At 72.2% G+C, this 54,862-nt stretch carries 57 protein-coding genes and 2 pseudogenes (1 of these 59 running past the window's edge); 36 read left to right on the top strand and 23 right to left on the bottom strand.

The genetic code is table 11. From position 1 onward, the window contains the following. Positions 1-209: 209 nt before the first annotated feature. The 3 genes from P3X83_RS33695 to P3X83_RS33685 all read left to right on the top strand — a co-directional run bounded on the left by P3X83_RS33695 (position 210) and on the right by P3X83_RS33685 (position 2,334). Complete coding sequence (locus P3X83_RS33695; RefSeq protein ID WP_277309372.1) at positions 210-1,427, top strand: pentapeptide repeat-containing protein; 1,218 nt, start codon at positions 210-212, stop codon at positions 1,425-1,427. Positions 1,428-1,546: 119 nt separating this feature from the next. Further along, a complete protein-coding gene (locus P3X83_RS33690) occupies positions 1,547-1,978 on the top strand; it encodes a CrcB family protein (RefSeq protein WP_277309371.1) in 432 nt (143 codons plus the stop codon). Beyond that, positions 1,975-2,334 carry a CrcB family protein gene (locus P3X83_RS33685; RefSeq protein WP_277309370.1) on the top strand — a complete coding sequence of 120 codons (360 nt, stop codon included), beginning with the start codon at positions 1,975-1,977 and terminating at the stop codon, positions 2,332-2,334. The genes P3X83_RS33690 and P3X83_RS33685 overlap by 4 nt, the downstream gene beginning before the upstream one ends. Positions 2,335-2,337: 3 nt before the next feature. On the opposite strand, the gene P3X83_RS33680 is transcribed toward P3X83_RS33685, so the two are convergent. Beyond that, positions 2,338-2,844, bottom strand: a complete 507-nt coding sequence (locus P3X83_RS33680; protein WP_277309369.1) for a GNAT family N-acetyltransferase — start codon at positions 2,842-2,844, stop codon at positions 2,338-2,340. 80 nt (positions 2,845-2,924) lie between these two features. On the opposite strand from P3X83_RS33680, the gene P3X83_RS33675 reads away from it, so the two are divergent. Further along, entirely contained in the window at positions 2,925-3,635 is a 711-nt protein-coding gene (locus P3X83_RS33675; RefSeq protein ID WP_277309368.1) for a maleylpyruvate isomerase family mycothiol-dependent enzyme, read from the top strand. A 238-nt stretch (positions 3,636-3,873) separates the two neighbouring features. On the opposite strand, the pseudogene P3X83_RS33670 reads toward P3X83_RS33675, so the two are convergent. After that, positions 3,874-4,461, bottom strand: a pseudogene (locus P3X83_RS33670) (RNA-guided endonuclease TnpB family protein); the annotation flags it as partial. Positions 4,462-4,586: 125 nt separating this feature from the next. Here P3X83_RS33670 and P3X83_RS33665 point away from each other — a divergent pair. Next, positions 4,587-5,426 (top strand): HD domain-containing protein, encoded by an 840-nt coding sequence (locus P3X83_RS33665; protein WP_277309367.1) that lies wholly within the window; start codon positions 4,587-4,589, stop codon positions 5,424-5,426. 950 nt (positions 5,427-6,376) lie between these two features. Here the strand turns inward: P3X83_RS33665 and P3X83_RS33660 are convergent. Continuing rightward, the gene (locus P3X83_RS33660; RefSeq protein WP_277309366.1) at positions 6,377-7,948 is read right to left on the bottom strand and encodes a hypothetical protein; all 1,572 of its coding nucleotides are present in this window, start codon (positions 7,946-7,948) and stop codon (positions 6,377-6,379) included. Positions 7,949-8,144: 196 nt separating this feature from the next. Continuing rightward, positions 8,145-8,471 (bottom strand): annotated as a pseudogene (locus P3X83_RS33655) (dienelactone hydrolase family protein); the annotation flags it as partial. Between the two features lie 55 nt (positions 8,472-8,526). On the opposite strand from P3X83_RS33655, the gene P3X83_RS33650 reads away from it, so the two are divergent. Next, positions 8,527-8,931, top strand: a complete 405-nt coding sequence (locus tag P3X83_RS33650; protein ID WP_277309365.1) for an SRPBCC domain-containing protein — start codon at positions 8,527-8,529, stop codon at positions 8,929-8,931. Positions 8,932-8,941: 10 nt separating this feature from the next. On the opposite strand, the gene P3X83_RS33645 is transcribed toward P3X83_RS33650, so the two are convergent. From P3X83_RS33645 to P3X83_RS33635, 3 genes are read right to left on the bottom strand one after another with little or no spacing between them, the layout of a single operon-like run. Then, positions 8,942-9,502 carry a hypothetical protein gene (locus P3X83_RS33645; protein ID WP_277309364.1) on the bottom strand — a complete coding sequence of 187 codons (561 nt, stop codon included), beginning with the start codon at positions 9,500-9,502 and terminating at the stop codon, positions 8,942-8,944. Positions 9,503-9,530: 28 nt separating this feature from the next. Further along, positions 9,531-10,409: an FAD binding domain-containing protein gene (locus P3X83_RS33640; protein WP_277309363.1), complete on the bottom strand. Its 879-nt coding sequence runs from the start codon at positions 10,407-10,409 to the stop codon at positions 9,531-9,533. Further along, entirely contained in the window at positions 10,406-12,931 is a 2,526-nt protein-coding gene (locus P3X83_RS33635; protein WP_277309362.1) for a molybdopterin-dependent oxidoreductase, read from the bottom strand. The genes P3X83_RS33640 and P3X83_RS33635 overlap by 4 nt, the downstream gene beginning before the upstream one ends. A gap of 85 nt (positions 12,932-13,016) precedes the next feature. Here P3X83_RS33635 and P3X83_RS33630 point away from each other — a divergent pair, with 85 nt between their 5' ends. The 3 genes from P3X83_RS33630 to P3X83_RS33620 are packed head-to-tail and all read left to right on the top strand — an operon-like array spanning position 13,017 to position 14,693. Further along, the gene (locus P3X83_RS33630) at positions 13,017-13,559 is read left to right on the top strand and encodes a TetR/AcrR family transcriptional regulator (protein WP_277309361.1); all 543 of its coding nucleotides are present in this window, start codon (positions 13,017-13,019) and stop codon (positions 13,557-13,559) included. A 52-nt stretch (positions 13,560-13,611) separates the two neighbouring features. Next, entirely contained in the window at positions 13,612-14,250 is a 639-nt protein-coding gene (locus P3X83_RS33625; protein WP_277309360.1) for a TetR/AcrR family transcriptional regulator, read from the top strand. Beyond that, positions 14,247-14,693, top strand: a complete 447-nt coding sequence (locus tag P3X83_RS33620; RefSeq protein WP_277309359.1) for a thioesterase family protein — start codon at positions 14,247-14,249, stop codon at positions 14,691-14,693. The genes P3X83_RS33625 and P3X83_RS33620 overlap by 4 nt, the downstream gene beginning before the upstream one ends. Here P3X83_RS33620 and P3X83_RS33615 read toward each other — a convergent pair. Together P3X83_RS33615 and P3X83_RS33610 are read right to left on the bottom strand one after the other, a co-directional pair. Continuing rightward, the gene (locus P3X83_RS33615; protein WP_277309358.1) at positions 14,688-14,855 is read right to left on the bottom strand and encodes a hypothetical protein; all 168 of its coding nucleotides are present in this window, start codon (positions 14,853-14,855) and stop codon (positions 14,688-14,690) included. The two genes, P3X83_RS33620 and P3X83_RS33615, sit on opposite strands and share 6 nt — an antisense overlap. Positions 14,856-14,938: 83 nt before the next feature. After that, positions 14,939-15,559, bottom strand: a complete 621-nt coding sequence (locus P3X83_RS33610; protein WP_277309357.1) for a DsbA family protein — start codon at positions 15,557-15,559, stop codon at positions 14,939-14,941. 124 nt (positions 15,560-15,683) lie between these two features. On the opposite strand from P3X83_RS33610, the gene glnII reads away from it, so the two are divergent. After that, the gene (gene glnII, locus P3X83_RS33605; protein ID WP_277309356.1) at positions 15,684-16,697 is read left to right on the top strand and encodes a glutamine synthetase; all 1,014 of its coding nucleotides are present in this window, start codon (positions 15,684-15,686) and stop codon (positions 16,695-16,697) included. Positions 16,698-16,704: 7 nt separating this feature from the next. On the opposite strand, the gene P3X83_RS33600 is transcribed toward glnII, so the two are convergent. After that, entirely contained in the window at positions 16,705-16,965 is a 261-nt protein-coding gene (locus tag P3X83_RS33600) for a hypothetical protein (protein WP_277309355.1), read from the bottom strand. A 394-nt stretch (positions 16,966-17,359) separates the two neighbouring features. Between P3X83_RS33600 and P3X83_RS33595 the strand changes: the two genes are divergently transcribed. The 10 genes from P3X83_RS33595 (at position 17,360) to P3X83_RS33550 (ending at position 27,579) form a co-directional block, all read left to right on the top strand. Continuing rightward, positions 17,360-17,893, top strand: coding sequence for a hypothetical protein (locus P3X83_RS33595; RefSeq protein ID WP_277309354.1), 534 nt, complete (start codon positions 17,360-17,362; stop codon positions 17,891-17,893). A gap of 877 nt (positions 17,894-18,770) precedes the next feature. After that, the gene (locus tag P3X83_RS33590; RefSeq protein ID WP_277309353.1) at positions 18,771-20,036 is read left to right on the top strand and encodes a helix-turn-helix domain-containing protein; all 1,266 of its coding nucleotides are present in this window, start codon (positions 18,771-18,773) and stop codon (positions 20,034-20,036) included. Positions 20,037-20,107: 71 nt separating this feature from the next. Further along, a complete protein-coding gene (locus P3X83_RS33585; protein WP_277309352.1) occupies positions 20,108-20,602 on the top strand; it encodes a VOC family protein in 495 nt (164 codons plus the stop codon). A gap of 287 nt (positions 20,603-20,889) precedes the next feature. After that, positions 20,890-21,048, top strand: coding sequence for a hypothetical protein (locus P3X83_RS33580; RefSeq protein ID WP_277309351.1), 159 nt, complete (start codon positions 20,890-20,892; stop codon positions 21,046-21,048). Positions 21,049-21,195: 147 nt separating this feature from the next. Beyond that, positions 21,196-22,254 carry a BMP family ABC transporter substrate-binding protein gene (locus tag P3X83_RS33575; RefSeq protein ID WP_277309350.1) on the top strand — a complete coding sequence of 353 codons (1,059 nt, stop codon included), beginning with the start codon at positions 21,196-21,198 and terminating at the stop codon, positions 22,252-22,254. A 40-nt stretch (positions 22,255-22,294) separates the two neighbouring features. Continuing rightward, complete coding sequence (locus tag P3X83_RS33570) at positions 22,295-23,854, top strand: ABC transporter ATP-binding protein (protein ID WP_277309349.1); 1,560 nt, start codon at positions 22,295-22,297, stop codon at positions 23,852-23,854. Continuing rightward, positions 23,851-24,954: a hypothetical protein gene (locus P3X83_RS33565; RefSeq protein WP_277309348.1), complete on the top strand. Its 1,104-nt coding sequence runs from the start codon at positions 23,851-23,853 to the stop codon at positions 24,952-24,954. The genes P3X83_RS33570 and P3X83_RS33565 overlap by 4 nt, the downstream gene beginning before the upstream one ends. Positions 24,955-24,961: 7 nt before the next feature. Beyond that, positions 24,962-25,861, top strand: coding sequence for an ABC transporter permease (locus P3X83_RS33560; RefSeq protein ID WP_277309346.1), 900 nt, complete (start codon positions 24,962-24,964; stop codon positions 25,859-25,861). Further along, positions 25,858-26,889 carry a zinc-binding dehydrogenase gene (locus P3X83_RS33555; RefSeq protein ID WP_277309345.1) on the top strand — a complete coding sequence of 344 codons (1,032 nt, stop codon included), beginning with the start codon at positions 25,858-25,860 and terminating at the stop codon, positions 26,887-26,889. Before P3X83_RS33560 ends, P3X83_RS33555 begins: the two co-directional genes overlap by 4 nt. A gap of 54 nt (positions 26,890-26,943) precedes the next feature. Further along, entirely contained in the window at positions 26,944-27,579 is a 636-nt protein-coding gene (locus P3X83_RS33550; RefSeq protein WP_277309344.1) for a class I SAM-dependent methyltransferase, read from the top strand. Between the two features lie 7 nt (positions 27,580-27,586). Here the strand turns inward: P3X83_RS33550 and P3X83_RS33545 are convergent, their stop codons facing one another. Both P3X83_RS33545 and P3X83_RS33540 read right to left on the bottom strand, forming a co-directional pair. After that, entirely contained in the window at positions 27,587-28,243 is a 657-nt protein-coding gene (locus P3X83_RS33545) for a thymidylate synthase (protein ID WP_277309343.1), read from the bottom strand. Further along, positions 28,243-28,947, bottom strand: coding sequence for a hypothetical protein (locus P3X83_RS33540; protein WP_277309342.1), 705 nt, complete (start codon positions 28,945-28,947; stop codon positions 28,243-28,245). The genes P3X83_RS33545 and P3X83_RS33540 overlap by 1 nt, the downstream gene beginning before the upstream one ends. Before the next feature lie 242 nt (positions 28,948-29,189). On the opposite strand from P3X83_RS33540, the gene P3X83_RS33535 reads away from it, so the two are divergent. Beyond that, positions 29,190-29,369 carry a hypothetical protein gene (locus tag P3X83_RS33535; protein WP_277309341.1) on the top strand — a complete coding sequence of 60 codons (180 nt, stop codon included), beginning with the start codon at positions 29,190-29,192 and terminating at the stop codon, positions 29,367-29,369. Between the two features lie 3 nt (positions 29,370-29,372). Here the strand turns inward: P3X83_RS33535 and P3X83_RS33530 are convergent, their stop codons facing one another. Both P3X83_RS33530 and P3X83_RS33525 read right to left on the bottom strand, forming a co-directional pair. Further along, positions 29,373-29,741, bottom strand: a complete 369-nt coding sequence (locus P3X83_RS33530; protein WP_277309340.1) for a hypothetical protein — start codon at positions 29,739-29,741, stop codon at positions 29,373-29,375. Between the two features lie 558 nt (positions 29,742-30,299). Further along, the gene (locus P3X83_RS33525; RefSeq protein ID WP_277309339.1) at positions 30,300-31,883 is read right to left on the bottom strand and encodes a GMC family oxidoreductase N-terminal domain-containing protein; all 1,584 of its coding nucleotides are present in this window, start codon (positions 31,881-31,883) and stop codon (positions 30,300-30,302) included. Positions 31,884-32,070: 187 nt separating this feature from the next. Between P3X83_RS33525 and P3X83_RS33520 the strand changes: the two genes are divergently transcribed. Further along, complete coding sequence (locus P3X83_RS33520) at positions 32,071-33,015, top strand: sigma-70 family RNA polymerase sigma factor (protein ID WP_277309338.1); 945 nt, start codon at positions 32,071-32,073, stop codon at positions 33,013-33,015. Positions 33,016-33,021: 6 nt separating this feature from the next. Here the strand turns inward: P3X83_RS33520 and P3X83_RS33515 are convergent, their stop codons facing one another. Further along, positions 33,022-34,500 (bottom strand): aldehyde dehydrogenase family protein, encoded by a 1,479-nt coding sequence (locus P3X83_RS33515; RefSeq protein ID WP_277309337.1) that lies wholly within the window; start codon positions 34,498-34,500, stop codon positions 33,022-33,024. A gap of 119 nt (positions 34,501-34,619) precedes the next feature. On the opposite strand from P3X83_RS33515, the gene P3X83_RS33510 reads away from it, so the two are divergent. The 9 genes from P3X83_RS33510 to P3X83_RS33470 all read left to right on the top strand — a co-directional run bounded on the left by P3X83_RS33510 (position 34,620) and on the right by P3X83_RS33470 (position 43,554). Beyond that, a complete protein-coding gene (locus tag P3X83_RS33510) occupies positions 34,620-36,005 on the top strand; it encodes an amidohydrolase family protein (protein ID WP_277309336.1) in 1,386 nt (461 codons plus the stop codon). Beyond that, on the top strand, positions 36,006-37,028 hold the full coding sequence (locus P3X83_RS33505) for an alcohol dehydrogenase catalytic domain-containing protein (RefSeq protein ID WP_277309335.1): 1,023 nt from the start codon (positions 36,006-36,008) through the stop codon (positions 37,026-37,028). It begins immediately after the preceding gene. Positions 37,029-37,212: 184 nt separating this feature from the next. Continuing rightward, complete coding sequence (locus tag P3X83_RS33500) at positions 37,213-38,412, top strand: FGGY-family carbohydrate kinase (RefSeq protein ID WP_277309334.1); 1,200 nt, start codon at positions 37,213-37,215, stop codon at positions 38,410-38,412. 18 nt (positions 38,413-38,430) lie between these two features. Further along, on the top strand, positions 38,431-38,829 hold the full coding sequence (locus P3X83_RS33495) for a VOC family protein (protein ID WP_277309333.1): 399 nt from the start codon (positions 38,431-38,433) through the stop codon (positions 38,827-38,829). 189 nt (positions 38,830-39,018) lie between these two features. Continuing rightward, the gene (locus tag P3X83_RS33490) at positions 39,019-39,474 is read left to right on the top strand and encodes a VOC family protein (protein WP_277309332.1); all 456 of its coding nucleotides are present in this window, start codon (positions 39,019-39,021) and stop codon (positions 39,472-39,474) included. A gap of 4 nt (positions 39,475-39,478) precedes the next feature. Then, positions 39,479-39,892: a nuclear transport factor 2 family protein gene (locus P3X83_RS33485; protein ID WP_277309331.1), complete on the top strand. Its 414-nt coding sequence runs from the start codon at positions 39,479-39,481 to the stop codon at positions 39,890-39,892. A gap of 18 nt (positions 39,893-39,910) precedes the next feature. Then, entirely contained in the window at positions 39,911-40,693 is a 783-nt protein-coding gene (locus P3X83_RS33480) for a hypothetical protein (RefSeq protein WP_277309330.1), read from the top strand. A 111-nt stretch (positions 40,694-40,804) separates the two neighbouring features. Then, complete coding sequence (locus tag P3X83_RS33475; protein ID WP_277309329.1) at positions 40,805-41,446, top strand: RraA family protein; 642 nt, start codon at positions 40,805-40,807, stop codon at positions 41,444-41,446. 218 nt (positions 41,447-41,664) lie between these two features. After that, positions 41,665-43,554, top strand: a complete 1,890-nt coding sequence (locus P3X83_RS33470; RefSeq protein ID WP_277309328.1) for a nitrate- and nitrite sensing domain-containing protein — start codon at positions 41,665-41,667, stop codon at positions 43,552-43,554. A gap of 7 nt (positions 43,555-43,561) precedes the next feature. On the opposite strand, the gene P3X83_RS33465 is transcribed toward P3X83_RS33470, so the two are convergent. From P3X83_RS33465 to P3X83_RS33455, 3 genes are read right to left on the bottom strand one after another with little or no spacing between them, the layout of a single operon-like run. Next, positions 43,562-44,323: an MBL fold metallo-hydrolase gene (locus tag P3X83_RS33465; protein WP_277309327.1), complete on the bottom strand. Its 762-nt coding sequence runs from the start codon at positions 44,321-44,323 to the stop codon at positions 43,562-43,564. 10 nt (positions 44,324-44,333) lie between these two features. Next, entirely contained in the window at positions 44,334-45,479 is a 1,146-nt protein-coding gene (locus P3X83_RS33460) for a HAMP domain-containing sensor histidine kinase (protein ID WP_277309326.1), read from the bottom strand. Continuing rightward, positions 45,476-46,126: a response regulator transcription factor gene (locus tag P3X83_RS33455; protein ID WP_277309325.1), complete on the bottom strand. Its 651-nt coding sequence runs from the start codon at positions 46,124-46,126 to the stop codon at positions 45,476-45,478. The genes P3X83_RS33460 and P3X83_RS33455 overlap by 4 nt, the downstream gene beginning before the upstream one ends. Before the next feature lie 88 nt (positions 46,127-46,214). On the opposite strand from P3X83_RS33455, the gene P3X83_RS33450 reads away from it, so the two are divergent. The 5 genes from P3X83_RS33450 to P3X83_RS33430 all read left to right on the top strand — a co-directional run bounded on the left by P3X83_RS33450 (position 46,215) and on the right by P3X83_RS33430 (position 51,133). Beyond that, the gene (locus P3X83_RS33450; protein ID WP_277309324.1) at positions 46,215-46,676 is read left to right on the top strand and encodes a hypothetical protein; all 462 of its coding nucleotides are present in this window, start codon (positions 46,215-46,217) and stop codon (positions 46,674-46,676) included. A 6-nt stretch (positions 46,677-46,682) separates the two neighbouring features. Beyond that, positions 46,683-47,744: a peptidoglycan-binding protein gene (locus tag P3X83_RS33445; protein ID WP_277309323.1), complete on the top strand. Its 1,062-nt coding sequence runs from the start codon at positions 46,683-46,685 to the stop codon at positions 47,742-47,744. After that, positions 47,741-48,412: an ABC transporter ATP-binding protein gene (locus P3X83_RS33440; RefSeq protein WP_277309322.1), complete on the top strand. Its 672-nt coding sequence runs from the start codon at positions 47,741-47,743 to the stop codon at positions 48,410-48,412. The genes P3X83_RS33445 and P3X83_RS33440 overlap by 4 nt, the downstream gene beginning before the upstream one ends. Beyond that, entirely contained in the window at positions 48,409-49,617 is a 1,209-nt protein-coding gene (locus P3X83_RS33435; protein ID WP_277309321.1) for an ABC transporter permease, read from the top strand. Before P3X83_RS33440 ends, P3X83_RS33435 begins: the two co-directional genes overlap by 4 nt. Before the next feature lie 199 nt (positions 49,618-49,816). Further along, positions 49,817-51,133 (top strand): alpha/beta hydrolase, encoded by a 1,317-nt coding sequence (locus P3X83_RS33430; protein ID WP_277309319.1) that lies wholly within the window; start codon positions 49,817-49,819, stop codon positions 51,131-51,133. A 92-nt stretch (positions 51,134-51,225) separates the two neighbouring features. Here P3X83_RS33430 and P3X83_RS33425 read toward each other — a convergent pair whose 3' ends face one another. The 5 genes from P3X83_RS33425 to P3X83_RS33405 all read right to left on the bottom strand — a co-directional run. After that, positions 51,226-51,669 carry a S26 family signal peptidase gene (locus tag P3X83_RS33425; RefSeq protein WP_277309318.1) on the bottom strand — a complete coding sequence of 148 codons (444 nt, stop codon included), beginning with the start codon at positions 51,667-51,669 and terminating at the stop codon, positions 51,226-51,228. Beyond that, positions 51,666-53,507 (bottom strand): ABC transporter ATP-binding protein, encoded by a 1,842-nt coding sequence (locus tag P3X83_RS33420; protein ID WP_277309317.1) that lies wholly within the window; start codon positions 53,505-53,507, stop codon positions 51,666-51,668. Before P3X83_RS33420 ends, P3X83_RS33425 begins: the two co-directional genes overlap by 4 nt. A 49-nt stretch (positions 53,508-53,556) precedes the next feature. Further along, positions 53,557-54,117, bottom strand: coding sequence for a TlpA disulfide reductase family protein (locus P3X83_RS33415; RefSeq protein WP_277309316.1), 561 nt, complete (start codon positions 54,115-54,117; stop codon positions 53,557-53,559). A 13-nt stretch (positions 54,118-54,130) separates the two neighbouring features. Further along, positions 54,131-54,694 (bottom strand): MauE/DoxX family redox-associated membrane protein, encoded by a 564-nt coding sequence (locus P3X83_RS33410; RefSeq protein WP_277309315.1) that lies wholly within the window; start codon positions 54,692-54,694, stop codon positions 54,131-54,133. Positions 54,695-54,794: 100 nt separating this feature from the next. Continuing rightward, positions 54,795-54,862, bottom strand: the end of a protein-coding gene (locus P3X83_RS33405; protein WP_277309314.1) for a hypothetical protein. Its footprint extends 121 nt past the window's final position; only the last 68 of its 189 coding nucleotides appear in the window; its start codon lies beyond the right edge, outside the window; it ends in the stop codon at positions 54,795-54,797.

The raw sequence follows: 54,862 nt of genomic DNA, 5'->3' as shown, positions 1-54,862 counted from the left end.
CTGCCTGACCCGGCTCCCACCTGCCCGGTCGAGGGCGGGCGTAACGATCGGCGGGCGAATGAGGATAGGGCGGTATGCGCATTACGGCCCGGCGTCGGCGTCCGTCCGCGCCCTCAACCGGTCCCGCCGAAGCGGCGGAGGCCCCCTCAGCGGAACCCCGTCCCGGGCCGGAGCCCGTTCCACGACGCCGCAGGCCCGTCCCCGCGATCGTGTGGGTCCTGCCGATCGTCATCGTGATCCTCGCGGTCGCCGCGGCCACCTCCTGGCTGCTGCTGCTCGGGGTGAATCGGCCTCCCCTCTCGTCGCTTGACCTCCCGTCGGCCTTGACGGACCCTCCCGGCCTGGACGTGGTGCTGTTCACCGCACTGCTCGCCGGGACGGCGACCGGCGCGCTGGCCGTGCTGGGTCTCGCCTTCCGGCGTCAGCGCCACCGCGAGCTGGACAGCGCCCGCGCCGCCTACGAGGCCGACCGGACGGCACGGCACGCCGAACGGGTCGCCGACGCCGCCGAGCGCGACGCGGCGGAACGCCGGATCACCGACCTCTACGTCAGGGCCGCCGAGCAACTGGGGCACGCGCAGCCCGCCGTCCGGCTGGCGGGCCTGTACGGCCTGGAACGCCTGGCGGAGGCCGACCCCGGCCACCGTCAGACCGTCGTGAACCTGCTCTGCGCGTACCTGCGCATGCCGTACCACCCGGGCGCGACGGGCAACGGCCGCGAGGGGGAGCTCCAGGTCCGCCTCACCGCGCAGGGCGTCCTGGCGAACCACCTGCGGGAGAACCGCTCGGCCTCGCCAGGCTCCTTCTGGGCGGAGGTGCGCCTGGACCTGACCGGCGCGACGCTCATCGACCCCGACTTCAGCTCCTGCACGTTCGGCACCGCGACCTTCACCCGGGCCGTGTTCGCGGGCAACGCCGAGTTCAGCGGCGCCACCTTCGAGCGTCCCGCCGACTTCAGCGGCGCGGCGTTCAACGGCAGCGGCTGGTTCGGCGGCGTGACCTTCGACGGCACGGTCCGGTTCCGCGGGGCGACCTTCAGCGGCGCGGCCGGGTTCGGCGGCACGTCCTTCAACGCCGATGCCTGGTTCCGCGACGTGACGTTCGGCAGGCACGCGGGCTTCGCCAGGGCGATCTTCAGCGGGCAGGCCGGCTTCGACGGCGGCTCCTTCGAGGGCGAGGCGGACCTGCGGGAGGCCGTGTTCGCGGGCGACGCGGACTTCGGCGGCGCCTCCTTCGCCAGGGACGCCGACTTCAGCCGCGCCTCGTTCATGCGCACGGTGCGGTTCGCCGACACCGCGTTCACGTCGGCGCTCCGGTTCGAGGGCGCGATCGCCAGCGACCCGGACCAGGCGCACGTCTGGCCGTCCGGCTGGCACCCGGACCGCGCGCCCGAGGGGCCCGCCCGGCTGGTCCCGGCGGCGTCCTGATCGGAGCGGCGGACCCGAGCACCAGGTCGGCAGGACTACTGTCGGAGTATGTCCGCCGCGCGGTCCCCCCACCTCGACCGGACGGCCCGCCGCGTGGCCGCCCGCGGGACGGAGTGACCATGGCCGGGTCGGCGGCGGCCAGGAAGCCGGGCGAGGCGGCGACGATCGCGGCGGTGTCCGCGGGCGGCGTGATCGGCGCGATGTCGCGCCACCTGCTCACCGAGGTGTTCCCGCACGCCCCGGGCACGTTCGCCTGGGTGACCTTCTGGATCAACGTGGCCGGGTGCTTCCTGATCGGCGTGCTCATGATCGTGGTGACCGAGACCGGCCGGGCGCATCCGCTGGCCCGCCCGTTCCTGGGCGTCGGCGTGCTCGGCGGGTTCACCACCTTCTCGGCCTACACCGTGGACGCGCTGGCGGCGCTGCGGGCGGGCTCGGTGCCGGGCGCGCTGGCCTACCTGGGCGGCACGCTCGTCGCGGCGCTGGTCGCGGTGAGCCTCGCGGTCGTGCTGACCAGGCGGCTGTTCGGCATCGGGCGGAGCCGCCCATGACCCTGCTGCTGGTCGCCGTGGGCGCCGCCGTCGGCGCGCCGCTGCGCTACCTCACCGACCGGATCGTCCGGTCCAGGACCACCTCGACGTTCCCGTGGGGCACGTTCGCCGTCAACCTGGCCGGTTCGTGGCTGCTCGGGTTCCTGGCCACGGCGGCGGCGCCGGACGGGCCGGTGACGGCCCTGGCCGGCGCCGGGTTCTGCGGCGCGCTGACCACGTACTCCACGTTCGGCTATGAGACCGTGCGCCTGTTCACGGACGGCGGGCGCGCGCGGGCCGCGTGGTACGCCGGGGGCAGCATCGCCGCCGGGCTCGCCGCCGCCTTCGCCGGGATGCTCATCGGCGACCTCGTCTAGCGCTCACAGGTCGCGGCGCATGCAGACGCGCGGCCAGCGGTCCAGGCCGTGCGCCGCCTCACGGGCGCGCAGCTCGCGCAGCCCCGGAGTCAGCTCGCCCTCGGCCAGGACGCGAAAGCCGCACCGCGCGTAGTAGGGCGCGTTCCACGGCACGTCCCTGAACGTGGTCAGGGTGAGCGCGGGCGCGCCACGCCCGGCCGCCCAGCCCGCGACGTGGTCGATCAGCGCCCGCCCCAGCCCGCGCCGGGCAGCGCGCGGATGGACGGACACCTGCTCGACGTGGACGTTGCCGTCGAGCGGATCGGCCAGCAGGTACGCGCTCACCGCTCCGGTGTCGTCCAGCCCCACCCAGGCCCGCCCGGCACGCTGGTAGGCGGCCAGCACCTCCGGCGACGGCGGGTCATCGTCGGCGATCTCCGGCATGCCCGCGTCGCGGAACAGACTCCCGGCGGCGCGTTCGATCTCGCGGAGCCACGGCAGTTCGGCCGCCTCCGCCTCTCGGATCCCCACCCGCCGATTCTGCTGACCGGCGACCGCGCCGGGCAACCGATTACCGGGTACGTGCCTGGTCAGCGGGTAGCGTGACGAACATGACGATCGACGACCAGGCGCTCGCGGGCCTCGACCCGTTCGACCTCTACGACGCCGAGGCGGCCCGGCTCGGCCGCTTCTTCGCCGGGCCGGGCGAGCAGGCCCGCGACCGTCCCTCGCGGGCGGACGGGTGGTCGGTCCGCGACGTGCTCGCGCATCTGGCCGGGGAGGAGCTGTACAACCACGCCTGTCTGGACGACGATCTGGCGGGGATGTCCGATCTGCTGGCCCGCGAGGGGGTGGCCGGTCTCGACGACTTCAACGACTGGTGCGTGCGTGAGCGGCGCGGCGTGCCGTACGCCGACGTGCTGGCCGAGTGGCGGGAGAAGAACGGCGAGACCCGCCGCCGGATGCGCGAGCGGGGCGCCGACGCCATGCTGCCGACCCTCGCCGGGCCGTACCCGGTGGGGGCGCAGACCTTCCACTACGCCTCGGAGCTGGCCACCCACGCCGACGACGTGGGGGTGCCGGTGTCGCCGCAGGAGGCCGCCGGGCGTACGGCCTGGCGCGTCCAGGTGGGCCGGTTCGCGCTCGGCGAGCGCGACGCGGGGGTCACCGTGGAGCCCGGCGGCGAGCGCGTCCGCGTGGTGGCCGACGGCGCCGAGGCGGTGCTCTCGGCTTCCGATTTCGTCGAGGCGACCGTGGGACGCCTGCCCGCCGGCCATCCGCTCGACGACGGCATCGTCTCGGCCCTGCGCTGCCTGGCCTGAGCCGTCGTTCACGACCTTCATGACTCTGCGTTGATAGTCATCAACAATTCGTCACCATAAGCGATGACGGACGGTCAATGAAAAGCTACTCTGAGGACCCGAAACCGCGATGGACGGGCGATGGGCGAGTCAATTGGCTCCTCCCCCGCGCCGCAGGAAGGGGATTCCTGCTTCACCACCGACCGCCCGCCGAGGAGGTCTCCCCATGAGGTCTTACACCGGCTCCACAGGCGTTTCAGCTCTCCGCAAGCCCTGCGGCGAGCACGTTACGGGCCGCGTTCACATCCCGATCATGGACCACGCCGCAGGCGCACACCCACTCCCGGACCTCCAGTGGCATCGCCTCCCGCAGCGCCCCGCACACCGAGCACACCCTGGAGGAGGGGAACCAGCGATCCACCACCACCAGCGTGCGCCCGTACCAGGCCGCCTTGTACTCCAGCATCGAAGGCAACTCCCGCCAGGACGCATCGGAAACAGCCCGTGCCGGCGAGCGGTTGCGGACCACGTTCCGCACGGCAAGGTCTTCCACGGCGATCACTTGGTTCTCGAGCAAATGCCGCAGCGCCTGCCGCAACGGCACGCAGGACACCTCCGACAGGAACCCGAACTCACCGCCGCGCTTCCACCCGGTGAGCATGGCCGAGGACTCCGTAGAGGAGACGCGACGCCCCTCCAGCCTGTAGGTGCGTGTGCGTTCCTCCAGGGCCTTGTTGTACACCAGGCGGACGCAACCGAACGTCCGGGCGAGTTCTTCGGCCTGCCCGGGGGTCGGGTAGAAGCGGTACTTGAAGGCCCGCTTCACGACCTGCGCCACGCCTGGCATCGTATCGCGCGATCAACCGCGGGTCGCACGGTTGTTCGATTCGGCGGATTTGTCTGCCCTGCCCCGCGAGGCGGGAGTTCGATTCCTCCCCCACCTGAAGGCGGGGGTCTCCTCGGAGGCATCAGATGACGAGCGGCATTTTCCAACGACGGGAGCCCCCGGAGGCTCCGGCATCCGGCCCCGGCATGCGGCTGCTGATGACCGTGGTGGAGGGGCTGGCCGTGCCCCCGTACCACGTCGCCCGCAGCACCACGGTGCCCTTCCTGCCCGGCAGGAACGAGAACGACGCCGAGCACTCCTTCTCCCTGGGCCTGGTCGGCTACTGCCTGGCCCCGCTGATGGACGAACCCCTCGACGGCGGGCTGATCGTCCGCTACGCCCTGGTTCACGACCTCGCCGAGATCTACTCCGGCGACGTCTCGGTCTACGCCGACGAGGCCGAGCGGGAGAAGAAGGCCAGGCGCGAGGCCCAGGCCAGGGCCATCATCGCCGCGGAGTACGGCGAGACGTTCCCCTGGCTGGTGCGCGACCTGCTCGAATACCACGCGCAGGCCGACCCGGAGAGCCGGTTCGTCTACGCGCTCGACAAGATGCTCCCGCACGCGATGATCATTCTCGGCGACCACCACCCGCTGCGCCCCGCGTGGGCCGACTACCTGCGCACCGAGCGGGTGGCCCGGCAGAAGATCGGGTCGAGCTGCCCGGCCCTGCTCCCGCTGTTCGAGGAGCTGTGCCGGGCCTTCGCCGACCGGCCGCACCTGTTCGCCGACCGGCCGGGGCCGCGCGCGGTGCCCGCCTCATCGGTCGCCCCTGGCGATCACGATGGTGGAGACCGAGATCAGCCCGGCCCCCATGATCGCGAACAGGACGCGGATGTTCAGTGGGAAGCCGGTGCCGAGGATGGCCGGCAGCGCGACCAGGAACGCGCCGAGCGCGCTGGAGGTGACCCGCGTCAGGATGCGTGACCGCGAGCGTCTGACCACCACGGGGAACCCGGCGTTGACCACGGGGACGTCCGGGTGCCGGTGCGAGAAGCCGACGCTCACCCTGGCCAGCGCGTCGAAACTGGTCACCACCGGCTGGAGCCAGAACTCCACGGCGTCGTAGCGCAGCGCGACGTCGTAGGAGTCGTCGGAGGAGATCTTCAGGAAGGTGCCGTCCGTGGCGCAGGACAGCACCTTCTCTCCCTCCTCGGAGTAGCTCTGCGTGAAGAAGCTGACCCGCAGCCGGGCGGCCCGCCGGTCCGACAGCGAGAGGCGGCCCTGCTCGTCGAAGGACACCGAGCCGCCCCGGTCGAGGACCGGCTCGTCGATGCGGATGAAGTAGGAGTCCTTGAAGGTGGGGTGCTGGGCGAGCCGCCGGGCGACGCCAAGCCAGTTCTGCGAGGCGCCCTGGGTCTCGTCGGCGAACTCGTCATAGGTCGTGTCGCGGATGTGGAGGTCGGGAAACCGGCTGGTGGCCGGGTAGTACTGCTGATCGTTGACCTCGATCAGGCGGTCGAGGTAGCGGCGCCCCTCGGTCCTGATCTCGTCCTCGGTCAGCGGGTAGTCGTCGAGGTCGGTGTAGTCGTCCACGCGCAGCCGGAAGACGAACATGTCGGCGGCGCACTCCGCGTCGGTCAGGAAGGCGTAGCGCACGGGCACCAGGAACGGGCCCACGGAGTCGATGTCGGCGACGAAGGCCAGCACGCATCTGCGGCCGATCACGGACATGTTCGCGATGGACTGCTGCAACGCGGGCAGGACGTACTTGACCTCGTATCTGAACTGGATGACCGCTCCCCTGGGCAGTGCCAGCGCGGTGAGGATGTCCTCCGCGTAGCGTCGCCTGGCATTGGACGACAGGAAGAGAACGGACGGCCGAGGGCTTGGCATGACCTTGTGTCCCCCGCTGGTCCCGGCTGTGAGAAGTCGTGCTAGGCGATTGCTGGTCTGCTGCGTCGGCGCCTCCCGGTCTCCGTGGTCCGGCCCTGGCCGGGGTCACCGTGACCGGCGGCACCGCCCTGATCGACCACGTCGCTGAGCGCCAGGAAGCGGCGCCATACCCGGTCGCCGGGTAACTCGTCGAGCCGCTGCCGGGAGACCGGCGTGTAGGAGACGCCGCGCGCCAGGAGATCGGCGTGCCTGGCGAAGACGACCGGTTCCGTCGCGTCGTCCGCCTGGTCGGCGGTGAGGTCGATGACGACCCGACGGGGGTCTTCGGGGTCGCCCACCTCGATCCAGCAGTGGTGCCGGACGGCGCGGCGGTCGTTCGCGGCGAAGGTGACGCTGCCCACGCAGTAGAGCGCGGCGATGCCCCGCTCGGCGTGCAGCCGGCGGGCCAGCCACACCGAGGCCACGCCGCACTGGCCGCGTGGCGGGGCGGCGTCGGGCGGGGCACCGTCGAGGTAGAGCGGGTGGGCGGTGCGCGAGGACCAGGCGGACTGCAACACGCCCCGGTAACCGGCCAGGCGGATCACCCACTCCTGGTCGGCGGGGTCGATCTCGCCCTGGCGGGCGGGCTCGCGGCGGTCGTAGGTCTCGCGCGGGACGCGGTGGATGGCGGTGAGGGAGTCGGCCAGCCGACGCTTGGCCGTACGGGTGACGCCGCGCACCATCAGGATGTTGTCGGGGGTCTCCAGGCGCTGCACGGTGGGGGCGGTGGCGGTGCGGCGGGTCTGGAAGAACCCGGCGGCGTCGTAGGAGTAGGTGACCGGGCACGAGGCCACCGGGACGAACCCGGCCGCCCGGAAGGACGCCCCGCTGAACCCCAGCATCGGGTTGAAGGCGGTGACGACGTTGTCGGCGGCGCCGCGCGCCCGCAGCTCGCGCAGGGCCCGGCCGATGGTCAGGCTCATCAGGTTGGCCGGGATGCCGGGCAGCCCGTGCACGCGGGTCAGCACCAGCACCCGCCCGGCGTGGGCGGGGATGCCCAGCAGGGCCAGCGCGTCGAGCATGTAGCGCCGGTCGCACGGGGAGAAGGCCAGGTAGGTCAGCGGCATCTGCGCGCCGGGCAGGAAGAGCCCGAACTGCAGCACCGTGTCGGCCCGCTCGCTGCGCAGGTAGTGCATCCGGGCCTGGACCCGGTGACCGGCCCACGGATCGACCTCGCCGAACCGCAGGCGGCTGGTCGAGCCGTCGATCCGGATCAGGGTGAGGTCTCTGTGGACCTTGTCCACGTTGCACAGGAGCGAGGTGTGGGCGTCGTAGGCGGCGTCTTCCAGGCCGAGCCGGATCTCGGCGGCGCGGACCAGGGCCTGGATGCGGACCGCTTCATAGACGCGGTCGGCGGGCCAGCTCGTGAGCGCGCGACGGCTCAGCGCCGGAAGGTGCAGCCGGACTTGCAGCTCGAAGGTGCGGGGATCGACGCCCAGGATGGAGGCGTCGTAGGAGATCCTGGCGCCTGTCTGGTGGATGAAGGCTTCCACGTCGCCGTCGCGGAAACGAGCCAGTGGCGAACGCTCGTGAGGCGGGGGGACGCCCGCCCCACCGGCGTGACTCGAGTGCATGATCGTGTATATTCGACCCTCCCCGAGCGCGGTTGCGGGTATTACTCTCAATCGCCTCCAGTATAAATCGACGCCCCTGCTTTTGGCAGCGATGACGGGTAAAGTTCGCGCGCATAACCGCATATCGCGTTTTCGCTGTCCGGCGATTCCCGCGCGATTGCCGAATCCGATACCAACGCGCCCGACATTTCAGTAATTATCGACTTATCGTCGGGCGGCGTTCGCCGAGGAAAGCCATCACCCTGGCCAACGCGTCCGCGCAGGCGTCGGCGTGTTCCGGCGCGCCCCGGCCGAAGAAGGCGTGCGGAGCGCCCGGGTAGGTGACGAACTCGTGCGCGATTCCCGCGCGGCCGAGCGCGTCCCCGAAGGCGGTCACGACGGGCGCCGGGATGCTTTCGTCGGCGCCGCCCCACAGCGCCAGGATGGGCGCGGACATCTCGGACGCGAACCGCGTCGGGCCGTCCGCGCCGTCGAGCGCGTCCGGGTAGCCGTAGAAGCCGATCACCCCGGCCGGCCCGCTTTGGCGCGGTGCATCGGCATAAGCGTGGACATGTCACCGAGCCCGCGCGGCTGCGCGCGTGGTTCCCGATGCCGGTCGAGTTCGACCTGACCCGGGCGCCGCGATCAGGTTCGACATGCCCGACTCCACGGCCGAACGCTACGGGCTCACCCCCGGCGGGCCGGGCACGGTCTCCCACGGCCAGATCGTCCGGGTCGAGCCGCCGCACCTGCTGGAGTACACCTGGGACGGCGAGACCCTGCGCTGGGAGCTGTTCCCCGACGACACGGACGGCACGGACGGCTGCCGCCTGGTGTTCACCAACGTCTTCGACGACCGCGACACCGCGCTGCCCGCCGCGGCCGGCTGGCACGCGGGCCTGGAGACCCTCGCCGCCGAGCTCGACGGCGGCCCGCCCGCCCGCTCACCCTGGGACCGGGCCGACGAGCTGGCCCCCGCCTACGCGGCGTCCTTCGCGGGCTGAGCCCGGCGGGTCAGCCCAGCCGGGCGGCGCGGGTGTCGGGCGACGGGGTGAGCGCGGCGACCAGGCGGTAGACGCCCCGGACCGGCGGAGGCTCGTGTTTGATCCTGTCGAGGGCCGCGCGCAGGGTGGCCCGGCCGCACACCTCGGCGACCCGCCGGTCCGTCGCGAAGGTGTGCTTCCTGATGCTCGCCGCCAGCAGCGCCACGAACCCCGCGACGCCGACGAACGGGTAGGAGAGCGGCAGCGACACTTCGAAGTACCGCTCGGCCGCGCCGACCAGCAGGCCCAGCGGCACCACGGCGGCCATCGTGGCCAGCACCTCGCGCAGGCCGATCCCGGAGCCGGGCCGCCGGGGACCGGCCTGCGCCATCACCCAGGCGAAGGCCGCCTCCCGCTCGATGGGCGGCAGGTCGCCGTAGCCGGGGCCGATGACCAGGCACATGACACCGTCGCGCACGCCCAGCAGGACGTGCGCGCCGGGAGGTGTCGCCCCCTCCTCGACCTGGGGCACGGCGATGCCGAACCGCCGCGACATCTCCTCCGCCCGTGACCGCGCCTCCTCCAGGTCCACAAGGTCATCATTCCAGGCGGATCTCATCTCAACCGGAAATGGCCACCTCAAGTACGTGCTCGACGACGCCGGTGAGCAAGGCCACCTTGTACCGGGCGTCCTTCGGCGGGTCGCACCGGGCCGCCGCGCGGGCGGCGGCGCTGGCCACCGGCTCCCCGGCCAGCAGCGCCTCCTCCACCTCGGTCAGCCGCAGCGGCGTGCGCGCGACGCCGCCCGCCGTCACCGCCGCGAACACCACGGAGCCGCCCGCGACGACCACCCGCGCGGCGGCCTCGGCCAGTGGCCACTCGGCCTCGGCCCGCCCGATCGCCCGGAAGTAGGCGCCCCGCTCCCCGGCCATCGGGGCCGGCAGCTCCAGCGCGAGCAGCGCCTCGCCCGGGTCGAGCAGGTGATCGCGGGTGGGGTCGTCGCCGTACAGCGCGTTGATCGGCAGCGGCCCGCGGCCCTCCACGTCCACCATGGCCTCGAAGCCGAACAGCGCCATGGCCAGCGACGACGGATGCGGGGCCAGGCAGGGGCCGCCGCGCACGACCGTCAGGTGGCGGGTGACGCCCCGGCTCGCCGGGCAGGAGTCGCCGCCGTCCTGGTGGCAGGAGAAGGCGGGGTTGCGGAAGTAGGCGCAGCGGTTGCGCTGCAGCAGGTTGCCGCCGAGCGTGCCGACCGCCCTGATCTGCGGGGTGGCCAGTCCGGCGGCGGTGAGCGCGAGCGACGGGTAGGCCGCGCGCAGCCGCTCGTCGCCCGCCAGTTCGGCGAGCGTGGTGAGCGCGCCGATCCGGGCGGAGCCGTCCGGGCGCCAGGTGATCCCGGCCGGTTCCGCGCGGTCGCGCACGTCGATCCGCCGCGCCCCGGGGGCGCGGGACATCAGGTCCGTGCCCCCGGCGATGAAGACGGTGTGCTGCTCGGTCATCGGGCGAGTCCCTCCAGCAGGCGGTCCGGGCGGATCGGCAGGTCGCGCGGGCGCCAGCCGGTGGCGTTGTGGACGGCGTTGCCGACGGAGGCCGCCACGCCGATCGTCGAGACCTCGCCCAGGCCGATCCCCCGGCCGTTGACGTGGTCCCACCCCTCCTCTTCGAAGTGGACGACGATCTCCGGCGTGTCGCCGATGCCGGGGATGCGGTAGTCCTCCAGGTTCGACGTGAGGATCACGCCGGTGTCGGGGTCCACCAGGCGTTCCTCGAACAGCGCGTAGCCGATGCCCTGGACGATGCCGCCCTCGCACTGGTTGCGGGCCAGGCGTTCCTGGTAGATGTGACCGGCCGCGATCCCGCCCCATACGCGCAGCGGCCGGATCCGGCCGAGCAGGGTGTCCACCTCGACCTCGGTGATGTGCACGGCCCCGGCGAGCCCTCTGCCGATCGCGATGCCCTGCATGGCGATGGGGGTCAGGTAGCCCCGCCGGTCGCCGCGCCGCCGTCCGACCGCCCGGTGGCCGTCCTTGACGCCGCCGACCTCGCGCAGCCGCCGGGCGGCGTCTCTGGTGGCGGGGCCGATCGAGGCGGTCACCCGGCTGCCGCCGGAGCCCGGCCCGTGCGCCGTGCCGCTCTTGCCGATCTCCACGCGGACGCGGTCGGCGGGCAGCTCCAGCTCCTCGCGCAGGATCCCGGCGATCACGCTGCGGGTGCCGGTGCCGATGTCCTGGGTCGCGGTGCGGGCCACCACGACGTCGCCCTCGACGGTCAGCTCCACCTCGGTGCCGGGCTCCAGCATGTACTGCCAGACCGCGGTGGCCAGGCCGACGCCCCGGCGGTACCTGCCGGTCTGCGAGCCGGTGGCCGGGCGGTCCGTCCAGACCGGCAGGCGCTCGGCCCAGCCGTACAGGGCCTGGCGCTTGGGGTTGCCGTCCCAGCGGCGGCGCAGCGCGATCGGGTCCTCGCCCCTGCGGTGCGCGACGTCGTCCACCGACTGTTCGAGCGCCCACAGCAGCGGCGGCGCGAACGGGCCGCGGAACGGCACGCCGGGCGGCTCGTTGGTGAGCACGTCGAAGTCGCGCAGGCGGCGCGGGGCCGTGCCGTACATGAGCCGCGCGACGGCCGCCACGCCGGAGCTGACGGCCACGCCGCCGCGCCCGTAGGCGTCCACGTTGAGGGCGGTGAGGTCGCCCTTGGCGTCGGTGAGCAGCGCGATGTCCACGCGCGCGCCCGGCCGGTTGCCGCCGTAGGCGAGCTGCTCGGCGCGGCTGTAGACCACGCGGACCGGACGCCGGTGCAGGCGCGCCAGCTCGACGGCGGCCACCGCCTCGGCCGACAGCGCCGCCTTGGCCCCGAACCCGCCGCCGACGTGCTCGGCCCGCACGTGGACCCGCTCCGGCGGCAGCTTCCAGCGCCGGGCCGCGTGCTCGGCGGCGATCCGGACGGCCTGCGTCGAGGAGTACAGGTGCAGGTCGCCCCGCTCGTCCCAGTGGGCGACGGCCGCGTGCGGCTCCAGCGGGGTGTGCGACTGGACGGCGGCGCTGTAGGTGGTGGCGATCAGCCGGGGGTCGCCCTCGGCCTGAGCCTGCCGCAGCCGCCGGGCGGCCGTGCGCCCGCGCCAGCTCGCCATGGTGAACGGCCCGCGCAGGTTGGGCGCCTTCCAGCGGGCGGGGAGCAGGAAGCCCTCGGCGCAGCTAGGGGCGCTCTTGCGGCGGGCGGTCTCCCAGACGGGCGCGCCGTCCGGCGAGCCGTCCAGGGCGTTGGGCAGCGGGTCGTAGCGGATCTCGACCGCCTGCGCGAGTTCCCGCGCCTCGCGCAGGGTGGGCGCGGCGACGGCGGCGATCGGCTGCCCCACGTACCGGACGGTCCGGTCGTCGCCGAGCAGATCGACCAGGCGGTCGGCCGGGCGCCCGGTCACCGACACCACGCGGGCGTGGGCCAGGGTGGACCGGACGAGCACGCCTTCGAACTGGTCCGGGAGGCGCACGTCGGTGGTGTAGCGGGCGCGTCCGGTGATCTTCTCCATGCTCTCGACGCGCGCCGGGTCCGGCGGGTGCTCGTCGTCGTGCTCGCCCGCGCAGGCCGCGGCGACCGCCGCGTAGATGCCCTCGTAGGCTCCGCACCGGCACAGGTGCCCGGCGAGCGCGGCGGCGATCTCCTCGCGGGGCGGGGCCACGTCGCCGTGCTCGGCGCGCCAGCGGTCGGTGAAGGCCGCCGCCTCCACTACGAATCCGGGGGTGCAGTATCCGCACTGGAGCCCGTCGTGGGCGGCGAACGCCCGCTGCACCGGGTGGTCCAGTCCTTCGGGGGTGAGGACCTCGCGCCCCTCCAGGGCGGTCGCCGGGATCAGGCAGCTCGCGCTCGGCGTGCCGTCCACCAGGACGGTGCAGGCCCCGCAGACCCCGGTGCGGCACACGGCCTTGGCCCCGGTGAGGCTCAGGCGTTCGCGCAGCAGGTCCACGATCACTTCGTCCGAATCGCCCTCCACCTCGGTGGGGGCGCCGTTAACCGTGATCTTCATCCGGTCGCCTTCCGTTGACGTCGTCAACATCGCGTTGACAGTGTCAACCAGGTACGTTGACGTTGTCAACCAGAAAGGGGGGAGCATGGCCGACGACACCAGGAGCCGCCTGATCGACAACGCGCTCGTCCTGCTGCGCAGCGAGGGGCTGGAGGCCGTGACGCTGCGTGCGGTCGGCGACCTCACCGGAGTGTCCCGCACCGCCCCCTACCGTCACTTCGAGGACAAGACCGCGTTGCTCGCGGCCCTGGCCGCCAGGGTGATCGCGGACCTCACCGCGCACATCACCCGGGCGATCTTCATGGAGAGCGATCCGCGCGACCGGTTGCGGGCCTTCTACGCCGCCTACGCGGGCTACGCGATGGCGCACAGCGAGGAGTACCGCCTGGTCTTCGCGCCGGAGTTCCTGGCGGGCAGCCATCCGGAGCTGGAGGGCGCGGTCGACCAGGTGATCGCCGCCCTCGGCATGGAATCTCCGGACGGCTCCCCGTCCGCCAAGGCCGCCCTGCTGGCGCTGCTCTGCACCGCCCACGGGCTCGCCGACATGGCGACGGCCGGCCACCTGGCGCACAAGGGCGTGGGGGCCGCCATGGTCATCGACGTGCTGGTGGCCGGGCCGTCCTGGTAGCGCCAGAAATATTAACGACCAGTCGGTCATGTAGTTTGCTAGTGTTCGTCCCATGAGGGACGGACGACTGCTGCGAGGCGAGCGCACCCGCCAGGCCGTGCTCGACTCCGCGGTGGCGATGGCCTCCGTCGACGGGCTCGACGGCCTGTCGCTCGCCGGGCTCGCCAAGACCCTGGGCGTGAGCAAGTCCGGCCTGTTCGCGCACTGGCCGGACAAGGAGACGCTGCAGCTCGCGATCATCGGCCACGCCCGCCGTCAGTGGGAGGACCGCATCGTGCGGCCCGCCCTGCGCCACCCCCGCGGCGTGCGCAGGCTGTGGGCGCTGCACGACAACCGCATCCGCTTCTACCAGGACGGCGTGCTCCCCGGCGGCTGCTTCTTCGGCTCCGCCGAGGGCGAGTTCGCCGACCAGCCCGGCGCCGTCCAAGACGCCATCGCCACCGCCAAGCACGACTGGATGTCCCTGCTCACCGGCCTCGCCGCGCGGGCCGTCGGAACCGGCGAGCTGCGCGCCGCCGACGCCGACCCCGGCCAGCTCGCCTTCGAGATCGAGGCCCTCGGCGCCGCCGTCATCCGCCACACCCACCTGCTGACGGTGGAGCAGACCTACGACTACGCCCGGCGGGCCGTCCTGGCGCGGCTCCGCTCGCTGGCCACCGACCCGACCATCCTCCCGGAGGACGTGAATTGACCACCACCACGGTCCAGACCGGGCACATCGAACCGGTCCAGATCCACTTCGACGACCTCGACGCCATGGGCGTCGTGCACAACGCCCGTTACGTCCTGCTGCTGGAGCGCGCCCTGGCGGCCTACTGGTCGGAGCGCGGCTGGCCGTTCGACCCGGCGCTCCCGCACTTCACCGACATCTTCTTCGTGGTGCGCGAGTTCACGATCACCTACCACGTGCCGCTGTCCACCGTCGGCACGGCGGGCGTGCACTTCTGGATCGAGCGGATCGGCACGTCGAGCGTCGTCTACGGCTTCCGCGTGCTGTCGGCCGACCACTCGGTGGTCCACGCCGAGGGCCGCCGCGTCCAGGTCAAGCTGGACCCCGCCACGCTGCGGCCCGCCCCGATGGCCGGCCGCCTGCGCGAGGCCCTGCGCGCCCTGACCGTGGAACCGGCCTCATAGCCCGCCGAAGAACGCCCTGATGTGGGCGGTCAGGCCCTCCGGGTCGGCCATCGCCACCATGTGGCTGGCGCTCTGCCGTCCGCCCCAGTGCGCGATGTCGTCGCCCCGCTCGGCGATCTTGCGGAAGACCGCGGGCCCGCCGTGCGACACCCCGGTGGGCACGGCCTTCTGCGAGACCGGCAGCCCGGCCGCGCCCTCGTAGTAGGTCCACGACGACGACCCGGCCGTGCCATGTCACGCGGGCCTCAATCGAACAGGCGCGGCTCCTGATGCGGAGGGCCCTTCAGCTCGTGGAACCCGGGCGTGCCGGCCACCAGGAGCGTGCCGTCCCACAGGCGACCGGCCTGCTCGCCCCTGGGGATCCGGGAGACGACCGGGCCGAAGAACACCGTTCGCCCGCCGTCGGGCGCGGTGGCCGCCACCACGGGGGTGCCCACGTGCTCGCCGATCAGCCCGATCCCCTCGGCGTGCGAGGCGCGCACCACGGCGTCGTACTCCGTGGACGTGCCCGCCTCCGCCAGGTCCTCGGGGAGCCCGCAGGCGCGCAGCGCGGCCCGCAGGTCGCCGAGCCAGTCCTGGCCCTCGTTACTGCCGGTGGTCCACAGCGCGGTGTAGAACCGCCCGAGCGCCTTCTGCCCGTGCCGCTGGAGCACGGCGGCACAGACGCGCACCGGCACCCACAGGTAGCCCTCGGTGTCACCCTCCGGGTCCTCCTCCCGGCCCTCGTTGAGCACGGACAGGCTCATCAGCCGCCAGCGCACGTCCACCGGCCGCACCCGCGCGACCTCCAGCAGCCACCGGGAGGTGATCCAGGTGTACGGGCAGGCGGGGTCGAACCAGATCTCCGCCGTGGTCCGGTCGGTCATTCACGTCTCCTTGCTTCCAGGCACCGACAAACTTCACATGCAAGTTACATTCGGGCAACAGCCGAGAAATCGCCCGTTGCGACTGTTGGCGTGTCGAACAACCCGACCCGAATGGATCGACGTCGTGAGCTACAAGGCTGAGTACATCTGGATCGACGGCACCGAGCCCACCGCCCGGCTGCGCTCCAAGACCAGGATCCTCGCGGACGGGGCCGAACCCCCGGTCTGGGGTTTCGACGGGTCGAGCACGAACCAGGCCCTGGGCCACACGTCGGACTGTGTGCTGAACCCGGTGTTCACCTGTCCCGACCCGATCAGGGGCGGTGACCACCGTCTGGTGCTGTGCGAGGTGCTGCTGCCCGACGGCAGCCCGCACCCGTCGAACACCCGCTCCGAGCTGTCCGCCGTGAGCGAGCGTTTCGAGGACCAGGAGCCGATCTTCGGCATCGAGCAGGAGTACACGTTCTTCAAGGACGGCCGCCCGCTCGGCTTCCCCTCTGGCGGCTTCCCCGCCCCGCAGGGCTTTTACTACTGCGGCGTCGGCGCCGACGAGGTCTACGGCCGCGAGGTCGTCGAGACCCACCTGGACGCCTGCCTGAACGCCGGGCTCGCCATCTCCGGCATCAACGCCGAGGTCATGCCCGGACAGTGGGAGTTCCAGGTCGGCCCGGTCAGCCCGCTCGCGGCCTCCGACCAGCTCTGGGTCGCCCGCTGGCTGCTCTACCGCGTGGCCGAGGACTTCGGCATCTCCGCCACCCTCGACCCCAAGCCGGTCAAGGGCGACTGGAACGGCGCGGGCGCGCACACCAACTTCTCCACCCGCGCCATGCGCGAGGGCTACGACGCGATCATCACCGCCTGCGACGCCCTCGGCGAGCGCGCCCAGGAGCACATCAAGGGCTACGGCGCGGAGATCGAGCACCGCCTCACCGGCATGCACGAGACCGCTCCGTGGAGTGAGTACAGCTACGGGGTCTCCGACCGGGGCGCCTCGGTGCGCATCCCCTGGCAGGTCGCGGCGGACAAGAAGGGTTACATCGAGGACCGCCGTCCGAACGCGAACTGCGACCCGTACGTGGTCACCCGGCTGATGGTGGACACCTGCTGCGCGGCCCTGGAGAAGGCCGGTCAGGTCTGACCCCGGGTCACCAGGTGTCGAGCGGCAGTTCGTGCGCGGAGGCCAGGTCGAACACGACCCCGCCGTCGCTGAGGCGGACGACCTGGACGGCCTGGGCCCAGCCGACCTCCCGGTGCCTGCGCGCCGCCTCGTAGGCGAACTCGGCGTAGTGGTAACGGTCCGCGACGGTGAAGTCGGGCGGTGGAAAGTCGCAGCGAACCTCGAAGCGGTCGGGCGGCCAGACCGTGATCGTGGGGCCGTGATCGCGCCACGCCGGCGTCCGTGCCATGTGCGCCTCTCCTGTCAATCGGGGCAACACCCAGAGCGTCAACTATGACGGCTCGGCCCGGGACGGCACTGCGGATGACCAAGGTCGATGGGCGATCGTAACCGGCCCTTCATGTTCACGCTCGAAGCTTGATCCGCAGACGTCCCGCGCGGCACATATGCGCCGCGCGACGCATCGACCGCAAGGCGGCCGGCGAGACGCCGGTCGCCTTGTCCGCGTGTCATGAGACCCGGCACTCGACTCTTCGCGGCGATGAAAATCCCGTTCTCGATTAGATCCCCGTTCCGTGGGCAGTGTGTGGGAACGGTAAGAGAACGACAGCGTTCGTCAGGAAAGTGTCAAGAAAGCGCGGAGGAATCACGCGGTAACGCGGAAACGCCGAGGAGTGGGATAGATGGTCTTGCTAGGACTGCTCTTCATGATCGTCGCGGTGGCGGCCGGAGTCGTGGTTTTCACGACCGATACCGCCGCGACGACCACCATGCCGATCAGGGTTCTGGACAGGACCCTGGAACTCAGTCAGTCGGAGATATTCCTCGCCGGGATCGTGGCGGCCGTCATCTTCGTGATCGGCCTGTCGATGCTGAGCGGAGGGCTGCGCCGCACCCTCATGCTCCGCCGCGACCTGCGCCGCACGCGCGGCGAGGCCCGCCGGGCCCGCCGTCTGGAGGAGGAGAAGCGCGAGCTGGAGCGCCGCCTCGGCGGTTCCGCGCCCGCCGCTCCCACGCACGCCCCTGCCGCCGCCTCTGAGGGCCCGGCGACCGGCCCGATGCCCGTCGTCCAGCCCGACGCGCGTCCGGGCAGGCACGCCGCGGGTGAGGACGCACCGGCCCAGCGTCCGGTACCGCAGGAGCGCGCCGCCGCCGCCCACGAGGACGACAAGCTCGTCGCGGGCTCCCGCCGTCCCGGCGACGGCACCCGCCACTGATACGCCCCCACACTCCCGACCCACCGGAACCCCACCACTGGCCCGGCCGGGCCCCGAGCGCCCGATCATCCGGCCCGGCCGAAGGACCGCTGGGGACGGCAGCCCCCGTGCCGTCCCCAGCGGTCGCCCGCGTTACGAGACCCCGCCGGATCGTCGGAAACCCCGACGCCGTCGGGGTTTTGGTTTCGACTAGGCATCGATGAGATCTCGGTGGATCCTGTTCACGCATGTCATGTGGCATGTCACAGTGGGCGACATCGCGATCTGGAGACTTCTGTGCTCAGAGCACAGCGTGTCATCCCAGGTCGTGTGGGATTTTCGCAGTCGAAACGCGGGCAGCGCGGGCCGAGTCGCGCCCCACGCCGGCCCGCGGTGTACGACCCGATGGAGACGAGCGGCTGGATGAACGCCACTACCCGCGAGACATTGGCATGACGGCGGATGCCGCCATGCGATCGTTCGCGGTGGCGACATCGGGGAGGTTCCGGCCTAGCGCCAGGGCGTTACGCCGGTAGAGAGCGAGCAGGGGCACGTAGTGGCGGTACTCGAAGTGGGCGGGCACGGCGAAACCAAGTGTGAGCCGACCCCCCGTGTCGAGCACGCCCTCCTGAAAACGCTCTCATCCCCCGTTAGGGGTGCCCCCGGCGGTGACGCGCTTTCGGTCGTCCGCCAAGGTGGTGCTGAGCATGGGCAGCCCTCATACCCCCGAGTGGAGCGCGGACCGGTCGTGGAGGACCGGGGCCGCCGCTTTTGGTCTGCCCCAACATGAACGTATTGTCACACCTCGATAAGGATGTCCGTAAAGACGATAGATGCGAAGAATTATCCATAGATACCGTCGTCCATGGATAGGCGAGGGCCAGAGCATGGAGGGTGCATGGACCGGGTGGGCGTAGACGGGAAGCTGGACGGGCTCACCGCCGGCTCCGAGCGTAGGCTCGGCCGTCGCGCGTCGCGTCCCGCGGAGCCGGACGGCGGCGCCGGGGGCGGACGACCCGAGCCGGAGGACCGGCCGCGCGAGGCCGTCGACATCGAGCGGTTCGCCACGGGCCTGAACGAGGTCGCCCTCGGCGGTGAGGGCTGGCGCGCCGTGCTCGCCAGGGTCGCGGAGGCGACCGGCCGGGCGGCCCGCCTGATGGGCGTCCACGGCGGGGTCTTCGCCGCCACCGACGGCGGTGACGCGATGCTGAGCCCGGCCGAGGTGGCGAAGGTCTTCGCCGAGCCGGAGCCGGTCACCGTCACGCTGGAGGACGGCTGGTCGGCACGGGCGCTCGCGGTGTGGGCCGGGCAGCGGCGCGTCGGCCTGCTGCTGCTGGCCGAACCCGTGGACGACGAACTGCTGGCCCTGCTCAAGGCATCCTCCACCGCCGTCGCCATCGAGGCCGTGCGCCGCGACGCCGCCGCCACCGCGACCGCCGAGACCGCCAGCCGCCTGATCGACGAGCTGCGCTTCGGCGCACTGCGCGGCACCGAGGAGCTCACCCGCACCGCGGCCAGGTTCGGGCTGCGGCTGTCCGAGCCGCACGCCGCCGCCGTGTTCGACTACGGCGGCCCGAACCGCCGCACCTGGTCCACCGCGCTGTCCTGGCTGGAGATGCCGGTGCGCCAGGAGGACAGCATGGGCTGGACCGTGCTGTCCGGCCGCGACCTGCCGAGGGAGATCACCCGGATCCGCGTCCGGCTGCAGGGCATGGTCGGCGATGGCACCGTGCTGGCCGCGACCGGCCCCGTGGTGGACGACCCGCGCGAGACGGCCCGCTCGTTCAGGGACGCCGAGGTGGTGCTGGGGCTGCTGCGCCGCCGTACCGGCGAGACCGAACTGCTGCACTCGGCGCTGGGGCTGGCGCAGTTGCTGCTGGCCGTACCGCCGGACCGGCTGCGCGCGTTCGTGAACCAGCAGCTCGGGCCGATCCTGGGCCGGCCGGAACTCATCCTCACCCTGGACGCCTGGCTCGCCACCCGTGGCAGCAGGGCCAACGTCGCCGAACAGTTGCATCTGCACCGCAATTCGGTGGGATACCGCGTGGGGCAGTTACGCCAGCTTCTCGGAACCGATCCCCTGGACCCCGAGGCCGCGCACCGGCTGCGCACCGCGCTGACCGCGCGGGAACTGCTCGACGTGTTCTCCCAACGGGGGCCCTGATGGCAGTGGAAACGTACGACGAAACCCCTGGTTGGCAGGACCAGCGGGCCAGAGATCTACCGGAGTGAGTCATGGGTGTCACGCGGATGAACCACGCGGTGCTGTACGTGCGGGACGCGCGCCGTACGGCCGACTTCTACGGCCGTGTACTGGACTTCAAAGTGATCATCGACGATCCGCACGGCCGCTACGCGTTCCTGCGGGCCCCCGACTCCGCCAACCACCACGACCTTGCCCTGTTCACGATCGGCGCGGGCGCGCGCGAGTCCCAGGCGGGACACGCGACCGTCGGCCTCTACCACATCGCCTGGGAGGTCCCCACGCTCGCGGAGCTGGCGGCGCTGAAAGAGCGCCTCGCGGCCGAGGGAGCGCTGGTCGGCGCGAGCGACCACGGCGCGAGCAAGAGCCTGTACGCCAAGGACCCCGACGGACTGGAGTTCGAGGTGATGTGGCTGGTGCCCGCCGAGCACTGGGGCGCCGAGGAGAACGAGGCGATCATCCGCCCGCTCGACCTCGCCGCCGAGCGGCTCAGGTACGCCACGCTGCCGGAGGGCTCCGGCGAGTGATCGAGGGTTTTCAAGCGTCGCGCTCTGACGGGGGCGCCGTCATGCCAAAAAACTGTTCTCGATAATGTGTTCGCTTTCCTGGATTACCCACACCGTGCGATTACAGAAACGTCGGGGGTGCCATACGCGAGGTGATCATCCGAGCGTACGGGGCACATCGGATGATCCCATCGTGATCTTGAAAGGAGATGGTGACTCCGCCCCGAAAAACTGCGGAAATCCGCCTTAACCGGGTGTAGTACACAATGATCGCCCTCATGGTATAAACCCCTACGATGGAGAAACCCATGACAGAACACGTGTGGCGTTTCGTCGACTTCCCCGTCAGAATTCCGTCGAGCGCCGAGTGTCGCGTCTACACCGGAGACGTCGCCATGCGCAGCCCCCGGCGGAATGACGAAGGACTCGCCCCGATCACTCGTCCCTCCGAGTACGCGCACACGTGAACACTGTCGGCGCACCCGGCCACGGCGCCCGCGATGGGCGCCCTCCCCGCGTCGGCCCATGTCATGGGACCACCCTCTTGATCATCCCGGTGGGGGGCCGAACCCAAGTCCTCCAGACTGACCCCCACGTCCTTGGAAGGCATTGCGATGAAAACTCCAGCACGGGCAACCCTCGCGATCCTGGTCGCGCCCGCACTGCTGCTCACCGCCTGCGGTAGCGGAGGCGATCCGGCGACGAGCAAAGCGTCCGCCAACGCGAACGCGAAGGGACAACCCGACGTCAACGGCGACGGCAAGGTCGTGATCGGGGTGCTGAGCGTCGGCGACACCCACGACAACGGCTACTTCCAGAGCTTTGTGGACGACGCCAACACGATCGCCAGGTCCAACGGCTGGGAGGTCCGCATCCTCGACAAGATCCAGGTCTCCGACGCCAAGAACCAGGCGCTCAACCTGTGTCGGCAGCGGGTGGACCTGATCGCCATCGGCTCCGGCGACCTGGGCTCCGCCCTTGAGGCCGCTCCCTCACCCACGTGCAACGACACCCACTGGTACCTGAACGGCGGCGCCGGGCAGATCAAGCAGACCAAGTACTTCAACCAGTCGCTCGACGACGTCAACCAGACCCTCTACACGGCCGGATATGCCGCCGGTCTCGAACTGAAGGAGCGCGGGGCCACCAAGGCCGGGTTCATCACCGGCCCTGAGGAGGACTGGGCCAAGCAGGCCGTCAAGGCGTTCACCGCCGGTGCCAAGAAGGTCGTGCCGAACGTCGAGGTGCTGTCCACCTTCAGCGGCAGCTTCGACGACGCCGCCAAGAACGTCGAGGCGTTCAACGCGCAGAAGGCCAAGGACATCAAGGTCGTCTACCCGTACCTGGGCGGCGCGACCGACGCGGTGACCAAGAAGGCCAACGAGGCGGGGATTCCGGCCCTCAGCTCCGGCACCGACCGGTGCCAGGACAAGACCGTGGCCTACGAGATCTCGGTGGTCTTCAGCCCCGGCGCGTTCTTCGCCGCCGCCCTGCAGCGATTCCAGAAGGGCGACCTGAAGATGGGCGAGGGCAGCCGCTACATCATCGGCCGGGACCCCGTCCCCACGGTGAAGTTCTGCAACCCCAAGGACGACCAGGCAGAGCAGATCCAGAAGCTGATGACCGACATCGGCTCCGAGGCGTTCGATGTCGACAAGGCCGTCGACGGATAGCGGCGACGCCGGAGGCACCGGGACCGCCACCACGGTCCCGGTGCCCGCGGTCGAGCTGACCGGCATCGTCAAACGCTTCGGTAACGTCGTCGCCTGCGACGACGTGACACTGACCGTCCACCGGGGCGAGATCCACGGTCTGCTCGGCCAGAACGGCGCCGGCAAGAGCACCCTCATGAAGATCCTGACCGGCCTGGTGAGCCCGGACTCCGGACGGATCTCCATCGACGGCGGGCAGGTGTCGATCCCCGACCCCCTGGCCGCCGCCGAACTCGGCATCTCCATGGTCCACCAGCACTTCAGCCTGATCGGCCCGATGCGCGTCTGGGAGAACGTGACGCTCGGCGAACGCGGCCACGTGGACCGCGCCTCGGCCCGGCGCATCGTCACCGAGGTCGGCGAGCGCTACGGCCTGGTGGTGGACCCCGACCGGGTCGTGGCCGACCTGACCACCGGCGAACGGCAGCGGGTGGAACTGATCAAGTGCCTGCGCCGCGACCCCGACCTGCTGATCCTGGACGAACCCACCTCCGTGCTGACCCTCAACGAGTCGCGCGAGCTGTTCTCCGTCCTGCGGCGGGTCGCCAAGGACGACAACAAGACGGTCATCCTGATCAGCCACAAGCTCGACGAGATCCTGCACGCCACCGACCGGGTGACCATCATGCGCGGCGGCGCGGTGGTGGCCCACAGGAAGACCGGCGAGACCGACGTACGCGAACTGGCCAGGGAGATGGTGGGCCGCGAGGTCTCCAGGCTTTCCGCCACCTCCGCCGTCGGCGCGCTAGACGCGCTGGTGGAGAAGGTGGCGGAGGGCGCGACCGGCACGGCCACCGCCGAAGGGACCGAGCGGCGCGAGGTACGGCTCCGCGTCACCGACGCCCACGCCACCGGCCGCGACCGCCGTCCGCTGCTGCGCGGGCTGTCCCTTGAGGTCCGCGCCGGCGAGATCCTGGGGCTCGCGGGCGTGGAGGGCAACGGCCAGGCCGCGCTCGGCGACCTGCTGTCCAGCCTGCTGGAGCTGGACAAGGGCGGCGTCGAGGTGTGCGGCAAGGCCGTCCGAACCGGACGGCCGGGCGCGATGCACGCCGCCGGCGTCGGCGTGGTCCCCGAGGACCGCCACGTCTCCGGGTGCGTGCTGGACATGACCGTGGCCGAGAACCTCACCATGGCCGACCTCGGCGAGGTGGCCAGGGGCGTGTTCGTCAGCCCGCGCCGGCTGCGCTCCCGCGCCGACCGGCTGATCGGCGAGTTCGGCATCGCCGCGCCGGGGCCCGACACCCCGATGCGGCAGCTTTCCGGCGGCAACCAGCAGAAGGTCGTGCTGGCCCGCGAACTGGCCGCCGACCCAAGGGTGCTGGTCGTCGCCCAGCCCACCCGGGGCCTGGACGTGGGCGCGATCGAGTACATGACCGAGCGGATCCAGCAGGCCGCCCAGTCCGGGATCGCGGTCCTGCTGATCTCAACGGAGCTGGAGGAGATCCTCACGCTGGCGCACCGCGTCGTGGTGATCCACCGGGGCGCGATCGTCGGCGAGATGGACCGCTCGGAGGTTGATGTGGAACGGCTGGGAATGATGATGGGCGGTCAGGCGGCATGACCGCGCTCACGGCGAGGATTCCCGCCCTGCTCCGGCCCGCCGCGCTCACCACCGTGCTGCTGTACGCGGTGTCGTTCGCGGTGGCGCTCACCTTGGCGGCCGCCCTGGTGACGCTCAGCGGGCACTCCATGCCCGACACCGTCTACGCCCTCTACCAGGGCAGCCTGGAAGGCGGCGGGTCCATCGGGCTCACCATCGACGAGGCGGCCCCGCTGCTGCTGGTCGCGCTGGGCGCGATCGTCTGCGCCCGCGCCGGGATCTTCAACATCGGCCAGGAGGGCCAGGTCCTGATCGGCGCGATGGGCGGCGCCGCCGTCGGCCTGTTCGTGCCGGGGCCCGGCTGGCTGGTCATGGTGCTTTCGCTGCTCGGCGCGGCGGCGGCCGGGGCGGTGTGGGCCGGGGTGCCCGCCGTCCTGTTCTACTGGCGGCGGGTCGATGTGGTGATCAGCACGCTGCTGATGGTCTTCATCGCCGCCCAGGTCGCGATGTTCACGGTCAACCAGGAGAACCTGCTGCAGGAGGCCGGGGAGGCGGGCGCCCGCACCGCGCAGTCCGACCCGCTCCCGGAGGGGGTGCTGCTGCCCCGCGCCGGGGAGTACCCGGACATCAACGTCACCTACGGCGTGTTCGTGGTCGCGGCGCTCACCCTGGCCACGATCCTGATGCTCCGCTACACCACGTGGGGCTTCCGGCTGCGGATGCTGGGGCACAACCCGGCCGCCGCGCGCCGGTCGGGCGTACGGGCCTCGGCGCTCGGCGGCGGCGCGCTGCTGATCTCCGGCGCGTTCGCCGGCCTGGCGGGCGGCATCATGCTCAGCGGCAGCGTCGGCCGCTTCCAGCCCGGCATGGCCGACAACGTCGGCTGGGAAGGACTGCTGGTGGCGCTGGTGGCCCGCAACCATCCGGTGGCGGCGATCCCGATCGCGCTGTTCTTCGGCGGGCTGCGCGCGGGCGGCGGGTTCCTCGCCTCTACCGGCGTGCCCCGTTACCTGGTGTCCGTGGTCACCGCCCTGCTGGTGATGGCCGCCGTCTTCCCCACGGCGTACACGGAGCTGAACAAGCTCCGCAAGAGCCGCAGGCCGGCCACGGCGGAGGGGTGAGGGAGTCGTGGAAGACTTCGAACTGATCTTCGGCAGCGCGATCCGGCTGGCCGTGCCGCTGATGTTCGCCGCGCTCGGCGAGTGGATCGCCGAGCGCGCGGGCACGCTGAACATCTCCCTTGAGGCGATGATGCTCGGGGCGGCGTTCAGCTCGGTGATGGGCGCGGCGGCCACCGGCTCGGCCGAGTTCGGGCTGCTGTGCGGCATCGTGACCGGGTTGCTGGTGGCGTTCGTGCACGCCACCTTCAGCCACCGGCTGTCGGTCAACACCTACGTGGTGGGCCTCACGCTCAACGTGCTGGTGCTGGGCCTGACCAGCTACCTGACGGTCAAGACGGACTTCTACCAGATCGACCGGGTGGCCATCCCCGTCCTGTCCGATCTGCCGCTGGTCGGCGACGCGCTGTTCAACGCGCGCTGGACCACCTACCTGCTGGTCGCGCTGATCCCGCTGGCCTGGTGGCTGGTCCAGCGCAGCCGGTGGGGGCTGGAGGCCCGCGCGGCCGGGGAGAACCCCCAGTCGGCCGACGTCACCGGCATCCACGTGAACAAGCGGCGGCGGCAGGCGCTGCTGATCTGCGGCCTGCTGGCCGGGCTCGGCGGCGCGCACCTGGCGCTGGCCGAGGTCGGCGCGTTCAACACCAACATGACGGCGGGCCAGGGCTACATCGTGATCGCCGCGGTGATCTTCGGGGGCTGGACGCTGCGCGGGACGCTGCTCGGCTGCCTGCTCTTCGGCGGCGCCGACGCCATGCGGCTGGCGCTGCCCGCGATGGGCTACGAGCTGAACGCCCAGTTGCTGATCGCCTCGCCGTACCTGCTGGCGCTGGCCGCCATGTTCTTCTTCGCCAAGAGCCATCGCGGCCCTGCCGCGCTCGGCGCACCCTTCGTACGAGGTATCACGTGAGAGCCATCCAGTACGACGAACACGGCGGGCCCGAGGTCCTGCGTGAGGTGACGCTCCCGGACCCGGTCTGCGGGCCCGGCGACGTCCTGATCGAGGTGAAGGCCGCCGCCGTCAACCGGCTCGACGCGTTGCAGCGGCGCGGGCCCGGGCTGCTGCCCGGGTTCACCCTGCCGCACATCCCCGGCACCGACGTGGCGGGCGTGGTGGTCGCCACGGGCTCCGCGGTCACCACCCGCTCGGTCGGCGACCGCGTGCTGGTCGACCCGTCGCTGAACTGCGGGTCCTGCCCGGCCTGCGCGCGGGGCGACTCGGCCTACTGCCCCGGCATGCGGGTCGTCGGCGGCTCCCGTCAGGGCGGCTACGCCGAGCTGGTCGCGGTCCCCGAGACGCACGCGCACGAGGTGCCCGCGCACATCGGCCTGGAGGAGGCCGCGACCATCCCCACCGTGTACGGCATGGCCTGGCAGGCCCTCGTCGTCCACGGCGGCCTGCGGTCCGGCGAGACGCTGCTCGTGCACGGCGCGGGCAGCGGCATCACCATCGCCGCCGTGCAGATCGCCCGCCGCCTCGGGGCGCGCACCATCGTGTCCTCCGGCTCCGACGACAAGCTGGCCAGGACGGCCAAGCTCGGCGTGGACGCCACCGTCAACCACGCCACCGGCGACCTGGTCGAGCGGGTCCGCGAGGTCACCGACGGCAGGGGAGCCGACATCGTGCTCGACCACGTCGGCCCCGCGCTGTTCCAGCGGTCGCTGTCGGCGCTGCGGATCCACGGCCGGCTGGTGTTCTGCGGCAACACCACCGGCATGACCGCCTCCTTCAACCTCACCGACGCCTACCACCGCGGGCTCACCCTGATCGGCTCGGAGTCCTACGGGCACGAGGCGTTCGGGCGGATGCTCGACTGGTACTGGGAGGCGGACTGCGAATCGGTGTTCGACTCGGTGTTTCCACTGGCGGAGGCGGCCGAGTCGCACCACCGTCTGGAGAGCGGGGAGCTCTTCGGCAAGATCCTGCTCACGACGTGACCCTCCGGGGTAGCTTGGGATCTCCGACCGACGGGAACATCGGAGGAGAACCGTATGTCCGCTGCCGGAGACGCCCTGCACCGCATGCTGTTCGGCGTGATGTCGGTGGTGTCGTCGCGCGGCCAGGGGCGTCTTCTCGGGCGCTACTTCGACTGGTGGCACCGCAAACCGGATCCATGGAACTACCACGGCGAGCCGTACGAGAAGCACAAGCACCAGCGCACCATCGAGGTGCTGCCCGCCCGGCCGTACACCCGCATCCTCGACGTCGGGTGCAGCGAGGGCACCTTCACCCATCTGGTGTCCGCCGCCTACCCGCAGGCCGAGACGCTGGGGGTGGACATCTCCCAGCGGGCGCTCAGCCGGGCCGCGGCGGGCGGGTCGAGCGCGAGGTTCCTCGCGCTCGACATCCTCAACGATTCGCCGGGCGGGTCGTTCGACCTGGTCTTCTGCGCCGAGACCCTGTACTACCTGGGCCGCTCCGGGCGGCTGCGGCAGGCCTCCGCGCGGCTGCGGACGCTGCTCGCGCCCGGCGGGCTCCTGGTGCTGACCCACCCGTGGCCGGAGGCCCGTCACCTCTACCGGTGCCTCGACGCCGACACCGCGCTGCTCCGGACGGCGGAGCACGTCGACGACGAGTCGGACCGGCCGTTCGCGATCACCATCTACCAGCGCAAGGCCGACGGCTAGCCCGAGGTCACGAGGCCTTCCGTAGTCCGGTCACCTCCCTGAGCACGGCGGCGACCGCCTCGATGTCCGCCAGGTAGATGTGCGGCACGTCCACGAAGATCCGCAACGGCCCGCACGGGAGCCCCAGGCTCTCCGCGACGCCTCGCTGCACGTCGTGCAGCGGGAGGTAGTTGAGGTAGCTCGTGTACGCGTTCTGCGAGCGGAACGCGGCGGTCACCGCGAGGTGGCCGTCGCGCACCCGGAACGCCAGGCCGGACAGGCACGGAACCGCGTCGAGCGGCTCCCCGGGGGTGGTGAGCGAAAGCCACCCGCTCTTGCTGTACGGCCGGGCGCGGAGCAGTTCGGTGACCCACGCCAGCTGGTCCACCCCCTGCCAGCACCGCAGGCGCGCGCCGTAGCTGTACTTGAACGGCGGCACGACCGCGTGCGTGGTGAACTTGCTGGCGTACAGCGGGATCAGCCGCTGGTCGCCGTACGCCTCGACGACCGGGTCGTCCCAGCGCACGTCATCGATCTCGAACAGCACGGCGGGGGCCTCGATGATCGGCCCCCGATCGTCCTCGGCGGGCCTTCCGGTAGCCCAGACATGGTCCAGCAACCGGACCCACGCCTCCCCACAAGACTTCCACTGTTTGATCCCCGCCGAAATGTCGGGGTTGGGCATCACGTCTCCATGTTCGGGAACTGGTAGGGATTCGATGGGAGTCGGCGCCGGCGCGAGACGTTGGCCCGCACGTAGTACATGAGGTAGTGCAGCAGGGCCAGCAGCCCGACGACCAGCACCAGCAGGAACGCGCCCGGATCGCTCCCGCTCAAGCCGAGCGCGCCGACCGCGATGTACGCCCCGTTGACCAGCGCCATCGACATCACGTTGATCCCCGGCCAGGCGAGCGGCGCGTAGGTCTCGGGGAAGGTGGCGTCCACCGGCAGGTTCGGGGTCCAGCCCAGGCCCTTGAACTGGTCGTTCAGCCGGACCACGTACAGCAGCCGGAAATTGTTGATCGCCCGCGCGGCCCGCATGTGCGCGCTGACCGCCTCGATCATCCGCAGGAACGGCACGATGTTGAGCAGCCCGAACGCCGTGACCAACGCGAACACGTACCACGGCACACTGTCCCAGTCGGCCAGCGCCCCGGGTGCGATCACCCGGGCGTGCACCAGCGCGACCGTCGCCCCGAACGGAGCCGACAGCAGCGCCATCGACAGCCGGGTCATCTTCAGCCGCTCGTCCTTCGCGGCGAGGTAGACCGAATAGATCCCGCCGAAGTCAACGGCCAGGAGCTGGAGAAATTGCGAAGGTTCCAGGGGTAGGTCTTCCTGCTTCGGCGGTAATGCCGCTCCGCCGCTTTGCGGCAGCGTTCTCCGCATCACAGGTCCAACCCCAAAGGTGCTCCGGCATGGTGGTCACAGGCCGCCCGACGTCGCACGACGCCACACGGTCGGCTCCACCATTATGACCACTTCCGGTAGCGCCAGGCGGTCAGGGAGGCCCATTCATGAAAATTCCGCATAGCCACGTTTCCCTTACCGGAAACGCCGCCATCCTCACCCATGACGGCCCCGGCAGACGAAATAGACCGCCTTGCCGCCAGACGGGCCGGGCAGAGGCGGTGGACGGGCAGCAAGACGCGGTCGCCCCGCACATCTCCGGCCTGTCGTTCCCGACCACTCCCGATGACCAATGGCGGATCTCCGCCTTCACCGTCGCCGCCCGGATGAGCGGCACCCATCTGACCGACCAGTGGCTGGAGACAGAACACTCGCGCTACGTCATATCAACCGTGATCTGAGGTTCAGCAGGGGCTGTTCCCGGCCGGGAAACGGAACATCGTGCGTGGGAAGGCGCCCACCAGGTTGTCCCAGAATCTGCCGGGGGTCATCGGGGCCCTGGCCGCGTCGAGTACGTCCCGGTAGGGGCCGGCGGCGAGTTCTTTTCTGATTCGGTCCACCTCGGCTCGCAGCCGCTCGTCCGGCAGCGGGGTGCCCGGGGCCATGTTGTCGGCCAGGATGTAGGCGTCCGGCAGCGGCTTCTCGTGGCCGACGCGCTGGCCGCAGGCCGGGCGCAGGTGGCTGCCGAGCGGGTTGGCCAGGCCGGGCCGGTCGATCACCAGCACGTCCAGCGGATACGCCGAGCCCAGCGTGCCCAGGACGCGGCCGGTCACGGCCAATGTGCGGGCCGATCGGCCCGCAGGGGCAGCGGCGGAAGGCCCGGCCGGTCGCGCCGCTGAGCGGGGCGGGGTCCGGGCCCGTGTACGCCTCGGCGGTGACCGGGTGCGGGTCGCGGGTGACCACGGTGTAGGCCACGTCGCCCCGGGCTCACCCAGGAGACCGCCGCCACGAGGTAAGTCCACGCGGTACTGGTGTTGGCCTCGACGCGCTCCCCGGCGTTGAAGACCGGCCCGTCGCCCGCGAGCAAACTGCCGGACCGTGCGCACCGCGATCAGCCCGTCATCGGCGATCCACCGGTTCTGCCACCCGGCGAAGGCCATCGCGCCCGCGGCCACCACCATGACGACCTGATTCCAGACCCGCACCCCACGGGACGTCCCGGCCGCCGTACCGGCCCGCGCGGCGAAACGAGCGATGCCACGGCATCCTCCATCACGGATCGCGTCGCAGCCACCCGCCGCCTCACCTCAAACGACAGCGCCGCCGTGCTGAGCGCGGCATATTGGCAACCCTCAGCACATCGCGATCTTCCCCGACGCCCCCACCGGGCGTTAGTCGAAGAGGTCGGCGGCCAGCCAGGCCAGGGCCATGGTGGGGGCGCCGATGTTGGCGGAGACTTGGAAGGGGAAGGCGGAGGCGTCCACAACGCGCAGGCCGTTGACGCCTCGGACGCGAAGTTCGGCGTCGAGGACGTCGTCGTCGGACGGGCCCATGGCGCAGGAGCCGACGGCGTGTGAGGACGATGTGCCGTGGCGACGCACGTAGTCGAGTGCGGGCTCGGGGAAGGAGAGCACGGCGCCGGTCGGGAAGTCCTCGGCCTCGATGACCTCGGCGAGCGGGGCCGTCCCGAGCAAGGCGCGGATGCGCCCGAGGATGCGGCTCGCGGCGCGCTGGTCGGTGCCGGTCTCTAGGAAGCGCGGGGCGATGACCGGCGACGACGGGCCGGCCATCGAGGAGTGGATCGTGCCGGTGGTCTCCGGCCGGGTCTGGTACAGGCCGATCAGCATGCCCGGATACCCGGCGGGCTGGAACCCGTCGGCGGCCGGGTCTATGGGGAACGGGACCACCGCACCGCACAGGTCGGGACGGGCCAGATGCGGTTCGGACTTGGTATGGAAGGTGATGTCGTATCCGGAGGTGCCGAGCAGCCCGTCGGCCCCCGGCTCGCCACCGGCCCCCAGGTCGTCCCGCCGAAACAGCGCGTGCAGCTCCGCGCCGACGCCCAGCTCGCGCCCGAATCGGACCTGGACCATCGCGATGCGCTGCTCGATGACCCGCTCGCCGACGTTGGGCGCGGCGGCCAGCACCTCGATGCCCAGGTCGCGCAGCAGATCGGGACGGCCGATGCCGGACCTTTCGAGCAGCAGCGGGGATTCCACGGCGCCACCGGCGATGATCACCTCCTTGCGGGCGCGGTATTCGACGGCGACGCCACCACGACGGCACGCCACCCCGACCGCGCGGCGGCCCGCGAACAGCACCCGTTCGGCACGGACCCCGGTCTCCAGGGTGACGCCGGCCCGCAGCGCGGGACGCAGGAAGGCGTCGGCCGCGCTGGTGCGCCGCCCGTGCCTGATGGTCGAGGGGGTGAAGCCGATGCGCTCGCCGTCGCCGTCGTTGACGTCCTCGACGTGCTCCCAGCCGAGCTTGCCGCCGGCCTCGAACAACCGGGCGGCCAGTTCGTCGGCCACACCCGGTACGGACACGCCGAGGGGCCCGCCGTCGCCACGGCTGGGCGAGGCACCCAGTTCGTGGTCCTCCATCGCCCGGTAGGCCGCCAGGAAGGAGTCCCACCCCCAGTGGCCGGAACCGGCGTGCCGGGCAAGGGCCTCGAAGTCGGCTTCGGCGCCACGGCTGTAGATCATCGCGTTGATCGTGGTACCGCCGCCCACCACCTTGCCACGGACCCAGTCGCCCGTGTCGCCGACGCCCGCGACCCGCACGGTCGGATACCTGTAGGCGTAGGCGTCGCCCCGCATGGTGAGGAAATGGCCCTTGGGCATCCGGTGCAGCGGATCGTCGTCCGGGGCCCCGGCCTCCAGCACCAGCACCCGGCCCGATCGGGCCAGCCGGTAGGCGAGGGTCGAGCCCCCCGCGCCGGACCCGACGATGATGTAGTCATATTCGGTTCCCATTCGCTCACTTTCCGTTAAGCAACGTGCCCGGTCCCGCCGGGCATGGCCCCACACCGGCACGATGCGGGGCGATGGTGGAAAGTTCGTTCGGCACCGAAATTTCGGGAAAACCCGTCTGTGCGACGGGCCGGTTGTTAGCGTCGCGGAGGGCGGCGAACGTTTCACGGACCCACCCACGGAGAGCTCTGTGCATCGCAGCACCACCCAGGCCACCCTCGACGCCCGGACAGACCTGGAACTGGTCCACCTGGGGCGCGGCGGCGACCTCACCGCCCTGGGCTACCTGCTCGAACGGCACCGCGCCCCCATGCTGGCCGTGGCGCTGGCCGTGCTCGACCGCCCGTCCGAGGCGGAGGACGCGGTTCAGGACGCCATGATCACGGCGCTGACCCGGATCGGCGACCTGCGCGACCTGTCGGCGGTCGGCCCCTGGCTGAAGATGATCGTCCGGAACCGCTGCCGGATGGAGCTGCGCGCGCGCCGCCCGATGCTCGGGGCCGACATGTCACACGCGCTCGCTGCCGCCGATCCGGCGCGGACGGCCGAGCGCCACGACGTCAACGACCGGGTGTGGCACGCGATGGAACGGCTCCCCCCGCCGCTGCGCCTGGTCACGATGCTGCGCTACTTCACCGACCTGAACACCTACGAGCAGATCGGCGCGGTGTGCGAGGTGCCGGTCGGCACGGTCCGCAGCCGGCTGAGCAAGGCCAGGGAACGGCTGTCGCGGGAGCTGCTGACCGCCGCCGACCCGGATCACGACGTGATGGCCCTGTCCAGGGCGCGGCTGCGGGAGGCGCGCACCGCCGTGGGCCTGGGGGCACAAGGCAGGTTCGGCGAGGTCCTGCGGGAGCTGTGGCATCCGGAGGTCGAGACCACCTGGGTCGACGGCAGCCGGACGCGAGGCCGCCCCCCGGTGCTCCAGGCGGTGGACGACGCGCTCGACGCGGGCATGCAGATCGGCGTCGGTGACGTGGTCGCCAGCCGGCAGATCGTGATCTGGGAGTTCAAGATCACCCACTCGGGCGACGACCCCGCCCACTGCCCGGTCCGGCCGTTCTGGCTGCAGTTCCTGGAAGGTGGGCGGGTGGAGCGTCTTCGCCGCTTCGCCGACCGGTCGTCCGCCGCGTAAGCCCGATCAGGGGCGGGTCTGGACGTTGAGCGACTTCAGGCGGGTGTAGGCGTCGATGCCGACCCTGGAGTGGCCGCTCGCGCCCCGGGCCTCGCCCCGGCCCTCGTTCATGTCGGGGGCGAAGTGGGTGTTGACGTTGACCGTGCCGCAGTCCAGGGCGTCCGCGACGCGGAAGGTGCGCTCCAGGTCGCGGGTGAAGATGGTCGCGTTGAGCCCGTACGGCGTGCCGTTGGCCAGCGCGATGGCCTCCTCCTCGGTCGAGAAGGGGGTGGCCGCCAGCACCGGGCCGAAGATCTCGTGCTGCTCCGCCTCGCTGCCCGGCCGTACCCGGCTGAGGACCGTCGGAGCCATGAACCGGCCGTCGCGCGACGCCGGAGCGCCGACCACCTCGCCGTCACCCGCCGCCACCGCCCGTGCCACGAAGCCGCGCACCCGCTCGGCGTGCTGGTCGGTGATCAGCGGGCCGATGAAGGTGTCGCGGCTCAGCGCGTCGCCGACCGGCAGCCCGGCCGCCGCCTCGGCCACGCCCTTGACGACGTCCTCGTACACCCGCTCGTCCACCAGCAGCCTGCTGCCCGCCGCGCAGACCTCGCCCATGTTCACGAAGGCGGCCATCATCGCCCAGCCCACCGCCTGCTCAAGGTCGGCGTCGGCGAAGACCACGACCGGGGACTTGCCGCCCAGTTCCAGGTTGACCGGGGTGAGGTTGCGCGCGGCCAGTTCCGACACGCGACGTCCGGTCGCGGTGCCGCCGGTCAGGCTGACCAGGTCCACCCGGGGGTCGGTGACGAGCCGCTCGCCCACGGTCTCGCCGGGGCCGAGCACGATGTTCAGCACCCCGGCGGGCAGGCCCGCGCGGGTGAGCATCCGGCCCAGCTCGACCAGCGTGATCACCGCCTCCTCCGGCGGCTTGGCCACGATCGAGCACCCGGCGGCCAGCGCGATCGCGATCCGCTGGCTGCCCGTCATCAGCGGCCCGTTCCACGGCAGCAGCTCGGCCACCACCCCGGCGGGCTCGCGCGTGCGCATGGTCAGCACCTCGGGGCCGCCGCCCGGCAGCAGCTCCGGCGGGTACGAGCTGCGCCGCACGTCACCGGTGGTGGTGCGGGCCAGCGCGGCGGCGTGGGAGAAGGCGTTGGCGGCCTCGTAGATGTCGTAGGTGACCGCCCCGCTCACCGCCTTGCCGGTGTCCAGCGCTTCCAAGGCGGCCAGGCGTCCGGCGTTCGCCCTGATCTCGGCCGCGACCGACTCCAGGAGCCGCGCCTTCAGGGTGCCGGGCATGCGCCACCACTCCCCGGCGTCATGGCTGCGCCGGGCGGCGGCGATCGCCGCGTCCACCTCGGCGGCGGTCGCCACGGCGTACGAGGCGGGCGTCTCCCCGGTGGACGGGTCGAGCACCGGGAGCACGTCGCCGTCCCCGGTCTCATTGCCATCGATGAGCTGCCGATAGGGATCGGAGTCCAGCCAGACCGGGTCGTAACGCATGTGGGAAGCCTTCCGATAAGCGAATCAGCGGGCATTGTGTTCCAGGCATGGACTATGCCTGACTTGTTGTGCTCCGGGGCAGATGACCCGATCGCCTGGTCAACCTAGCGTTCGATTGCATGGCGCTGATCCCGGATCTCCTGGTCACCGGCGGCGACGTCGTGACCATGAATCCCCGCCGCGAGGTACTCGTGGGCGGTGCCGTCGCCGTGTCCGGGGAAGTGATCCTCGCCGTCGGCGGTACGGCGGAGCTGCGCGCCCGCTGGCCGGAGACCCCCGAACTGGACGCCGCCGACTGCGTCGTCACCCCCGGGATGGTCAACGGGCACCAGCACCTCACCGGGGACCCGCTCGCCCGCGCCTGCATCCCCGACGACATCGACTCCCAGGAGTCGATCCACGGGTGGGCGGTGCCGCTGCACCAGGCCCACCTCCCCGAGGACGAGGAGCTGTCCGCGCTCCTCGCCTGCGTGGAGAACCTCCGCAACGGGGTCACCACGATCATCGAGGCCGGAACCGTGGCCGACGCCGACCGGGTGGCGGGCGCGATGACCCGCGCCGGGGTGCGCGGCACGGTCGGCACGTGGGGCTGGGACGCCGAAGGCGCCCCCCACGCCGCCCCGGCCGAAGAGGTGCTCGACCGCTTGTGGGCGGTGGTCGAGACCTACCCGGCGGGCGGCCTCGTCGAAGGCTGGGTCACCCTTGTTGGGCATGGCCTCGCCTCCGACGGGCTGCTCGCCGGCGCCGCCGACGTCGCCCGCCGTACCGGCGCCGGGATGACCATGCACATGTCGCCCGGACGCGCCGACGTGGACCACTACCTCGGCCGCTCCGGCCGCCGTCCACTCCGGCACCTCGCCGAGCTCGGCGTGCTCGGGCCGCACCTGCTGCTCGCGCACGCCGTCTGGGTGGACGACGACGAGGTCGAGGCGCTGCTCTCCTCCGGCACGGCCGTCGCCTACTGCCCCTGGGCGTACCTGCGCCTGGCCCAGGGCGTCACCCGTGCCGGACGGCACGCCGAGATCTTCACCCGGGGCGGCCGGGTCGCCCTGGGCTGCGACGCGGGCAACGCGGGCGACTCGGCCGACATCCTGCGCGCCGCCGCGCTCGCGGCCGGGCTCGCCAAGGACATGGCGATGGACCCCGGCGCGATCGGCGCGGCGGAGGCGATGGAGATGGCCACCATCCGGGGCGCCGAGGCGGTCGGGATGGGTGGGCGGATCGGCTCCGTCGAGGCGGGCAAGCTCGCCGACCTGGTGATACACGACGCCACCGGGCCCCAGTGGACCCCGAGGGGCGACGTCGCGCAGCAGCTCGTCTGGTCCACCGACGGCCGCTCGGTCAGGGACGTCCTGGTCGGCGGGCGGATCGTGGTCCGCGAGGGCCGCTGCACGACGGTGGACGAGCAGGCGCTACGAATCGAGGCACGAAAGGCGTCGGACCGTCTGCTCGAACGGGCGGGCGTCGCCGTACGCCGTCACTGGCCGCACGTGAGGAGTCATTGAATGAGAGTCGCCGTGGTCACCGCTCCCGAGGTCGTGGAGTTCCGCGAGGAGCCAGCGCCGACGGTCGGCCCCGACGAGGTCCTCGTGGAGGTGGGCGCCACCGGGCTGTGCACCATGGAGCGCCGCCTCTACCTGGGTGAGAAGCGGTTCTACCCGGTCGCGCCCGGCCACGAGGTCGCCGGGCGCGTGACCCGGGTGGGATCGGCGGCGGAGGGCCTGCCGGGGTCGCCGCGCGTCGGCGACACGGTGACGGTGGACCTGCTCAGCCGCTGCGGCACCTGCCACCCCTGCCGGCGCGGGCGGAGCGCGATGTGCAAGGGCCCGCAGGGCGGCAAGCTGTCGGACGGCACGGTCTCCTTCGGGGCGGGGCTGTCCGAGGCGGTCGTGGTGAAGGCCCGCCAGGCGTACGCCACGGGCGCGGCCCCGATCGAGCACGCGGCCATGGGCGAGCCGGTGGCGTGCGTGGTCCACTCGCTGCGCCTGGGCGGGCTGCGCGCCGGCGACCGGGTCGCGGTGATCGGCGCCGGTTACATGGGACGGCTGCACCTCGCGCTGGCCCGCGCCAAGGGCGCCGGTCCGGTCGGCGTCGTGGACGTCAGCGCGGAGCGCCTCATCGAGGCGGCGGACGCGGGCGCGGCCTGGACCGCCACCCCGCAGGACGCGGTGGACCGGGGCGGCAAGCAGGACCTGGTCTTCGTCACGGCGGGCGCGCCGGGCGCGCTGGAGACCGCGATCGCACTGTGCGACGACGGCGGCACCGTGGTCCTGTACGGGGCCTTCCCCAAGGAACTGCGCGCCGAGATCGACCCGGACGCCGTCCACCACCACGAGCTGTCCATCGTCGGCGCCTACAGCCAGGAGCCCGAGGACTGGCAGGAGTCGGCCGCCCTGATCGCCTCCGGCGTCCTCGCCCCCGCCCTCGACGCCCTGGTCACCGCCCGCTTCCCCCTCCCCGAGGTCACCGAAGCCCTCAAACTAGCCGCCACCACCCCCGTCTACCGCGTCCTCGTAGGCCCCTCATGACCCCGCGAGGGCGCGCCGACGCCTGGACTGAGGAGCGAAGGAGCCCGCGAGGGAAGGCGGCGGTGACCAGCGCCCGAGCCGCGCGAGCGGAGCGAGCGCAATGAGCACAGCGAGCACGGTGTTGGGGGTTGATGTCGGGTCGAATTCGGCTCGGGCGGTGGCGGTGGACCGGGATGGGCGGGTCGTGGCCACTGGGGGTGGGGAGTACGCCGGGGCGGAGGCTTGGGCCGAAGGACGGGCGGAGCCCGCCGCGTGGCTGGCGGCCGTGGTGGACGCGGTGCGGGAGACCGGGGTGCGGCCCGCCGCGATCTGCGTCGGCGGGCAGAGCCCGACGACCGTGCCCATGGACGGCAGTCCCGCCGTCACCGTGCTGCACCCCGCAGGGGCGACCCTCGGCTTCGAGCGGCAGCACTACGCCCAGCGCGAGTTCCTCGGCATCGACGGCGTCCTGCAGATCTACGACTGGATCATGAACAGGCTCGGCGCGACCATCCGCCAGTCCCGCTGGCCCGGCGACGTCACCCTGAACGGCTACGGCAGGCGCGCCGCCACCGGCCAGGTCATCGGGCACACCGACGGCGCGTTCGGCCTGCCCGCCGACATCCCCCTGGTCGCGGGCGCGCAGGACGCGTTCTTCGCCTTCTGGGCGGGCGGCGTGGACACCCCCGGCCGGGCCATGGACCCCGGCGGCCGGACCGGCGGCCTCGCCGTGGCGGTCGAGTGCCCGCAGGAGCGCGGCGCCGACGCCATGCGCAGCGCCGCGATCGGTGTGGACATCGTGGGCGGCCCGGTCAGCAGCCATGGCCTGATCATGGAGTGGCTGGCCGGGCTCACCGGCCGGCCGATCCCCGAACTGCTGGACCGCGCGGCCCTGATCCCGCCGGGCGCGGACGGCGTGCGCGTCCTGCCGTACCTGGAGGGCGAGCGGGCGCCGCGCTGGAACCGGGAGCTGCGCGCGGAGATCACCGGGCTCGGGTCGGGGCACGGCCCCGGCCACATCGCCCGGGCCGCGCTGGAGGGCACCGCGTACGGCCTGCGGCACATCGCCGAGTCGCTGCGGGTGCCCGGCCTGGACGTACTGGTCTGCGCGGGATCCCCCGCCCGGAGCGAGCTGTGGTGCCAGATCAAGGCGGACGTGCTCGACGTACCGGTGGAGGTCCCCGAGGAGACCGACCTGGCCGCCTACGGGGCGGCGCTGTCGGCGGGCGCGGGAGCCGGATGGTGGCCCGTCCCCGGCGACGCGAAGAGCGGGTCGTGGCCGCGTCCGGCGGGACGGGTGGTGAAACCGACCCCCCGCCAGGTCTACCGCGACGGCTACCGGCGCTTCGTCGAGTCCGGCGACGCCGCGGAACGGCGGTTGCGCCAGTTGGAAGCATCCAAGTGACCCCCAAGGAGTGACGCTGTGGCGAATACGCTCGTCTTCGTCGATCTGCCCACGCCGGACATCGAGGCCAGCACCACCTTCTACAAGGAGCTGTTCGGCTGGGAGATCAATGGCCGCCCGCAGGGCGTGTTCCACCAGATCCTCCCCGGTGACGGACCGGCGCTCGGTCTGTGGAGCGAGCGGGAGCAGGTGCCGGATCCCTCGCCGCGCGCCCCGCAGCCGCGTTCGGGTTTCCAGCCGCGCACGTACATCCTGGTGGACGGCCCGCCCGGCGAATATCTGAACCGTGCGGTGATCCTCGGGGCGACGGCGCTGTGGGAACAGAGTTACTGGGAAGAATTCGACGGCCATCACGCGTCGTTCCTGGACCCTTGGGGCAATCAGATCGTGATGTGGTGGAAGCCGACCCCCCGATGAGGGGGATGCGTGGATCTTTGGGCTGTGAGCACATGGAGGCCCCGGGCGGCGCGGACATAGCGTCCAGACATTCCTGGCCCAGGATGGGAGCCTTCGCTCGCCCTTCCACCGCGTGGGACCCCCGAGCACGCGACACGGAAGGGCACCACACATGATGAGGCCCATCAAGAGAATCGACCGAGGAGAGAAATGGCTCTGAGCAAGACGCTCACCGAAGCCCGCTGGACCCATGTCGCGCTGCCCACCAGCGACCTGGACAAGGCGATCGAGTTCTACACGACGCTGACCCCGCTGGTGGTGGTGGCGACGCACGAGGACAAGGACGGACGCAACGCCTGGCTGTCGAACGACAAGCAGGTCGAGACCCCGTTCGTGCTGGTCCTGGTGGAGTTCTACAAGGACAGCGGCAAGAAGCAGCCGCAGCTCACGCCGTTCGCGCACCTGGGCATCGAGGTGCCGAACCGCGAGGACGTGGACGCCATCGCGGCCAAGGGCCGGGAGATGGGCTGCCTGCACTGGGAGCCCATGCAGATCCCGCCGCCGGTGGGTTACGTCTGCGCGCTCACCGACCCCGACGGCAACGTGATCGAGATCTCCCACGACCAGCAGGTCTTCGAAGAGGTCCGCACGCTCTGGGGTGAATGACGGCTTGGGCGATCCAAGCCGGGACCCGGCCGCCGGCGCGTTCTCGACCAGGCGAGCGGTCGAGCGCTACATCGGGGCGCTCAACCGTCATGACCGTGACGAGATCGCGGCCTGTGTCACGCCCGGATTCCACAACGAGCACACCTCGGCCGCGGGCGTCAGCGTGCGCGGCAGGGACGCCTACCGGGAGCGGCTGGCGTCGTTCCTCGCCGGTTTCGAGGACCTGCGCTACGAGGTCGAGGACCTGCTCGTGGACGGCGACCGGGCGGCCGTGCCGTACCGGATGACCTTCAGGTACGGCGGGACGCCGGTCTCGATCCGCGGCATGTTCCGCTTCCGCGTGTCGGACGGGCTGATCGATCACCGGGTCGACTACTGGGACGGCGCCGAGTTCGAGCGTCAGACCGGAAAACGTTAGTCGTTGAAAGGAAGCACAGTGCAGTACTCATCCGCCGTGGGGGCGGGCAAGCTGCGACGAATGCGCCGGATGTTCGGCGCGGACGGCCGCAGCGTCTTCGTCGCGATCGACCACGCCGCCTACATGGGCGAAGGGCCGCCGCTGGGCGAGCCGATGCGGGAGATCGCGGCGGGCCGGCCCGACGCGGTGCTGGCCACCTGGCACCTGGCCCGCTCCTACGCCGGTGACTTCGGGTCGTCCGGGCTCGTGCTGCGGGTGGACGGCGGCTCGTCCGAGGTCGGCGAGATGCCGACGGACGACACGAGCGCGATCCTCTATCAGGCGGAGCAGGCGCTGAGGATCGGCGCGGACTGCCTGGTCGTGCTGGCGTTCCCCGGCGCGCCCGACGAGGAGAAGTCGCTGGTCCGGCTGGCCAGGCTCTGCGCGGAGGCGGAGACGCTGGGGCTGCCGGTGATGGCGGAGATGATCCCTGGCGGCTGGGGTCGCGCGGTGCCGTGGACGGTCGAGAACGTCGCCCGCGCCGCCCGCATCGGCGCCGAGCTGGGCGCGGACATCATCAAGACGCTGTGCCCCGGGCCGCCCGAGGAGTTCGCCGCGGTGGCCGAGGCGTGCCCGGTCCCGCTGGTCGCACTGGGCGGGCCGAAGATGAAGACCGAGGACGACGTCGTGGCGGTGGCCAGGGGCGTCGTGGAGGCGGGCGCGGCGGGGGTCGCGTTCGGCCGCAACGTGTGGGGCTCGGAGAAGCCCCGGCAGCTCGTGGAGCGCCTGCGCGAGGCGGTCCACGGCACCGGACCGCTGTGACCTGATCGAGGTTCCGGCCGACGGGGCGATCCGCACCTGTTCGCCCCGCCGGGCACGGCCGATCGGCACAGCGGTTCGACATGGGTGACCGGCTAGATGAGGTGATTATTCGTGGTTCCCCCGACCACCGCGATCGCAGACGTGCTCCAGCTACGGGGGCTGTCGGGCTGGCTCAGCCCGCCGCTCCGGCCCATGTACCGCTCCCAGGGGGTCCTGGGGACCGCCAGGACGGTCCGGCTGGCGAGCGGGCCGGGCGACGACGGCCTGATGCCCCTGCATCGGCTCCTGGACGAGGACCTCGACGGGCGGGTGCTCGTGATCGCCGGGGGTCAGGTGACGACCGGTGCGCTGTGGGGTGAGATCCTCACCCGCGCCGCGCTGGCCAGCGGCGCGTTCGGCGTCCTGGTGGAGGGCGGCGTGCGCGACGCGGACGCCTTCCGCGACCTGGACCTGCCGGTGTGGGCGCTGCACGAGGCCACCGCGAGCGCGGGCGACGACGTGCACGTGGCCGCCGTGGGCGAGCCGGTGGAGATCGCGGGCGTCCGGATCGACGACGGCACCGCCGTGGTGATGGACTGGAACGGCGTCGTGGCGCTGCCCACCACCGAGGTGCTGGGCGACGCGCTCGCCTACGCGGACGCCGAGGAGGACGTGGTGATCGCGTTGCGCGACGGCTCCACACTGGAAGAGGCATATCAATACAAGGCGGACATGGTGGCCAAGCTCCGGCGCACCCCCACGACCTCCTCCTAGGACGTCGGGACGGCACGCGCGCACGACGGCGTGGGCGGCGGGAGAGCGTTCTTTCCTGACCTGCCGCCGCACACCTGTCGCCTGGTGTAGCCTCACTCCGATCTAGACACGCACATGATTACAAACGGGGCATAACCCCGGCGCTTTCGGGACGTGGTCGTATGGACAGGCCAATCCGGACGAGGATCGTCATCCTGCTCCTGGTTCCGCTTGCGTCTTTGGTCGCCCTGTGGGCGTTCGCCGTCGGGCTCACCGGTGGTGACGGCGCGCGCCTCATGGAGATCAGCGCGCTGGCCGACTCCGTGGCGGACCCATCCGAGCAGGTCGTCATAGAACTCCAGCGGGAACGGCTGGCGTCGGTGAAGCTGCTGCGCGCGCCGCACGAGGGCGACGTGGAGCCGTCCGACCGCGAGGGCCGCGCCGAGCTGAACCGGCAGCGCCAGACCACCGACTCCGTCGTGGCCGCCTTCCGCGCCCGCGCCGCCTCGCCGGAGACCGGCTCCGCCGTCCCCGCCGCGATGCGCCCGCACCTGGATCGGCTGCTCCAGGGCCTGAGCCGGCTGCCCGCGCTGCGCGTCAAGGTGGACGGCGGCGGCGCCGACGCCCTGTCGGTGATCCAGGGCTACAGCGGAACGATCACCAACGTCTACCGCATGTACGACTCGATGGTGCTGGTCCCCGACTTCACGATGTACCAGCAGGGCCGCGCCGTCAGCGCGCTCGGCGAGGTCAAGGAGATCCTCGCCAGGGAGCGGGCGCTGATCACCGGCGTCGCGCTGGCCGGGCGGATGACCTCCGCCGAACGGCTCGCTTTCCGCGAGATGGTCGCCACCCGCCGCTTCCTGCACAGTTGGGCGCTCGCCGACCTCGGCGCCGAGCTGAGCGCCCCGCACCAGCGGCTCGCGGCCTCCCCCGTCTACACCCGATTCGCGACGATCGAGGACCGCATCAAGTCGGCCGCGCCCGGCCTCGCCCTGTCCGCGCAGGAGGCCGGTTCGTGGGTGGCCGGCGCCAACGCGCTCTGGACCGCCGTCGAGCGCAACCAGGCGCGAACCGCGCAGCTTCTCGTGGGCAAGGTCGATCCCGCCGCCAACGAGATCATCGTGCAGATCGCCGTGGCGGGCGGCATCGGCCTGCTCGCCGTGGCCGTCTCGGTGCTGATCTCCGCCCGCTTCGGCGGACGGCTGGTCAGGGAGCTGGCCCAACTCCGCGACGCCGCGCGCGAGCTGGCCGACGTGCGGCTGCGCGGCCTGGTCGAGCGCCTGCGCTCCGGCGACCCCGATCCCAAGACCCCAGAGCCGCTCACCACCGGCGGCCACACCGCCGAGATCGACGGCATCGCCCGCGCCTTCACCTCCGTGCAGCGGACCGCCGTGGACGCCGCGGTCGAGCAGGCCACCCTGCGCGGCGCGATCAGCAAGATCTTCGTCAACCTGGCCAGGCGCAACCAGGCGCTGCTGCACCGCCAGCTCGCCCACCTGGACGGCATGCAGCGCAAGACCGAGGACCCCGAGGTGCTCGGCGACCTGTTCCGCCTGGACCACCTGACCACCCGGATGCGCAGGCACGCCGAGAACCTGATCATCCTGTCCGGCGAGGTGCCCGGCCGGGGCTGGAGCCGCCCGATCCCGATCATGGACGTGCTGCGCGCCGCCGTCGCCGAGGTCGAAGGCTACGCCCGCGTGCACATCCTGCCCGCGCCGAACGGCGCGCTGGCGGGCCAGGCGGTCGCCGACACCATCCACCTCATCGCCGAGCTCGTGGAGAACGCCACCCTGTACTCCCCGCCGCAGACCAACGTGCAGGTCCGCAGCGAGCCGGGCGTGGGCGTGCTGCTGGTGCACATCGAGGACCGCGGGCTCGGGCTGCCCCCCTCGCAGCTCGACTCGGTCAACCGGAAGCTGGCCAGCGGCCAGGACTTCGACCTGGCCGACACCGAGCACCTGGGGCTGTTCGTGGTCGCGCGGCTCGCCGTGCGGCACGGCATCGGGGTATCCCTGGCGCCCTCGGCGTACGGGGGGATCACCGCGACCGTGAGCATCCCGGCCGTGCTCGTCGTTCCGCAGACGGCCCCGGCCCTGCACTCCGCCGACACCGGCGTGCAGTAACCGCCGGTCAGGTCAGCGGGGTGAACGGGTCGGGGAAGTGCGCGGTGGCGATCACGCCGCCCTCCACCCTGAGCGCGTCCAGGATCGCCTTGCGCACGGCCGTCGCGGCCGGTTCGTCGTCGTCGTAGACGTACCCCACGCCGGGGTCGGCGAGCTGCACCGGATGGTGCAGCAGGTCGCCGGTCATGGCCAGCTCGCCCACCCGGACGATCTGGTGGCCCGGAGTGTGGCCCGGGGTGGCCACCACGCGCACGCCGGGGACGACCTCGGCGTCGCCGTCCACGACGTGCAGCAGGTCGCGCAGCGGGTCCAGGACCTCGGTGCGGACCGGGCCGCCCTCCTTCTCCACCGCCGCCACCTCGGCCCGCTGCACCAGGTGCCGGGCGTTCGGGAACACCGGCCGCCCGTCCGCCGTCGCGCCGCTCACGTGATCGCTGTGCAGGTGCGTCAGGACCACCACGTCCACGTCCTCGGGGCGGACCCCGGCCGCGGCCAGCTCGTCCGGCAGCCGGCCGGGCACCGGCGCCCACGACGAGGCCGGGGAGCCGGTCCCGCCGATCCCCGCGTCCACCAGGATCGTCCGCCCCTGCGGGTCGCGCAGCAGGTAGCAGTGGAAGTGCAGGACCCACGGGTCCTCGGCGAAGTCGGCGGCGGCGCTGCCCGGGAACATCTCGGTCAGCGGACGGCGCAGCAGCGGCCCCATCGGCCCGACGGCGTCGCACAGCACCGCGATCTCGACCCCCGCCACGGTCCTGCCCTGGTGTCTCATGCGAATCACCCTATGCGGCGCCTTCGGGCGGCAGCGCGACGCGCACGGTCAGGCCCCCCTCCGGGTTGGCGGTGGCCGTTATGGCGGCGCGGTGCGCGCGGGCGATGGCCGCCACGATGGACAGGCCCAACCCCACGCCCTGCCCGGTGCCCACCCGGTCGGCGTGCAGGCGCCGGAACGGCTGGAACAGCTCCGCGACCCGGTCCGGGTCCACCTTCGGCCCGGTGTTGCTCACCGACAGGCCCTCGTCCGTCAGCCGCACCTCCACCCGGCCGCCGGGCAGGTTGTAGCGGACGGCGTTCTGCAGCAGGTTGTCCACGAGCCGGGTGAGCAGCACCTCGTCGCCGTCGACGACCACCGGCGTCAGGTCGAGGTCCAGGCGAACGCCGGAATCCTCGTAGGCCGGGGCGGCACGCCGGACGACTGCGGCCAGGTCCACCGCCTCCCAGTCCTCCAAGGCGCGTTCCCCCTGGGCGAGCGCGAGCAGCCCGTCGATCAGCCGCTCGGACCGCTCGGTGTTGCGCAGCAGCTCGGCGCGCATCTCGGCGACCCGCTCCGGCGACGGGTCGGCCAGGCCGAACTCGATCACCGCCCGCTGCACGGCCAGCGGCGTGCGCAGTTCGTGCGAGGCGTTGGCGACGAACCTCCGCTGGTCGTCGGCCGAGCGGGCGAGCCGCTCCAGCATGGCGTCGAAGGTGTCGGCGAGTTCCTTCAGCTCGTCGCGGGGGCCCTTCATGTTGATCCGCTCGCCGAGGTTGGACAGCGACAGCCGCCGTGCCGTACCGGTGATCTGGTGGACCGGCCGCAGCGCCCGGCCCGACAGCCACCAGCACAGCGCGAACGCCACCACGCCCATGATCACGATCGAGATCAGCGTGATCCGCCACTGCGAGCTGACGACGTCGGACCGGACGGCCCGCACGAGGTCCTCGCCGGTGTCCACCTTGATCTTGCGCTCACCGGGCGGCGCCAGGGCGTCCGGATCCTCCTGGAACCGCATCGGGCCGTCCTGGCGGGCGCCCGTCCAGATGTTGACGCTGCCGTCGAAGGCCCGCTCGACCATGAGGCCCGCGACCACCAGCACCGCCGTGGAGGTGACCAGGAACAGCCCGCCGAACGCCAGCGTCAGCCGGGTACGGACGGTCGCCCGGATCACAGCGCGTACCCGCCGGGCGCGGTCCTGATCAGCGGCGGATCGCCGAGCTTGACCCGCAGCTTGCTCACGGTCACCTTGACCACCGTGCTGAACGGGTCGGCGTGCTCGTCCCACGCGCGTTCCAGCAGCTCCTCGGTGGTGACGACGGCGCCCTTGGCGCGCATCAGGACCGCGAGCACCGCGTACTCCTTGCGGGACAGCGGCAGGTAGACGCCGTCGCGGAACGCCTGCCGGTGCGGCGCGTCGAGCACCACTCCGCACCGTTCGAGCACCGGCGGGAGCCGGGTCGCCGCGCGCCGTCCGAGGGCCAGGATCCGCGCCACCAGCTCCGCCGCCGCGAAGGGCTTCGTGAGGTAGTCGTCCGCGCCCAGGCCCAGCCCCGCGACCCGGTCGCCGACGGTGACCGCCGCCGTCAGCATCAGCACCCGCACCCGCGCCTCCCGCTCGGCCAGCCGGCGGCAGATCTCGTCGCCGTGCACCACAGGCAGGTCGCGGTCCAGGACCAGCACGTCATAGTCGTTGACGGCCAGCCGTTCCAGGGCGGCTCCGCCGTCGTACACCACGTCCACCGCCATCGATTCGCGCCGAAGGCCCTCACCGACGAGGTCCGCGAGGACCCGCTCGTCCTCGGCCACCAGTACCCGCATCCCTCCTGAGTAGCACGGCCCCGGTGAAACCCCGGTTAACGATCGCGGTCACCGGGCGGAAACCGGGTCAGGTCCAGTCTCGGCAGCCATGAAGAACCTGTTGGCCGCGGCGCTGATGGTCGCCGCCCTCGCCGGAAGCGCCGGATGTGCCGCCCAGGCGCCGACCGGCACCAAGCAGCAGGGCCTGGACCCCGACAAGGCGGTCAAGTTCGTCAACTGCATGCGCGAGCAGGGCCTGACCTTCACCTACGAGGAGGGCGAGGGCCTGTTCCTGCAGGGCGAGAAGCCCGAGAAGAGCAAGCTCCAGGCCGCCGAGAAGGCGTGCGCGAAGTTCGATCCGGCGCCGCCGGGACCCTCGGTGGGCACCGAAGAATGGGACAACATGCTCAAACTGGCGCAGTGCCTCCGGCAGCACGGCCTCAAGGTGCCGGAACCGCAGCCCGGCGATTCGAGCGTCTCCATGCCGCAGGGCGACGACCCGGCGATCCGCACCGCGCAGCGGGACTGCGCGCGATACCTGCCGGCGAACACCAAGCGGCACCCGGAGTAGCCGCCGATGCGCCGATCGATCACCACGGCGGCCGTGCTGCTCGCCGCCCTCGGCGGCGGCGCGGTGACCGCCTGGCTGTGGAACGGCCCGGCCGCCACGCCCGCCGTCAACGCCGCCGCACTGCCCACCGCCGCCGTCGTCCGCACCGACCTGGCCGACCGCACGGAGGTGGACGGCACCCTCGGCTACGCCGGTTCCCACACCGTGACCGCCGACGCCCGGGGCCGCATCACCCGGCTGCCGAAGGAGGGCGCGGTCATCAGGCGCGGCCGGGCCGTCTTCGACGTGGACGGCGAGCACGTCCCCCTGTTCTACGGGTCCGCGCCGCTGTGGCGGTCGCTGTCCCTCGGCGTCGCCAAGGGGGCCGACGTCGAGATCCTCAAACGCAACCTGAAGGCGCTCGGCCACGGGGACGGCATGACGATCGACCGCTCCTTCGACTGGCGGCTGCGCGACGCCGTCCTCTCCTGGCAGCGGGACCTGGGCGTGCCACGGACCGGCCTGGTCGCCCCCGGCGACGTCGTGGTGCTGCCCGGGGCGATCCGCGTCGCCAAGCTCAGGACGAGCCCCGGCGCGCCCGCGGCGGGCGTGGTGCTCACCGCCACCGGGACCGCCCGGCAGGTCGAGGTGAAGGTGCCGGTCAGCGCGCAGCACCTGGTCGAGCGGAAGGACCGGGTGACCGTCCGCCTGCCGGGCGAGGTGAAGACCACCGGCCGGGTCGTGTCGGTCGGCTCGGTCGCCACCGCGACCTCCACGTCGCAGACCGGCGAGGGCACCGAGAGCGCCACCGTCACCGTGCGGATCGTGCTGGACAGGCCGCGCGCCGCCGGACGCCTGGACGGCGCGCCGGTGACGGTCGGCTTCGCCGCCAAGGTGCGCAGGAACGTGCTCGCCGTACCGGTCGGCGCGCTGCTGGCCACGCCCGGCGGCGGCTACCGGGTGAAGGTCGTGGACGCGGGGGGCGGGGTGCGGGACGTCCCGGTCGAACTCGGCATCTTCGCCGAGGGGAAGGTCGAGGTCGAGGGCGACCTGACCGAGGGGGCGAACGTGCAGGTGCCCAAGCCATGAGCCCGGTGGTGGAGGTGGCGAACGTCACCAAGGAGTACCCGGGGGGCGTGGCCGCGCTGCGTGACGTGTCGCTGACGGTCGCGGCGGGCGAGTCGCTGGCCATCGTCGGGCCGTCCGGCTCCGGCAAGTCCACCCTGCTCAACCTGATGGGCACCCTGGATAGGCCGACCAGCGGGGTGGTCCGCGTGCACGGCCACGACGTGGCCGCGCTCCCGGACGTGCGGCTGGCCGCCGTCCGCGCCCGCTGGGTGCGGTTCATCTTCCAGCAGTTCTTCCTCACCCGGCACCTGAGCGCGCTCGACAACGTCGCCACCGGCCTGCTCTACCACGGCGTGCCGCACCGCGAACGCCGCCGCCGCGCGGCCGAGGCGCTGGAGCGCGTCGGCCTGGGCCACCGGCTGGGCCACCGCCCCGGCGAGCTGTCCGGGGGCGAGCAGCAGCGCGTCGCCATCGCCCGCGCGATCGTCGGCGAACCCGCCCTGCTGCTGGCCGACGAGCCCACCGGCAACCTGGACCAGACCTCCGGTGCGGAGATCATGCGCGTCCTCACCGGCCTGGGCACCGCCGTGGTCATCATCACCCACGACGCCTCCGTGGCCGCGGCCCTCCCCCGCCGCCTGGAGATCCTCGACGGCCGGGTCCGGATGGACACGGGGGTGCCCGCATGATCCCGCTGCCCGCCCCCGTGCGGCTGCGTCCCGCCGATCTGGTGCTCGCGGGCCTGGCCGGGCTGCGCGGCAGGCCGTTGCGGGCCGCGCTGTCCGCGCTCGGCATCGCCATCGGGATCGCCGCCATGGTGGCCGTGCTCGGCATCGGCACCGTCAGCGCGGCCGGGCTGATGGCGCAGATCGAACGGCTCGGCACCAACCTGCTGACGGTCACCCCTGGCAAGTCGCTCGAAGGCGAGGCCGCCAAGCTGCCGCTGACCGCCGTGGGCATGGTCCGTCGCGTCCCGGGCGTCGAGTCGGTCACCGCCACCGGCCGGTTGCCCGGCGCGACCGTGCGCCGCACCGACCGGGCCGACCCTTCGGGCATGGCGGAGGCGAACGGCGTCATCGTCGAGGCGGCCCGCGCCGACCTGCTGGAGACGCTCGGCGCCACGGTCAGGTCCGGGGCCTTCCTCAACCCGGCCACCGAGCGCTACCCGGCGGTGGTGCTCGGCTCGGTGGCCGCCGAACGGCTCGGCGTCGCCCGGGCAGGACCCGACGAGCAGGTCTTCATCGCGGGCCGCTGGTTCACCGTGGTCGGCATCTTGGAGGAGACCGGCCTGGCCCCGAGGATCGACCGGGCCGCGCTGATCGGCTGGACCTACGCCGCCGCGCTCGGCTTCGACGGCCACCCCAGCATGATCTACGAGCGGTCCAGCGAGGAGGCGGTCACCGCCGTGTCAGAGGTCCTGGCGGCCACCGTCCATCCCGAGCATCCGACCGAGGTCGATGTGAGCAGGCCGTCCGACGCGCTGATGGTCCAGCTCACGGCGGCGTCCGCGTTCGACTCGCTGCTGCTGGGGCTGGGGGCCGTGGCGTTGCTGGTGGGGGCCGTCGGCATCGCCAACATCATGATCATCTCAGTGCTGGAGCGCCGCCAGGAGATCGGGCTGCGCCGTTCCCTCGGCGCCACCCGGCGGCAGATCCGCCTGCAGTTCCTCACCGAGTCGGTGGCCGTCTCCGCGCTGGGCGGGGCGGCGGGCGTGATCGTCGGGCTCGCCGTGACGCTGGGCTTCGCCGTGCTGCGGGGGTGGCCGCCGGTGCTGCCGGGGACGGCCATCGCGGGGGGCGTGCTGCTCGCCGTCCTGATCGGGGCCCTGGCCGGGCTCTACCCGGCGCGCCGCGCCGCCCGCCTCTCCCCCACCGAGGCCCTCACCACCACCTGACCTACCGGGCTTTCCGGCCGGCCGTCATGGCACCGGCCGTCCACAACCTCAAGAAAGGGACATCCTGATGAGTCAACAACGCCCTGATCACCAGCCTCGGCACGAGAGCCCGACCGGGCATGGACCGACCATGCCCACCGAGCCCGCCAGAACGGCGCCCCGCAGCCGACGGCGAACCACCCCGGGCGGGACTGATGGGATGGCGGCCTCTGGACAGGGGCGAACCGCCCCCGCCGGGTGTTACGAGACCGCCGCGGGCGCACGTGGCCGGGCCGCGGCCCCGCGGCGTGGCCGGGCGGTGGGCGCCGGGGTGCTGGCCTTCGCGGCCGTCGGGTGCCTGCTGGCGCCGCCGTCCGCCGCCGCTTCGGCTGCGGGACCGCCCTCGCCCGTCCCCTCCCCGGCAGTATCCCCGCCGCCCTCCCCCACGCCGACGGCCACGCCCCGGACCCCGGTGCTGCCCGCACCGACCGGCCCCTATCAGGTAGGGGCCACCGACCTCTACCTGAAGGACACCTCGCGGCCCGACCCCTGGGTGCCCGAGGTCAAGGCGCGGGAGCTGATGGCCACCGTCTGGTACCCGGCGAGCCGGAAAGCGCGCGGCCCGAAGCTCCCGTACCTGACGCCGAAGGAGTCCGAGCTGCACCTGAAGGGCGCGCGGATCAGCGGCGTGCCGTACGACATCCTGAGCGGCACCCGGACGCACGCGATCAAGGACGCCGCCCCCGTCGCCGGGCACGAGGGCCGGCTGCCGCTCGTGGTGCTGTCCCCCGGCTTCACCAAGCCCCGCCGGACGCTCACCGGCCTGGCCGAGGAACTGGCCAGCCGTGGTCACATCGTGGTCGGCGTCGACCACACCTACGAGAGCTACGCCACGACCTTCCCCGACGGCCGGGTCGCCACGTGCGTGGCCTGCGAGACCGACGAGCAGCCGGACCACGGCCCGAAGACCGTCGCCATCCGGGCGGCCGACGTCTCCTTCGTACTCGACGAACTCACCGGGAAGCAGCCCAGGTGGCCGGGCGCCGCGCTGATCGACCGGTCGCGGATCGCCATGGTGGGCCAGTCGCTGGGCGGCGCGAGCGCGGTCGCGGCCATGCTCGGCGACTCCCGGGTACGCGCCGGGATCGACATGGACGGCACGACCTACGCCCCGATCCCGCCGGGCGCCCTGTCCCGGCCGTTCATGCTGCTGGGCAACCAGGAACGGCACAGCCCCGGCTCCCGCGACGTGTCCTGGGACCGCGACTGGCGGCTCATGACCGGCTGGAAGCGCTGGCTCGTGATGTCCGGCGCGGTCCACCAGTCCTTCACCGACGTCCCGATCCTGCTTGAGGCCCTGGGCCTCGACTCCGGTGCCGAGGTGACCGGGACCCGCTCCCTCGAACTCACCCGCAGATATGTCCGCGCCTTCCTCGACCGGCACCTGCGCGGCAAGCGGTCACCCCTGCTGGACGAGCCGTCGTCCCGCTACCCCGAGATGAAGATCTGCGCCCCCGAGACGGGAAGCTGCCGCTGACCCACCGCCTGAACCGCCCCCGGCAGCTGGGAACGCGCCGGGGGCGCGCCGCGCGACCGTCCCCTCCCGCGCGCGTGGGAGAGCCCCCGGGGCTACGGGGCGGAGGTGAGCGGGCGCAGGACGAGGGCGATCCGGCTGTCCGCCGGGATGTACCCGAAATAACGGGAGTCGTAGGACTCTGCTGAGTTGTCCCCCAGTACGGCCAGGCGGCCCTCCGGCACCTCGGTCTCCGGCACGTCCGCGAGCGCGGGCACCTGATCCCGGGGCACGGGATCTCCCGGTGCCGCGACGACCCGCTTCACCGTCCAGCCCGGACGTGGGCCACGCCGCGTCGGCTTCGGCGGCGAGAAGACGACGACCTGCCCGCGGCGCAGCCGGTCAGGCGTCGTTCTGCGGGCCAGCAACCGATCGTGGGACCGGTACGTCGGCTCCATGCTGCTCCCCGACACGGTGACCACGAGGTAGCGGCTCCGCAGGAACGACAGGACCGCCGCGCCGGCCGCCACCACGCCCCCGATCAGGATCAGCACGATCATCCCGCCTCCCGTTCCGGCACCGCCGCGTAGCCCGCCGCTTGCAGCGTGAACAGCCGCGCGTACGTGCCCCCAGCGTCGAGCAGTTCCTCGTGGGTGCCCTGCTCGGACACCTGCCCCTGGTCGAGCACCACGATCGTGTCGGCGTCGCGCACCGCGCCGAGGCGGTGCGAGATCAGCAGGCTGGTCCGGCCCTCCCGGGTGCGGCGGAGCCGGGTGTGGATATCGTGCTCGGCCTCCGGGTCGAGACCGGCGCTCGGCTCGTCGAGGATCATCAGGTCTCTTCCCTCCCGCAGGGAGGCCCGCGCGAGGGCCACTCGCTGCCACTGCCCGCCGGAGAGCAGCACCCCTGTCTCCTGGTCGTCGCCGTCGCTGCCGCCGAAGAAGGTACGGCTGAGCAGCGTGTCGTAGCCGCGCGGCAGCCGGGTCAGGTCCTCGTGCACGCCGGCGGTCATCGCACCGGCGGCGATCCGGGACGCGTCGCCGAGGAACCGCAGGTCGCCGACCGCGATGTTCTCGGCGGCGGTCAGGTCGTAGGCCATGAAGTCCTGGAACACCGCGCCGATCCGCTCGCGCAGCCGTTCCGGCGAGACATCGCGGATGTCCACGCCGTCCCACAGGATGGCGCCGCGCGTGGGGTCGTACATCCGGCAGATCAGCTTGACCAGGGTGCTCTTGCCCGCGCCGTTCCGGCCGACCAGGGCGAGGGAGCGCCCGCAGGGAATGAACAGCCGCACGCCGCGCAGGGTCCAGGGATGCTCGTCGCTGTAGCGGAACCAGACGTCGCGCAGTTCGATGCCGTGCCGGAGGGCGGGCAGCGGGGCCGGTTCCGGCGGCACCGGCAGATCGGGCTCGGCCCGCAGTACCGCGCTGTAGTGCGAGAACGTGACGAGCTGCAGGTGCGCGACCGTCAGGGAGGTCACCACCCCATCGAGCCCGGTGCGCACGCTCGCCACCGCCGCCACGAACATCGCCACGTCGCCCACGCTGACCTGGCCCGCGCTCGCGGTGAGGACGATCCAGACCAGGCCGCCGCCCGAGACCACGGCCGACAGCAGCGCCAACAGGGACTGCACGATGAGGTCGCGCCGGTCGCGGGCGCGCCGTACGGCGTTGGCCCCGGCCAGTTCGGTGTTCATGCGCTCGCGCAGGAACCCGCCGAGCGCGAACAGCCTGACCTCTTTGGCCGCCTCTCCCGAGGCCAGCAGCTCGCCGAAGAAGATCCGCCGCCGCTCCGAGGGGCTGAGCCGCCACATCATCCCCGCCCGGTGGCGGGCCAGGCGCAGTTCGGCGAGCACCTCGGGGATCACGCAGATCAGCAGGACGCCGGTGAACACCGGGCTGATCAGGGCGAGCGAGTGCACGAACGCGCCCAGGGTCAGCACGGCCCTGGTGAGCCCGGCCACCGCTTCGACGATCTGGCCGGTGGACTCCGTGGCGGTCCTGGCGAAACGCAACCGGTCGAGGTACGACGGGTCCTCGAACCTGCGCAGGCCCTGGAAGCGGTTGATGGCCGCGAACAGGTGGTCCTGGGCGTGCAGCGCGACCCGGCGATCCAGCTCGGCCAGCAGGTATCTGGACAGTTGCGGCACCACTGCCGAGACCAGGCCGACGACGGCGAGCCCCGCCGCGAGCCCGATCACCGCCATGGCCGGGCCGGGCGCGGTGAGGCGGTCCAGGGTCAGCTTGGTGAACCACGCGACGAACACGGGCACGGCCGAGGCCGCCAGCGTGACGAGGAGGTGGACGGCGAGCTGCCGGGGCGCGGCGCGGGCCGCGAGGGCGAGCGCCCGTGCGGTCTCTCGCGCCGCGTCCCGGCCGAGCCTGGGCGCGAACGTCACGCCCGGCCCCCGCCTGCCCGTCCCGTACCCGGCACGCCTTCGAGGTGTGTCATGACCGGGCCGCCGCGAGCGGTAGATCGTCCAGGGCGATCTCCGCGGCGCGGATCACGCCGCCAGCGTCGATCAGGCAGAACGCGGGAAAGATCGAGACGTTCAGGGCGCGGCCGAGCGAGCCCTGGGTGATTTCGAGCACGACCGGCCCGACCGCCTCCAGCTCGGCCAGCATGGCATCGGTCGTCTCGTGGCCCTCCTCGGCCTGGAGCAGGACCAGGACACCGGAACCGTGCGTGTTCTTGGCGTACTCGACGAAGGAGGGCAGCCGCTCGCGGCACGTCTCGCAGTGGTTGGTGAACACCGCGACCACGGTGGGGCCGGTGAAGAAGTCGCGCGTGATGGTCTGCCCGGCCGTCGTGACGGCCTCGAACTCGGACACCGTCGAACCCGGCCGAGGCAGCGCGGCGCGGACCGTGTCCGCGCCGACGCCGCCGTTGAGCAGGAATTCCAGGTGACCGGTGTGCTCGCGCAGGCGTCGGATCACCCCGAACGTCAGCACCAGGTCGAAGAGGCACAACACGGCGAGGAGAACCATCGCCGCAACGAGAACAGTCACTGACTTCTCCTTCTCAGCGCCGCCGATCCACAGTGGCCGGGGATGGGGCGAACAACTCGATCAGGGCGTCGAATTGGGTCACGAGCAGGGCCACCATGGCCGCGAATCCGGCGGCCAGCGCGAGCCCCGCCCATGAGGCACCGGCCCACACGCTGTAGGCCCAGCCCGGCGGCGACGCGGCGGCACCGGTCGCGGCCACCGCGAGCAGCAGCACGTTGCGGGCGATGTGCCGGGGACCGAGCGGGGTGGCCGACGCACCGAAGCAACGGCACGGCGCCCGTTCTCCGCGCCGCAGGGCGGCGGCGACCGCGACCGTGAACACCAGGGCGAGCGCCGCGGCGAGCACGAGCCCGGCGCGGGGCAGCGCCGCGGTCAGTACCGCCGTGGCCGCCTCGGCGGCGATCACGAGCGGCGCGATCACGCCTGCGCGCCGGGCACCGATCCTTCCCGGCAGCAGCCGCCCCGTCGCCCGGACGAACTCCCGATACGCGGTACGGCCGCGCGTCTTGCCGATCACCCCGGCGGCGTACACCGCCCCGGCCGCCACCTGGCCCGCGACGCTCACATAGGTCAGCATGGGCCGCCTTCCCGTAAGGGCATAGGTGGTCTCGCGGGCCCCGGAGGGCGGCGCGGGAGCCGCCCACGTGCCGCCCTCCGGGTCCTTGTCGCGGGCTTGATCACAAACGGCAGCCGCAGGAAGTCCCCTTGAAACAGTCCCTGCAGATCCAGCCGAACACGATCTTTC

Source organism: Spongiactinospora sp. TRM90649 (genome assembly GCF_029382225.1).
In the GTDB taxonomy this organism is placed as follows: Bacteria; Actinomycetota; Actinomycetes; order Streptosporangiales; family Streptosporangiaceae; genus Spongiactinospora.
The sequence above is the reverse complement of the archived record's forward strand: the minus strand, read 5'-3'. Positions and strand labels throughout refer to the sequence as shown.

Excerpts from the sequence above, each read along its gene's own strand:
- P3X83_RS33690 (WP_277309371.1), top strand. The coding sequence starts at position 1,547 with ATGGCCGGGTCGGCGGCGGCCAGGAAGCCGGGCGAGGCGGCGACGATC.
- P3X83_RS33685 (WP_277309370.1), top strand. The coding sequence starts at position 1,975 with ATGACCCTGCTGCTGGTCGCCGTGGGCGCCGCCGTCGGCGCGCCGCTG.
- P3X83_RS33675 (WP_277309368.1), top strand. The coding sequence starts at position 2,925 with ATGACGATCGACGACCAGGCGCTCGCGGGCCTCGACCCGTTCGACCTC.
- P3X83_RS33665 (WP_277309367.1), top strand. The coding sequence starts at position 4,587 with ATGACGAGCGGCATTTTCCAACGACGGGAGCCCCCGGAGGCTCCGGCA.
- P3X83_RS33660 (WP_277309366.1), bottom strand. The coding sequence starts at position 7,948 with ATGCACTCGAGTCACGCCGGTGGGGCGGGCGTCCCCCCGCCTCACGAG.
- P3X83_RS33640 (WP_277309363.1), bottom strand. The coding sequence starts at position 10,409 with ATGACCGAGCAGCACACCGTCTTCATCGCCGGGGGCACGGACCTGATG.
- P3X83_RS33635 (WP_277309362.1), bottom strand. The coding sequence starts at position 12,931 with ATGAAGATCACGGTTAACGGCGCCCCCACCGAGGTGGAGGGCGATTCG.
- P3X83_RS33630 (WP_277309361.1), top strand. The coding sequence starts at position 13,017 with ATGGCCGACGACACCAGGAGCCGCCTGATCGACAACGCGCTCGTCCTG.
- P3X83_RS33625 (WP_277309360.1), top strand. The coding sequence starts at position 13,612 with ATGAGGGACGGACGACTGCTGCGAGGCGAGCGCACCCGCCAGGCCGTG.
- P3X83_RS33610 (WP_277309357.1), bottom strand. The coding sequence starts at position 15,559 with ATGACCGACCGGACCACGGCGGAGATCTGGTTCGACCCCGCCTGCCCG.
- P3X83_RS33600 (WP_277309355.1), bottom strand. The coding sequence starts at position 16,965 with ATGGCACGGACGCCGGCGTGGCGCGATCACGGCCCCACGATCACGGTC.
- P3X83_RS33595 (WP_277309354.1), top strand. The coding sequence starts at position 17,360 with ATGGTCTTGCTAGGACTGCTCTTCATGATCGTCGCGGTGGCGGCCGGA.
- P3X83_RS33590 (WP_277309353.1), top strand. The coding sequence starts at position 18,771 with ATGGACCGGGTGGGCGTAGACGGGAAGCTGGACGGGCTCACCGCCGGC.
- P3X83_RS33585 (WP_277309352.1), top strand. The coding sequence starts at position 20,108 with ATGGGTGTCACGCGGATGAACCACGCGGTGCTGTACGTGCGGGACGCG.
- P3X83_RS33580 (WP_277309351.1), top strand. The coding sequence starts at position 20,890 with ATGACAGAACACGTGTGGCGTTTCGTCGACTTCCCCGTCAGAATTCCG.
- P3X83_RS33575 (WP_277309350.1), top strand. The coding sequence starts at position 21,196 with ATGAAAACTCCAGCACGGGCAACCCTCGCGATCCTGGTCGCGCCCGCA.
- P3X83_RS33565 (WP_277309348.1), top strand. The coding sequence starts at position 23,851 with ATGACCGCGCTCACGGCGAGGATTCCCGCCCTGCTCCGGCCCGCCGCG.
- P3X83_RS33550 (WP_277309344.1), top strand. The coding sequence starts at position 26,944 with ATGTCCGCTGCCGGAGACGCCCTGCACCGCATGCTGTTCGGCGTGATG.
- P3X83_RS33545 (WP_277309343.1), bottom strand. The coding sequence starts at position 28,243 with ATGCCCAACCCCGACATTTCGGCGGGGATCAAACAGTGGAAGTCTTGT.
- P3X83_RS33540 (WP_277309342.1), bottom strand. The coding sequence starts at position 28,947 with ATGCGGAGAACGCTGCCGCAAAGCGGCGGAGCGGCATTACCGCCGAAG.
- P3X83_RS33525 (WP_277309339.1), bottom strand. The coding sequence starts at position 31,883 with ATGGGAACCGAATATGACTACATCATCGTCGGGTCCGGCGCGGGGGGC.
- P3X83_RS33515 (WP_277309337.1), bottom strand. The coding sequence starts at position 34,500 with ATGCGTTACGACCCGGTCTGGCTGGACTCCGATCCCTATCGGCAGCTC.
- P3X83_RS33510 (WP_277309336.1), top strand. The coding sequence starts at position 34,620 with ATGGCGCTGATCCCGGATCTCCTGGTCACCGGCGGCGACGTCGTGACC.
- P3X83_RS33505 (WP_277309335.1), top strand. The coding sequence starts at position 36,006 with ATGAGAGTCGCCGTGGTCACCGCTCCCGAGGTCGTGGAGTTCCGCGAG.
- P3X83_RS33490 (WP_277309332.1), top strand. The coding sequence starts at position 39,019 with ATGGCTCTGAGCAAGACGCTCACCGAAGCCCGCTGGACCCATGTCGCG.
- P3X83_RS33465 (WP_277309327.1), bottom strand. The coding sequence starts at position 44,323 with ATGAGACACCAGGGCAGGACCGTGGCGGGGGTCGAGATCGCGGTGCTG.
- P3X83_RS33455 (WP_277309325.1), bottom strand. The coding sequence starts at position 46,126 with ATGCGGGTACTGGTGGCCGAGGACGAGCGGGTCCTCGCGGACCTCGTC.
- P3X83_RS33450 (WP_277309324.1), top strand. The coding sequence starts at position 46,215 with ATGAAGAACCTGTTGGCCGCGGCGCTGATGGTCGCCGCCCTCGCCGGA.
- P3X83_RS33445 (WP_277309323.1), top strand. The coding sequence starts at position 46,683 with ATGCGCCGATCGATCACCACGGCGGCCGTGCTGCTCGCCGCCCTCGGC.
- P3X83_RS33440 (WP_277309322.1), top strand. The coding sequence starts at position 47,741 with ATGAGCCCGGTGGTGGAGGTGGCGAACGTCACCAAGGAGTACCCGGGG.
- P3X83_RS33435 (WP_277309321.1), top strand. The coding sequence starts at position 48,409 with ATGATCCCGCTGCCCGCCCCCGTGCGGCTGCGTCCCGCCGATCTGGTG.
- P3X83_RS33430 (WP_277309319.1), top strand. The coding sequence starts at position 49,817 with ATGGCGGCCTCTGGACAGGGGCGAACCGCCCCCGCCGGGTGTTACGAG.
- P3X83_RS33425 (WP_277309318.1), bottom strand. The coding sequence starts at position 51,669 with ATGATCGTGCTGATCCTGATCGGGGGCGTGGTGGCGGCCGGCGCGGCG.
- P3X83_RS33410 (WP_277309315.1), bottom strand. The coding sequence starts at position 54,694 with ATGCTGACCTATGTGAGCGTCGCGGGCCAGGTGGCGGCCGGGGCGGTG.